Below are 57,671 nucleotides of genomic sequence, written 5' to 3' on the forward strand. Positions count from 1 at the left end.
TTTGGGTTTGGGTGCTGGTTCATCAGAGCCGACCTGTTTGGGCTGGGTTTCTTCGGTAAATACGAGTTCGTCTTGACTCGTACCTATGATAGGTTGGCCTCTTGACCTTATCATGTCAAAAAGGATGTTTAGCAGGTAATACAGGCAATAAACAGCGGCAATGCTGAGTAGAAATTGTGTCCAATTCATAATTCGATGGTTTTAATGTTTTCTTTCACGTATTCTATAAGTTCAGGGTGGGTACGAAGAAAATGTTGCAAGCTGAATGCGATTAGTTTGTTCATATCAATTGCCTTGGCAATTTTCAATTGCTTCAACAGGAATACAGTGCGGTCATCCAGGCGGATCAGCAGTTTTTCCGTTCCTATCAGTTCAAAAGTCAGGATACTTTCAAACAAGGTTTCGAGCTTTGTGTCTGGGGGCTTTTTAGTTAATTTGTTTATAGGTTTTTGTTTAAAAGTTGACTCGTCGTCCACTATTTCCTTATCGGGATGTCCATCTTTTTTAATCGTTTCTCTTAGCTCATCGGCTAATGATTTAATCTGGCTCATGTATGGTCCTCCCAATCTAGATACTGGCTGTAGATCAGATCAAGCAACGGCAATACGACTGGGTATAAAATCAGTGGTGTTTGGAAAGTGCTGATCCGCTGAAAATCCACGCGGTCAGCAAGGCTTGGGGCAACCACACCAAAGCGCCGCAGTACATTTTCTATTTCAGTCTTTGTTTCATATTTGACTGTATTTTTAACACGGTTTGGAATAAATATGAATGGCGCCTTATCGTTGATCTTTCGAAGAACCATTGCAAAAAGTAAGGTCGAATCCACAGAAAATTCATCGTAAGCGAATGGGCAAAGCACGAGATCACAGGCAGCAAACAAAGGCAGCAGTCCGTCATCATCCATTTTTCCAGGAAGATCGATCAATATGATTTCGCCAGAGCGGTTGCTTAATGCATTGTGCAGGGATGGAAAATGTTTCAGATCGGCGGGGACCACTTCATAGAGGGGCTCGTTTTCTAGAATTTTCGCCTTTTGGGCTTTTGTCGCCAAGGACTGTTGATAATCCATATCCAAGACAGTGACCTTACGTTTTTTGATTTGAGTAAGGTAATTGGCCAAAAGTAGCGTAAGCGTACTTTTGCCCGCACCACCTTTTTGATTGCCTAATAGTATTAGCATAATAATAGTTTTTTAAGTTCTTTTAGGGGGTGTTATTTTAGAAAGGTTAAAGAACCAGGTCGCTTTAAGTTATCGGGTATTGGTTCTGGCTTTGCGTTTACGCTGCCTGTTACGACCGAGTATAGCTTCATCGTCGATGTCATCGGCAATATCCAAATTGATTTCCGGGAACCAGGTTGTAGGAGTTGGTTCTTCTGTAAATCCTGAAACCTCTGAAGACTTGTCTGGGGGAATAGAAGAATCGGTATCATCTTGTTTGACCGTTTCGCTTTGTAGGGTTGGGGTTATATCATTATTAATAAAATCCCCGACTGACTGATCTGGTGCAACATAAAAATCGGAATCTCCCAGTTTGACCGTTTCACTTTCAAAAGTTAAAGTTATATCGGTATAATTTGAATCCTCTGCTGACTGATCTGTGATGACATTGGAATCAGAATTATCCTGTTTGACAGTTTCATTTTCGACAGGTGACTCATTGTCTTGTTGAAGATCGCTTGATGGCTTAATAAATTCGGCAATGGGCATCAGTTCGCCACCTTTGTAAACGGTCGTTCTTGAATGGTCTATTACAGTGTAACCGTAAGGAGGCAATCCCGGCTTTCCATGATAAAGGATCTGTAAACCAAACTTTGAAGAAAGTACTTCTGCGAGCTCTGAAGTATATCCTGTAGGTTTGGCTGTATTGCCTCCGGGGAGTGGTGTTGTTAATGGAACAGCAACTGGACTATGACTTATTCGGTATTTTTCAGTTATTGCTCTTAGCTGTGCTAAGCGATCGATGTTTTGATTGTAAAGACTAATCTTAGCATCAACTTCAGAAACATCAATGTTTCCCTGCAACTTACCATACTTAAAAAGCTGATATTGCCCTCCCGTCAATTTCAGGGAGTAACCTTGGCATTCTAATAGCATCATAAACTGGGGACGGGTTGAAAAATTGTAACTCATTGCCTTTTCCAGGTCTTTGTTTACTGTCTCTTTTTCATCGAGTCCCATTACTTGATTTAAAACCTGGTAAGCGCGGATTTTTTCGTAGCTGTCATTTATCTTTTTTCCATTTTCATCTATGCGGGTAGAGACAATATGAATATGATTATTGTCGGTATCTCTATGAAAGACCAATAAGTAAGGCTGGTTTTCATAACCCATCCCTTTTAACCAAGCAGTAGCGATTTCAGTGAGTTGTTCCTTGCTATGTGATTTTCCTTTACAGGAAATGACCGCGTGGAACTGCGGAAATTTAATCCTTGCGCTTGTTTTCGATCGAGCTTCGAGGTAATTAATATAATCTTTTGGTTTGAGATGTTCCAAGGCTTGCAAGGCACCGAAATTTTCCACCTTCATCAATTCTCCTTTGTCGTTTTCTATTTTGGTTGTGTTGTAACTTACGCCTCTAAACGTAGCAGAGGGCAGAAGGATTTTTACAATCATGGTTAACCTTTCATTAAGCGGATAACTTGGCGAATACTTTTTTCGAGCTCCTGCTGTACGTGGATGTATTTGCCTAAAAGACTATTAAATTCAGTAGAAATACTTTGACTTAGCATGCCCTGTTTGTGAAGTATATTAGCGTGCCTGGCTAATTGATTTATATTATTACCTGATCGGCCAAGTTCTGTTCCGATGTCATCCAGTTGTTTCATCAGTTCTTTACTGTTCACAAGCATTTTGGTTGCATTTTGTAGTACCCGAATGCGAACTATATCGGCACGACTGATACCTAGTGATTTTTCTAACTCTATGAGTTGCTGCAATTCCTGCTCGCTTAATCTTAATTCAAAACGGCGGGTTTTAAGTACAAACCCCTTGTCAGTAGGCTTCTTGCTGTTCCCCATAGTTAATAATTAAGGCTTTTGCTCAATGGACTGGATAGCGCGAAATATTTCTAGTGCGACTTGTGGTACAATTGCATTACCGTAAGCTTTTACACTTTCGGCTCTCCATGCTGAAAAGGTAATTCCGTCCAATTCGCTGGGAAGCCCATCATCGCCGCCACAAAACGGGGGTTCAACTGGCCATGCCTCCCAGCTGGGAATTTGGTGTTGCCAATCTGTGCTGCGGTGGGTAAAATTCGGATCAGGCGTTCCAATATCGAGGCTGGCAAATTCCCCGGTTTCTGTTTGTACCGTTTCGATTGGGTTTGAAGTGTGTAGTAGACCAGAAAATCTGTCAAAGATACTTGACCTCCGTTTCCCTTCGCGTTTTTGCGGTTCGCCAATTGTCTGCCTTCTTTTACCTGCGCCAGTGTAACTCCCATATTGCTGATCTCTGTAGCTGTTGGTGTGGGCAACAAACCAGACCCGGTCTCTCTGGTGCGGGGCGTTAAGGGCAGCAGCCGGAATACAACAAACGACTGGTGTGCCATCTTTAAGCTGCGGTAATACATATCCTGCTGCGCTGATTTCTGAAATAATGCTTCCGATAACTCTTCGCTGGAGTCTGACAATGGTACTGTCCGCTTGCTGATTACTGTCCTGACAAAAAAGCTCAACCGCTTTAATTTCCATTTCAGAAAGACTGTCTGGTTCGAGAATGCTGAAGAGGCCAGCAACGTTTTCAAGAACAATCCACTTGGGTCGTGATTCTTTAATAATTCTGCAAGCCTCTGGGAAGAGATAACGGTCATCCGCTTTGCCCTTTCGCTTTCCGGCCTGACTGAATGGCTGGCAGGGAAATCCCCCGGAGATGATGTCAATGTGTCCTCTATACTGAGCTGCGCTGAATTGAAAGATGTCGTCATAATGATGGGTGTTTGGCCAGTAATGTTTTAAAATGGTCTGGCAAAAAGGATTCCTTTCGCAGGAAAAAACATTCTGCCATCCAAGCCATGTAGCGGCGATATCAAAACCGCCGATTCCACTAAAAAGGCTGCCGTGTCTAAACATAAGCGGCTTCTTTAAATTTGTGGCTAAGCGTTGGGAGAAGTGGGCACGGTGAAGCCCTGACGACCTTCGTCATGATAGAATTGCTTAACAGCATAGGCTAAATATTTAGGGTTAGAAATTGGATTTGGGCGATTGTCTTAGTGCGGTGGTATGAACGCTTTGCCGGAAAAAAAGGGAGTTGCGACCTTTTTTCTTCCTTAACTGCCTTTCCCCAACGGGGTTAGGCAGCTTAAGGCAAGTTCGTTTTTGTCCACAGACCAGCCGAAGGCGGGCTGTACGGACAAAAACACAACTTGCCCAATAACAAACAAAAAAAGGCAGTTATACCATTTCGATGAAAATTGGGACGAATGCAATGAAATGTGGAGGTAATTCCATAATGGAAAGGCATTGATAGTACCAAGTATTACGATATATTGATTTAGAAGCTTATAAGGATATACGAATAGATCAACCTATACGTCTATATACTGAGGGGAACTGATTCGCTATTTATAAACTTTCCGTATATACAGATAGATAAATAAACATACAAAGGGATAGGTGTAAATCAAGATAGGTAGATAAATATATATTTGTTTAGCTATATATATGGTAAACCATATAGGTGGATACACAGGTAAATATATAGCTGTCTTTAGGAATAATTGCATATCCATAATGTTAGATAAAGGAGTGAACAGATAGATAGATAAACAGCTATCCCAATAAGTGGATATGTTTATTTTTGTATATATAGATAACTTAACTGGAAATAGTCAGCGTTTCCGTCCCATACTAAAATTTACGTTTTCAACTGGAGTACATTCAACTAAGCATTTGGAACTATTGAGGTCATCCTTTAACTTCTCGTTATAATCCTTATAGCCTGCATACTCAAATGAACGGTCAACCGAATGGGGTATTTCTTTCTTTAGTAATTGGGCGCAATTTCGGCCAGGATCATCGTTATCAAAATACACATCTACAGTATGGAAATTCTTAATTCGATCAATGGCATAACCTAGCATCGTAATCGCGTTCAGGACAATAATTGTGGGTTTTAAATTCGGGTGCAGTAACTGCCAACTTAAATAGTCCATATACCCTTCGAAAACTGCAACATGATCTGGATTGCCTTGGATTAGTGAGATACCTTTTTGACCTATGGTACTTTTAAAGCCCTTTGCATTGCCAAACTCCCAAGCACCATGTTCGTTCTGCCAACCTACAGCATAGTAAGAAGAGGTATTTTCGGGATTATTTATACGATTGTAATAAACTTCTTTCACCTGCTGACTTTTAGCTATTTCAAACAGCCCCCTGGAATGAAGATATTGGGTAAGAACGTAATTGCTACCCAACTCCCGGACGTCGGTCAAACCCCATTCGTAAGTTCCTTTTTCTGGGTCTTTTGGATAAATTTTGGGAGGAACGTATTCAGGAATTAATGCAGTATCCATGTCGCAAACTTGCTGTATCTTATTCAATACTTCGACAAAGGACAGATCTGGCCAATATGCCGTACCCAGCTGTACAATGCCACCCTTAAAAATACCAGTTGCATTTGCACCCCCCCAGTCTTTCCAGCAGTTTCCTACATCCCATACGGTAAATGATGGTGTGTCCTTTTTGGTTTCTCTCAGCATACTATGATAAAAGTGTTCTTTCCCGGTCTTTCTGACTGGATGGTGACCCAGGCGAGCCAAAAAATCCACAATAGAAATATCTTTCAATGTGGCAACATCGATATAATTTGGCATGACAATAAAAATTGGTTAGGGATTGTTTGCTTTAAAACTTTCGTTCATAATAAGAACTACATTCTCGAATTTTTCAGCCCGTTTTTTTGCAGCATTTGAAAACTCTGGAGAGTTCAAAATCAATATGCTGGGACCAGGTAACTTGTTTGTATATTTCCAGCTGAGATAATTAAGATAATCATCAAACAGTGCCAGACTGTTTTCTTTGCCGGGTATAAAGGTTATGCCTTTGCGACCGAGGCTGCCGGAAAAATTCTTGCTGATCACTTCCCATCCTCCATTTTCATTTTGCCAGCCAGCGGCGAAAAAATCCTTACGTCGGTGTTTTTCATCCACGACATAATAATAAACTTCTTTAAGATGGCCGATGGCCATCTCCCATAGACCTTCTGATTTCAAATAGTCTGTTATTTCAGTATTGCAGCCGACTGGTTTTGTTTCCTGAATGTGATAAAATGGGATTTTAATCGCCCGTCTTTTTCTACCAACTGGCTTCGAATTAGCTGTAACAGACAGTAGCGAGTACGTTGTGAATAGTTGGTTAATCTTCTCTGTTATTTGGTACGAATTAAGTTCTGGCCAATAGGCCATACCAAAATCTATAATATCACCGCTTTTCTTTGTTAAACGGTCGTACCATACATCCAATTGGGTGTTTACAAGAAATGTAGGTTTGGCTTCGTCAGTTCTTAATACATTAAGATACAATTGTTCATCGCCATTGCTTTTGGTTGGTTTGTAGCCAAGGCGAGCTATGAGCCTGCTTAGAGTCACCTGGTCCTTAATGGAACCTGCATTTAAAAATGAAGTTTTCATAGTTTTATTGATTGGAATGGTTTCAGATATAGAGCAGAGCATCAAGCGATTTTCGAATTGTTTCGGCTTCGATACGGTCGATACGCCAGACGGCCGAATAACTGCCGTCCTTTCTGCGGGTAAGTAGTCCCTGATCAATCCAATGTTCAATGTTCTTCCTTCCATAAATCCGGTATGCCTCAGACTTATTGATATAAGGCTTAATTTTTCCGGTTCTGGCAAGGGCGAGCTTGGCGCCCATTTCAGCGGCATCTCGTAAAAGAATGCCGAGCTGGTGATCAGTTAATAGAATATTCATAAATAGAGAGTTTATGAGCGATAGAAAAGGGCATGAAATATCCCTAAGAGAACCGGCAACGGGGAACGAACCCGTTGTAATTCGCTTTGCCGGTTTGATAAATCGGGACTACTAGCGTCGTGTCCTACGACACGGGCCTCTTGGGAATTATACACGATAATTTCCTCGGCCTGCCAATGCGCTTTCAGATTGGTGCTTGATCCGCCATTTTCTCTGGTCATGTTTGCCAGAAAAAAACAACGAATACCTAACCTCACTTTCGCAAAATTCCCCGTTCTTAGGCGGGTTAATGCTTCATCCCTGTACGTCAAAGACCTTTCGGAAGTGAAGAAGTTTACCGCTCTGCCACAGGCAGGTAGGTGATCCGGTTGCTGGATGCAGCTATTGCTTCCAGTTTTTTTCGGTCCAAGTATTTTCGGGAAGATCTTTCTGAATGGATTGGGCCGATCAGTTTTTCGCTGATCCAACGATCCACATTACCGCGGCCAAAAAGTCTATAAGCTTCGGCCTTGCTGAGCTGGCCCTGTAATTGTCCGCTCTGCAAAAGGGCTTTTGAAGCGCCTTGCTCGGTAGCATTTTTTAACAGGTTAACCAGGTCTTTCAGCTTCATAAGAGTTCCTTTAATGTTGGTTTAACTATCATTTCCGAGACAAAGCAAGAATTTAGAGGGGGGCTAAAACAGGGACAGGGGGTGACTGAAAAACGGTCACCCCCTGTCTGGGAATTGTTATCATTTAATTATAAAATGCCTTTTAAGAACCTTTAAAATTAGATAGGTTATAATTTTCGTTGAGCCAATTGAGCATCCCGATCAGATGTGCTTTTAGTTTTTGTGCTGTCGCAAACTCTACATCGGTAGATTTTTTTCTGAGGCTTTCCGCCGATATAAACGGAGCTTGCGGTGTTGAAAAATGGGAAGCAAAAAAAGTAAACTGGTCTCCAATATTCTCTTTAGCCAAAAGTCCCTTTTCAACGAACAAACGGATAAATAGTCCAAGTTGAGCAACAGATAAAAATATTTTCAAACGATGGTTCGATTTAGAAAACTGCTCATCCTGATTAATTACCCTCCGTAAATCGATGAGTTGTTTAAGATGTCGTTCTTTATTAGACAATAAGGTTTTGAAATGATCTTCGGTTGAAACATGACAGGGGAACATTTTTATTTTACGTCCAGCCAATCCGTTAAACCTATCTTGTTCAGCAATGATAGTTAACAGTTGGTCGTGCAGATTTGGGATATCATTGAGCCTAGAATTTAGATCATTGCTGTAGAAATCAAAAAAACTTCTGGTGTTAAATTCATTTATAAATAATATATCAATCAGTTCTGAAGTATCTGCTAATTCAAGATTAGCAATTTGTCTAATCAGGTTCCAGATATAATCTACTTCATATTGATTAATTTCTTTTTTGTTTATAAATAGAAGAAATTCCCTTTCAATCAAATGGTACAATTTTTTTTCGATTGGGGATCGTTTTAAAATGTTTAAACAATTTATGACAACTGTTTTAATTTCCATTTTCAAACCTGAATAGTTGTAACGCGTAAGGGGCATTTTTGAGCCCACTTTTGGTTCGGATTGCGACACAGCAGCAATGGTTTTTTCCAAAGCATTAAGTAGATGCAAGTAAATTAATCTTAATTCCGAAGATGTTTTTTTGCGTTTACTCCCTGATGTTAAACAGATAAGGTAACCGTAAATTGTATTGCTGAGGTTTACCAATTGCCTAAGTTGTATAGTAGTATGCCTTCGCGATAATGTTGTTCCAATAAAAGCCTGCTCTGTATAATTTTTCAGCTGATCTAAAAAGCCACTTTCTAATTTTAAAAGGTCTTCTTGGTTGATTTCATTATTAATTAATGCTTTGGGATGTAAGACTTCATCCACCCATTGGAAGATTTTAAATGTCAAATTCATAGTACAGGGTTTTAGATGTTAATTTCTCCCAAGTTGAAAACCTCAACTATATAAAAAAAGTGTACTAGGTGACATGCTAAATGTGTCATATTAGCCTATAATGTATGATATAGGCCATTTTAACCCAGTATTTACCTGACATTATTTGGTGTTTTTTTTCTGAAACAGTATACTTACATTAGCAATATGATGTAACAGAAATTACAAACAAAAATATTAGCGACAGCTATTTAACCTTGGTACAAGAAAGCGACTATACAAAAAACACAAGGGAGATGAATGGACTGATCAATCACATCATAGCGTGGCGGTTATCTTTTCTTGTGTATAGGTTCTTAGTCGGGCCACTTGTACGAATACATCTAATTGCCCACGCTTTTTTAATTATGTACGACAATAAAGAATTTATAAATCTGCCAATAAGCGGACTTGAAGTAAGTGATTATTTCAAGGAAAAATCCAAGCAGATGGGTTTTTATACAATTAAAGAAATAACTGATTTAGGATGGGGAAAAGTTCTGAAAATGGATCACTTCTGCTATGACTGGTTCAACGAGTTGGTTAGGCTACTAAAGAGCAAAGGTTTATTAGATCTTCTTGAAACGAAATAGCCATAAATCCCAATGGCCATACTTTAAGCTGATCCTTGAAATTTGTATCAATAAAATTTATAAGTAATACTAGCGAGAAGCGTATTCTTTTTACGATACGTGCAGGAACGTCATTTTTTGGGCCAAAGATATTTCTCATATACTGCGGTGATGGTTTTTTTGTTCGCGCAGTTCTAATATGTCTTTCCGTAAATGTGTAGAGGTTAGATTTAAACTTGGTTTTGATAACATGCGATTCAAGCATTATCCTGATCAGGAAGAAAAGCTCTTCCAGTGTTGCATTAATTTCAAAATAAAAGTTGGGAATTAGGCCATTCTTTGTGTTTTGGTAATTGGGAAAATGAACAGCTCTCATACGTTCTATAGTTTCCAATTCCCTCCTGATAGAGCCGCTTATCGATTGGCCAATTGGCATTACATCTTTATTATAGCCATGTTTGCATTCAGGTCGAATATTCTCAATAGTTTTCAGTAATGCAAGCAGCTCTAACTCCTGATCTTCATAAGGCATGTTTTGGGATGCCACTTTTGCCGAATATTCCAGCATAAACTCATAAAATGCAAGTGGGTTGAAATCATATCCTATGAGCAACTTTATAAGTTTTAAAGTATTATCTCCTTCCTTTGGTAAATTGGTCAGCGAATTTAATTCGTTCGCAAGGATGACCATATAGTTAAACTGATGCCAATCTTTTATTTTCGGGTTACTGGCATCGTAAAGGAGCCCCAGGTACTCTGTGACAATTTCAATCAAGCTATAGTCAACATTGCCTTGCTGTAAATTCCAAATGATCAGGTTACTTTGACTTCGTGCTCCTACATTGTTATGTATTTTCCAAAGTGGAATATCCGCAGTGAAGTTAAAATATTCTGAATGAATATTTTGGAGGAAATCTAAAACCTCGATTGTTTCGGGGCCAATCTCCCCAAATAGTTTGATACTTTTTAACAGAGAAGCGCAATCAGTCGTTTCATTCTTTTTGAATAAAACAAAAATATCGTTTGAAAATGTAGTCAAATTCTTTTGCAGGCCCTTTATGAATATAGAGAGCTTATCGGATGTATCGTGTTCTTCTATTTGCTCTTCAAGGCTTTCTCGAAAAGCGCTCCAACTATTTCTTAATAATGTCGCGTGGTTTTCATCAATGCCATTTGCAAAATCGAGGTTTTTAAGTTCACCTAAAATTTCGGTAAAATTTCTTAGTTGTGAGATTAATTTTTGCAAAACAGTTTCCTTTCACAATGTTTTCTTAAGCGTTAGACATCTTTACTCAACCAGCCAATTATAGACATGCCTTAAATATTTGGAATGACTTTAGTTTTGTATTAGTAAATATCACAAAAATGAGGAATAATTGAAAATTTATTTTTGTCAGGTAAAATAGCCTTCTAATTCATAAAGAAGCCACATATTTTCACAATGTGACACTTTTCCATAAGAATTATGTCATGTGTTTTTTTCATTAAATGTTTGTTACTTGCCAAATAATTAACGATAATTTAACATGGATGCTCTAATAACGAAACTAGAATCTCTTAATACGGCTACAAAAAGAACTGTTGATCTCCTGAAGACACTCTTTATAAAAACAGAATTTAAAAAGGGATGGATGTTCGGGAATGGCACCTGGCAGTCTGTACCAATGCTATATTATATTTCAAGTGGACTGGTTAGGGGATCAGTTGAGGTTAAGGAGGAAAGTTATACCCTTTGGATGCTCGAAAATGGATTTTTGATTCCAAGCAATGGCTTTCTTTCACAAAAAGGCACATCCGAAACCATCGAGTTTTTGAAACATACACAAGCTTATGTATTAAATCTTATGAGGGCAGAAAAACTAGCTAAAGACGATCAAAACCTCTATAAGATGCTTTTAGAAATTTATGAGGAAAATCTTTTAGATGGCCGTAAAAGAGAATTAATGTTACGCATTCCCAATGCGAAGAACCGATTAGAATATTTTAAAAAAAATAATCCTGAACTGGAAAAGGTAATGACTGATGAACACTTAGCTCAAATGCTCAGGATAGATAAAAAATATTACTATAGTGTTAAAAAAAGACTCGCTAAATAAATTTCATGTTTTCTCTTCTGTTTTTACATGGGTTGTCTTAATCCTTGTTTATACCCATTTTTGTTTATTTTCACACAAAATCGAAGTTAGATTTCAAACCCTAAACAGGTTAGAAATAATCCTAAAGTTTTCTTTTTTGCCTATAGTTTTACGGTCAATCGTCTTCTAATTTTACATCTTCAGCTACTCAGATATGAAAAAGGAAGATGTTATAAAAGTCGTTGCCATAACCATAGCTTGTCTGTTTTCTTATGCAGCACTGAGCAAATTGGCAGATTATGAAAAGTCACATGGTGAAATGATGAACCAGGTATTTCCTGGGTGGATAGCTGGCATTCTTGCTTGGATCATCCCTGCGGTTGAATTGATCCTAGCCATTCTGCTCGTTATCCAGGTTACAAGCAAAAAAGCCCTATGGGCATCTTTAATTCTCTTGTCATTATTTACAGTTTATATAGCAATCGTAATGACCGGTGTTTTTGGCAGGGTACCTTGTAGCTGTGGTGGCATTTTGAAAAACATGAGTTACGGAGTGCATCTAATTTTTAATCTCTTTTTTGTATTACTCGCCTCAATAGGTCTTGCCATTGACAAGGGTTGGACAGGATATAACAGATTGTTAAACCTCAAAAAAAGAAAGGATTCCATACAAAGCAGTGTTTAGATCATCCCGCAGAAGCAGGGCTTTATCTGCAAAATGAAAACTTAATAAATCATCCCGAAGACCTAAAGCCCAAGTGGTCTGAAAGAAAAAACCTATTGCACTAAAAATAAGGGTGCAATAACAATAATTACCATTATGGAAAAATTTAAAAATGCGCTTAAGAGCGTGAATATATTCGGATTATTAGCAATTACACTAATTGCATTTGCTACAATGGCTTTTACACCATCGAAAAATTTGGCCACAAAAAAATATGGTTATAATCCTTCTACCTCTCAATGGGTAGACATTACTGGCTTACAGCAATCTGATGAATTGAATACCAGGGATTATAAATGTAGCCAAAGCCAAACCACTTGTTCTGCTGAGTTTGAAGTAAATCCAAATACAAACCCAGGAGCTATTCCATCAAATATCGTTCTTGGAACTTTTGCCCTTGAATAATCAAAAAAGTTAAAGCCATTAACGTCATTAATGGCTTTAACTTTAATTCATTAATTACCTCTCATTTTGCTCAATTCCACTTCCATCTATTTCATTTTGAGGGATGGGAAAAGTATATTTTAAACTTTGTGGTAACAGTGTTAAAGTTTGATTATTTAACTGCCTAACCAATGTCTTTGCATGCAGGCTGTTTTGGTTTAATCGCCTCAAATCCGCCCATCTTGTACCTCTGCTTATAAGCTCTTTTCTTCTTTCCATTATAATTATATCTAGTGCTTGCTTTTGATTAGAAGCAATGTAAGGTATATATTTCCCGGTCCTCCATCTGGTTTTAAGAAGCAAGTTTAAATCATCCATAGCTCCATTTAAATCATTATTCCAAGCTTTACTTTCTGCTCTGATTAAAAACATTTCATCGGTAGCTAGACCTGAAAAAATAGTCGCTGTATTTGAATATGTACCTTTAAAGTTAATATTGCCATTTCCATAGTCACGTAAAAAAATTAAACTTCTAAGATCATCGACATGATAGCTTTTTATTATTTCAGGATTAACATTCAGCGATAAAGAACTCGCAAAAGAATAACTTGGCATAAATCGATGATAAAGGATTTCAACATTATCTGATGCTATTGGTCTTGGTCTTGTAGTAATTAAATTATTAAAATCCATTAAACCAGGTGATTGGATTATGCAATAGTCTGATGCTTCTAAAGCTTGGTTATGGTTACCCATTGAATTATATATTCTTGCCAACAAAGCTTTAATCGCAATTTTTCCTGATCTTGTCAGGACAGTTTGTCTAACTGGTACTAGGTTGAATGCTTCATTTAAATCATTTACAATTTTTTTATAGCATTCATTTAATTTCCCTCGGCCTGGCCGTTCATTAACGTCTGAACTAAGTTTCAACGGTATTCCTAACTTATAAGCAGCAGTCGCATCATTATACGGTTGTGCAAACTGTTGTGCAAGTTCATAGAACGCAAAAGCTCTTATGAATAATGCACTACCTCTAATTCTATCATATTCAATTTCATTAGTGTTATTTCTTGTAATTTTTTTTAATCCGTCCAGAACTACATTTGCGTAAAAAACCTGTTGATATGGAATATTCCAATCTGAACTTATGTCCCCTTCAAAGATGTCACTTTTCCAGGTATAGGAATTTCTTTCTGCGGGAGAGATAAATGACATAAGTGTTTCGTTATTCAATTCATAGTCATCTGCTGCTACTGCATTTAAGCCAATACCACGGTTTACAATATTGCTATTATCCAGCAGCGCTTGCATATCTGTTAAAGTAGTAGGCACTAACAACTTTTGATCAGGCTTTATTTCTAAAAAATCCTTTTGGCATGAAATTAAATTCATAAATAGTGGTAGGATTAGTATTAAATGTATCTTTTTCATAACTTATTTTTTTAAAAATCCACTTTAAGTCCTATCGCCAATGTGAATGGCGTATTGCCATATTGGTTTTCAGGATCTTTAACCATATCTGTTGCTTTCCAGATGATACCTAGATTAGTAGCATATAAATAGATTAGGGCAGAACTAAATGGATATCTGTTTTTATTTGATTTTAACAAATTGTAATCTATCCGCAAATCTTGAAATCTGATGTTATCTGCCTTTTCAACTAGAATTGTAGAAAAGGAATAAAATGCATCACGATTGCCGTTACTTACAACAGGTATTGATGGAACGTTGGTACTAGATTCATCACCGGGATTTTCCCATCTTATTGCATAGTCACCGCTATTTGAATTTAAACCATAGGTGTTCCCATAGGCTACAGAATTTCTTCTGAAATAATGACCAAACTTAAAACCAATATTAAAGCTTAGGGAGAAGTCCTTAACGGAAAATGTATTGCGTAAGGCACCAAAGTTTGTTGGTCGTAAACTTCCACTAAAAACCATACTTTCAATAGTAGTTCCATTTAAGATCGCCAGATAATCATTGCTAATTTCTCCATTTAATATACCCTGAGGGTCGCCTGTTTGAGGATTTAGGCCTTTCCAATCGTAGCTGTAAAATGAAAACAAAGGCCTTCCTGATAAAGGCAAAATACTCCCTGAACGTATATAACTATTAGCGGTTGGTGTTACTGGATAGTCTTTAACCTTTTCATTAACGTGACTATAGAAAAAATCGGTACTCCATTTAATAAGTCCGCTAGTATTTTTTGATGATAAATTTATATCAATTCCATTTGTTGCCGTGGAGGCTGCATTTCCTCTAAATAAACTGATACCCGACGATGGCGGAAAGGGGGTGTCACCAATGAGATCTAAACCCTTTTTATTATAGTACTCCAAGGTACCACTTATGCGATTGGCCTTTGTTGAAAAATCAAGTCCCGTATTAAATATTTTAACTCGTTCCCATCTCAATTCAGGATTTGGTGGGTTAATAATAGTTGCATAAGGTAATTGATATAAATTAACTCCAGAAATTGCAGCAGTCGTAAAAGCAGATACAGATTTATTCACGCTTCCGTTATAACCATAAGTTGCCCTGATTTTAAGCAACGGAATTAATTCACTGGTGTAAAAACTTTCGTTGTTTATGTTCCAACTAACACCTGCCGACCACAGTGGAACTCCTTTTTGATTTGTTTTTACCCCAAAAAGATTACTTTGATCAATACGCCCACTGGCAGAAATAGTATACCTCCGGTCGTATGAATAAGAGGCATTTGCATAGTACGAACGAAAACGATCATTAAATAATCCAGTATTATCAATATTAGGAATTTGCCCTTTTCTTGAACTATCGTAATAAAATGGAAATGTATTAGTTACATAATCAACCACGCTATTATTTGCGTGCTCTATATCATATCCGTAATATCTAAAAATTCTGTTGTTAGTTTTAGTATCACGTATTTCGTATCCTGCTATTGCATTGACCTCATGAAGGGCATTGAATGCTTTGGCATAATCAATCTGACCCCTTAGCGTATGATTTATTGAACTTTGGTCGTTCATATCTAAGATTCCACCAAGCGGAACCGGTCTTATAACTTTACCTCCGGTAGTTTGGGTGTAGCGATTGATCAAATCCCTTGTAAAATAACTGTCTTGGCTTCTGAAATCTTTTCCTGTGGATGAAATATCTGTGAACTGGTAAAGAACTGATGCTGACAATCCCTGTAAGATGTTATACTTTAAGGCTGAGCTTAACCTTATGTTTCTCCGTTTAATGGTATTGTCCGCAATATTTATTTCATCCAGTGGCTTGTAATTCCAATCCAACAAACCGTTCTGACTAGCTGATTTTATAAAATTAGCACTGAAATTTTTAACTATTGCCAAAGCATTACCCTCTGCATCTGCTAGTTTTGCATAAGGATAAATATCATTTCCTGCTATTGTGCCGTTAATTATATCGCTTGGTCCTCCATTATTATTGTTGGTATTATTATAAATAAAGTTCAGGGAATTCTGCATTTCCAACTTGTTATTAAAAAAATTAATGGAGTTCCCTGCGTTGATAGATACTCTATTATAATCATTGCGTCTTAAGTTTTCTTTGTTTCTGTCCAATCCACCTGATACAAAAAAAGAATTATTATTTCCACCACCTCTCAAACTGAGGGAATATTGTTGGTAAACACTGTTCTGGTATAGATATTTTTCTAAATCCCTTCGAACGTCATATTGCTTAAATGCTTCTATTTCTGCAGCAATTTGAGTTCCTAATGAAGGATTATTTCGTTTTTGTAAAAGAAGTTCGACAACGGGCGTTAGGGGTTGAAATCCGGTTGTTATATTAGCATTATAAAAACCTTCATTAAAAAGACGTTTTTCGATATCAATGTAATCTGAAGATGACAAGGTTTTTCTCGCGTATAAATCAGGAATAACACCAATGGTAACATTTGAATTAAATGATATTTTTACAGGAGTGTTGAGTTTCCCTTTTTTGGTAGTTATTACGATAACACCATTACCTGCTCTTGCCCCCCAAATAGAAGCTGCCGCTGCGTCTTTTAATACAGTGATACTCTCCACATCATTTGGATTGATATCCTGTAGGTTACCATCAAAAGGAAAATTATCAATAACAATTAGTGGCTCTGCATTGCCAAAAATTGTGCTTTGTCCTCTAATACTAAGTTGACTATTGCCTGTCTTATTAAAAGAAAGTCCAGGAACCACATCTTTTAAGCGGTCAATTATGTTCGTACTTACACTTCGATCGATTAGTTTATTGTCGATCTGAACGAATGAGCCTGTTGCCCTTTCCTTTGGTAAAACCTGATAACCAGTTGAAACTACGATTTCCTGTAGATTATTTTCAGATGGAACAATCTCAATTAGCAAAGGAGATTTAAATGGTTGTGTTATTTGCTGGGACTGAAACCCTATGAAAGAAACCTTTATTGTATCGCTTGTACGAACATTCAAGAAGAATTTCCCTTCACTATTACTAATGGCAACTCTGCTAGTCCCCTTAATTTGAATAGATGCTCCAGGAATAGGGCTTTTATCTACTGATGATATGATAGTTCCATCAATTGGTGTTTGAGCCGATACATTCCTAATAAAAGCGAGCAATATTACAAAGAGTATATATTTTTTCATCATTAAAGTTTTTAGATCAATTAGTTTTGGTTGATTTTTGCTTATCTTCTATAATGAGTACATCGGTGATATAGTCGTCCACTTCGAACTTTAAGTCATATTTAGAAAGGCTCTTGTTTAACTCCGTGAGGTCTGAAAGTTTAGCATCAATCTTTAAGTCTACTGGATCGTTATAATTGGTGCCATCTACAATTGGATAAGGAGAGTTTTGCATAAACTGTACCTCCATTCTCACTGTCAAAGCTGTCAAGGGGCTGTTTTTCATTTCGAAACCTAGAGGAGAAAACTCCATTCTTATCGGTCCGCCCTTAGTTTTTATCATATCAACAGCTGACGTTCTTTTAAGAACCATACATTTTACTTTTCTTTTTTCAGCTTTGGTGGTGTAGTCAGGAAATAAATTGTTAAGATCTTTTTTCATTATTTCATACATTCCTAATGAAAGATTTGGGGGAACAACTAACTCATAACAATACCCATTTCCATTTTTTAACCAGTCAAGATATTCCATTCCTCTTTTTTCACTAACCAACAAAGTGCTATCTACTACATTTAAGATGCACCTGCTTAGGCCGTAGTACTTATTATATCCTCCATAGGCAATTCTGAAAATTTGTAATAGCGAAGTATTTTTTGAATTAACCTTTCCCTGAGAATTACTGTTTAAAGATGTACGGCTATATGTTGATGCAATTCCCTCTGTAAACTTTGTTAGTATTGAATGGTAGACCAGGTTTGATCCGTCTCCGCCATTACCATTAATTAGGAAAGGTTTATTATTATCATAAGCAACTTTAAAGTCACTTTTTTTAGCCATTTGGGAGTTTCCTAAAAGCATTTTCACAATGTTCTTACTATCGATTTCCTTGCTTTCTGTAATCGCTTTGACTACTCCATCTGGATTAATCCAGACATAGTGTGGCAAAGTTGTATGAGGAAACAACTTATGCAATTTTTTATCTCCAAATACAATAGGTAAATTATAGTGCTTCTTTTGTTGCTGTTCTAATTTTGAAAGAAAAGGTAGTGCTACTTTCTCACTTTGATAGGTGACCGACAAGAATTGTATTTTATTTCCAAATTGTTTTTGAAGCGTATCCATTTTAGGGATCATAGCAACACAGGGACTACACCAGGTTGCCCAAAAATCAATGATTAGAAACTTGCCTTTGAAATCCGAAATCTTAGCAGAATTTGTTTTGTAATTATGAATATAATTAATTCTAATATCTGGAACTTGTTGGCCAATCTGAATACCTTTTGTTGTAATATCAATAGCCTTATCATCCTGGGCTTTAACATTATAACACCCAACAATATGGGCAAATAGACAAATAAGTATATATGTTTGTGTCTTAGGGAAAGGCAATACCAGTCCCTTACGATGTATATCGTTCATTTTTTTGATTAATTTTAGGATTTAATACTAGGTAGGTTTGATCAGAAATATAAAGCAAAGTGACTGCGATCCTCCCTGGTTAAGGATGCCGCCACCCGCTATTATTAACTACCTAGTCAGGTGCTTTGATTATAAGCTTATAGCGGTTTTTAATTGAGCAGCATTGCTCGATTCGAACCACTGGATATAAAGAAACCCATATCGGCGCAGGTCTCTTTTGCTCATTTCTGAGTTCTGAAAAACCGACTCGTAGATACAAAAGAGTACCTGCGCCCAAAAAGGGTGTTAGTTGAATTTTATTTAACATATCTCAAATTTCTAGTGTTTTTCAGAACCTTGAAACGAGAATATGCTCATTAACACGATGTTACAACGCGAATATAACGAATATTACTCAATACTCAAAACTTTCTTTAAAATAACCTTTAATGCGTTTTAAATATTCCATTATTTGTTGACGATGCATAAAAGAGGTATAATAGAAAAGGTAGGGGATAATTTATTTTATTTAAAAAAATCTGCTAACGTATCTTTTGAAAAAATTGCATTAGCTACTGATATATCACTTTCGCATGTTAGAAATGCTTGTAGTGGGGAGGCCAATATAACAATCGCATATTTAGAAACTTTTGCAGCCTTTTTTGGGGTGACCGAAGCGGCTCTCGTCTCTGAAACTAAAAATTTTCCTTCGAAGGAGAGCTTACAAAAGAACATTCAAAACTATTTACTAGCTAAAGGATTCTCAACAACTTTCAATTTCAAAGAGTTAGGTCCCACTTTGTTAGTTGAAAATTATTTATTAAATTCTTCAGCTAAGGAACCAGTTTATGCGTTTCAAATTAAGGAAGCTATAAATAACCAACATCAAACAAAATACAAAACAAACGATATTTCTAGAGTTCTAAATAATTTATCAGAACAAGGGCTGCTTACTAAAACAGATACTGGTAATCCGAAAAAACCAAAATACCATTTAAATTAAGTAGTAGTCTCAGAGCGATAGTTTTCAATTCGCTCCAGACACATTTTTTTTGTAATTTCTATCATTTTACCAATACGCAGATTTAGCTCTTGAACATCATGAAGTGAAATCTCATATTCTTTTTTATACTTACCACCAATGTAAGCACGATTTAATAGATCAAATAAATTTCGTTCATAACTATCACGGTATTTGGTCGGAAATATTTGGTCTAGTTCTTCAGAATAACCTTTTACTGATCTTCTGTATTTCAATAGGTTATGTAGCTTTGGTTTATTCCCAGTAAACACCAACAAAATTGTACTGTACAAAGACTCAATTGTGTTAAACAAATTCCAGGCTGTTAAACTCTGTCGAGTATTCCTTTCAATGTTTCTCTGTAATGAGTTCTGAGCGCTTGCATAATGCTCTTCTGCATTGAAAAGCCAATAGTCATAATACTCAACTGAATTTTGTAACATTTGAGCCATCGAAATCGGCTTTGGTTCTCTTAAAGTTGTTTCACCTAAATCGTATAATAAAATTCCCTCATTATAAACAGGCACCATAAAATAGTCGCCCTTCTCCAAAAGTTGATTAATATGGTCTATGTCATACATGAAAAAGTTAATATCTGGTCTAACTTTTAACCTTTTTTCCAACTCGTTTTCCAGTTCAAACTCTTTAACGTTTGTTTTATTAGTGATTATGATTAAGTCATAATCACTAATATAGTAGTACTTAATCCCGCCTTTTATGTAAACGTCTTCGACGTAAGCATTTTTCACATAGCTTCCATAAAGAATAATCTTGTCTGGATTAACAAATTCCTTAATAACTTCTACAATGCTATTAATCTCATTTATCTTAGCTTCTGGCAAATCCGGGAGAGTTATTTTCATACCATAAAGATACAGAATTGGTCACAGAAAATAAAGAAGACCCATTTTTGGAGTTAAAACTGGTAGACCAAAAGTTACAGCTCATATTTTTTCTCCTTCATCTCCTTGATTTTTTTCCTGGCAGCTTCATCGGCTTTTTCTAAAAATAAGTTACACCGTTTTAGTATGATTCCTAATTCATTAGACGAAGCATCAATGTTACCTGTATAACGCACTTTATTGAAGCTATCCGTAAGTGTCGTGAAAAGTTCTAAATCTTCAATATTTGTTCTTGGAAAAATTTCGTCTGGGAAACTTAAGAAGCTACAACATAGATCCATCAAATGACCAAGGCTGTTTCTATTTGGTTTAAAATCTATGAAAACTTGTAGTAGGCCAAGACAGAGCTGTTCTAATCCTTGGTTGAACATGGAGAGTTGCGCTGGTAGAGATTCGCCACTAGACAAGTCATTTGCAGATTCAATAAAGCTTTCGGCATTGCTGTATCTGTTATACCAATCTACCAAAAAGCGGTCGAGTTCGTTTTGGGTATATTGCTCAATGTATTGTATTTCTCCAAGGAGTTCGGCAAGATCATCACCATTGGAAAAAAGTGTCAATCCATTTTTTAAAGCGCCAAGCAGAAAACGCTGATGCATTTCCAATCCTTTTTGGACTTGCTTTTTTGAAAGTACAACAAAGGAATACTTATCGGTGTTCTCTTCCGAGTTATTCATTCCCTGGAGATTATATAACTCTTGTTGTAAATCATTTTCTGTAATAATCAACAGATCATATTTCTTTATTATTCTGCAAGTTTGCTCTGTGACTAGGAGAAGTTCATTCCTATCGACAGTGCATATCTTTTCTCCAAAACAAATAATGTATTGCACACCAGGAATGTTTTTGATTTTGTCAATGGTAGATTCGGCATTTAATTCAGTTGTAACCAATTCGGTTGTTAAACACTCGGATTCGGTTCTTTGTCGTATTTCTAAATTGGGGATTTGACCAGTAAGGCTAATTTCTTTTTCTACAGATAAAAGTGTACGCTCAAAGATTTGCAATGTTGCATCATTAATTAAGTCTGCTTTGTGCTTAATTTTCATCAGCTTTTCCTTATTGATCGCAAATCCGTGTTCGTATCTGACCTCTAAATATGCCGAGTCCAATTGATCAAGCAAACGGTTGTCTGATTCATTATTAACATCAAAGACATTTGATAATTCCTGGTGAAATATCGAAACATATTTTTGATGTAATCTTATGGAGTGTGTAACCTTATCTTTTCCCATAGTTGCAATTTCAATTGCCCTATAAGACAATTCTATTTGCTGGTGCAGCATAAAAGCGGCCAGTGCAGTATATCCTTTGTCTATACATGCTGTGGCGGTATCTTTAAATTCGTTTACTTTCTTTAATTCGTGCTTAAATGATTTTTTGGCATCCTGCAACATCTTTTCTACGTCTAAGTCTTCGGTAAACAATATGTTATTGCAAGTTGGCCGGTTATAAAATTGACGTTTAGGGTTACAAGCATCATAAAAGAATAGATTTCCTCTTTTTATGGCTTCCTTTACATGTAGAAGTTGATTAACCAGGTAATTGTATTCTGGGTAATCCAGCATTATTGCATCTACCAAAGGCATTATTTCAGTGATATGCTTTGTATACATGTTAGAGACAATTACAGTTATCAAATTTCGGTCACCAGTTAGTGTATCATTGATCTTTACGTAAACCTGCTCAATCATAGCAATATTGATCAACTTACTTGTTATGGCAATTAAATCGCCATTCTCTTTTATAATTTTATAGTTCTCATCCATAAATTAAATGAATAGCTTAGGTGTTATTTTGAATTTATCCTGAGTTTTATTTTTCGTGCCTTGACGTCTATAATGGCATCTTTTTCGCTCATTTCAGTTATAATTTCCTTGCGCCAATCGTCATACAGAAATACTAAAAGTTGGTATCGTCTTTCACGGCTTGGTTCTCCCTTTAACCGCTCTAAGAGTTCCTTTAGATTCTTAATGTATTCTTTATGCACTTCTTGAGCTGGTACAAGCCTATGATTAAAAAGGTGACTATGACCAATTGTAAACTCAGTTGCAATCATCTTAATATCTTTCTTAGTGCTAATTTTTTCAGGATTGTCTTCGATATTAAACCCAGCACAAAACAATGAGCTATTGAAATAAGGGAGCGAAACGTTATCGATGAATGCCTGAAGAAGTTCCTCAGGTTTCAAGTACAATATATCACAGGCTATTTCAAATTCGGGTGCTATATATATATTAATGTCCATAATCTACAATTGTATAGTTTGGATCATGTCCTTTTAATTCTTTTCTAATGGACAGACACTTATCTCTCCATTTACTAATTTCCTGTCTCAATAGTTGCTCACATTCTGGTTGCTCTATTTCCATTTTAACAATTAAAACTAATCTCTCGTGGAAATCTTCATCATTGATTTCGTCAATTAGATCTTGTGTTTCCTCCGTATCGCAGGTTTTTGAATTTTTAAGGAAAAATCCTGTTCGCATCCCCGTCGGGTCTTCGGGATGTACGCTCATTTGCCAGGGCAGGGATATGCCATTCAAATAATATTGTATAACCTTTGCTGGTTCACAGCTCATGAGCACGCACATAAGCTGAAAATCTTTAGGCAACTGAATTTTTATAGTTGTTTTCATATTGTGCCTTTTGGATATATGCTGGCATGCCAGTCGGAGATTATTTTTTTATATGAGTTTGAATTTGCTCCAAAACCATTAGCGATTAATTTTACGACTTTCTTCACTGGCTCAACATGCAATTTAGCTTTATGAGCGGCCTTCATTCCGTCAGTATTTAAAATCGTATTATGGTATTTTTTAAAGATCTGTGTTGCCTGTGAGTTAGCTGTTTCATCATGGCTAGTAATAAAGTTGTAGAGTGTGACATGCTTTATAAATGCATCTATTGTGTGGACCAACTGAATGTTGAATAGCTCGCTAACCGTCCGAAAATCCTCGGGCAGTTCGAGTTCTATGGTAGTTTTCATAGAGTAATATTTTAGTTTTCTTAATAATGGTTAGTTACCATCAAAATTCAGTTGCTATTTGTGAATTATAAAATCTATAGCTAACTAAAGAAATCCAAAAAAAAATAGGCTTATCATGTTGAAAATCTCATATTTTATCAGTGTTCGGATGAAAAAATCAGTTCTTATATAAAATATTCCTTTTATATGCATTTTTTATACAGGAATATTCTCCCGATTTTGTGTTTAAATTGGAGATTTAAACCCTAAATTTGTTTTATGCCCACGATAAAAAAGGAAATTAAAGTACATCATGGACGCAACATAAAGCGTTTCAGAGATATATTAGATATTAAACAGGAAACAATTGCCCATGAGCTTGGTGACAACTGGAACCAGGGTATGGTGTCCAGATTGGAGAAAAAGGAGACGATTGATAGACCAACAATTGAAAGAATAGCAGCTATTATGAAAATAGAGCCTGATGCAATAGAACGATTCACTGAGGATAATGTCATTCACAACATCAATTCTTTTTATGACAATAGTACTTTCAATTTTCAATGCACCTTTAATCCGGTTGATAAATTCTTAATTGCATTGGAAGATAATAAGTCACTTTATGAGCGACTGGTGTCAAGTGAACAGGAAAAAGTGAAGATTATGGAAAAATCCAACATAATGATCCAGGAGCTTATTAAAAACTTAAGTAAATAATTTCCCCAAAAAAATAGTGAAATTCAACCTTCAGTAAAATTTACCAGGTATAAACTCTTGGTTTAGATATAATATCTCTATGTTTGTTAGGAGAGCGTTAATTTGACGGGGGATTGTATTTTTATATAACCTCCGTCTTTTTCTATGCCTTAATTCTTTAATAAACGTTTGCCTAACAAATATATCACGAAGCAATTATTTGTGTTTGCTTTTTTTAGCTTGCTCAAATGCTTCATCGATCATCTGGGCAATAGAGGCTTTAATACGTTCCATACCTTCATTTGAATTAAGATCTATTTCGCAAAACTGTTCTTGTTTGCTTTTTCTATACAGCATAAGTAAGTATATTCCTGCTACAAGTAAAGCCGTTCTGGCCCGAATATCAATATCTGTGTTTTGAAAATCGCTATCTGTTAGTTTAAGAAAAATACTGCCGATCCGCTCTCTTTTTGCACTTATATCTGAGAGCAAGGGATTATCCTCACTGAGATGCCACATTAAAATATTTTGTTGCTCTTTATTTATGGAAAAGTTATCTAATTGGCCTAACAATAACGTTTTCATAAGTTCATTTGCATCACCGTTAGTATATTGTTTAACCAATTTTTCTGCTTGATCTTCATAGGCCAGGTAATAATCTTTCCCTTTAATGTAGGTTTCGATAAGTTTATCCACTGTTCCAAAACAATCGTACAGTGTCTTCCTATCGACCTTAGCTTTTTCAACTATTTTACCGATGCGAAGTCCTGTATAACCCTTTTCCTTAATAATTTCGCCTACAGCGGTTAATAGTTTGAGTTTTGTACGTTCTTTGTCCCTAATTGGTCCTGCATATTTCCTGCTTGGTTTGTCCATTTTTTCGACTAATTACCTATTAAAATTGCAAATTTTGCAGGAAATATCCAATTGATTTAATACAGTTAAAAAAAGAAGAGGAATAATGGGCGTTTTAGTATTACCGTTTAAACACCAAATTAGAAGAAATTATATACTAAAAGCGGTAAAACCCGCTGTTTTGTATCTTTAATTGATATAAAGTATATTTGATTAATAACTTGTTTCACTGGCAATTACTTAACGTTTTATTATTTATGAAGAAATGTCAATCTAAGGGTATGTCAATTCACAGGTCGCAAATTAAAATACTTGGGATCATCTTGCTATGTATATTTTTCATTAGCAATGTGCATGCACAACTTCCAATAAAGATAGTCAATGGAAAGGTAACTAGAGATGATGGAACTTTTGGGAAATTCCAAATCCAAAAGTATACACTTTTGATTGACAGTTTAAATAAAAAATTAAAGTTAAATCCCAAAGACACCACGAGCCTTTTTATACGTTCAGCCCTATACTTGTTTTCCAATGATGTGCAGTCAAAACCAAACCAGAGAGAGAAAGGTGCTTTGGAAAATCTTATTCTAGCAAAAGAGATGGTTGAAAATGCCGTTACATATGGTATGCAAGATCTTCGTTTAAAAATTTTGCGGGCTCAGATCTACAGAGAGCTAGTATATAGGTTTACTGGTGATGAATCCTGGATGTTTGACAGTAAACAAACTACAGTGCGTAGAAAGCAATTTAATAGTTATAAAGGGTTAGCGAATAAATACTATCAAGAGTTGGCTCTTTCTGATTCTAGTCGGGCTTACGACTATAATAAATTGAAAGTCAATGACGTATATCCTTTATAGACTAAAGTGTTTCAAAAAGAAACCTCCAAGCTATTTAGAAATAGAATGGGGGTTTCAGAATCAAATGAATTTATAGGTAATTGTAAAACTGAGTATGAAAGGTTACAATTAAACCGATAAATGCTAATATTTAAAGTTATTTTTTTCCAATTCGATAAAGGAATAGCATCCAGATACCGAAAGCAACCACGAATGCTGGAAAGGGATTTTCCATTGTTGTACCAGCCAAAAAAGCTCCAGTTCCAATTATACAGGTCAGGAAGAACAAAATTAGGTTTTTCATGATGCTAAAAATTAAGATGTTAAATTAATTAATTACACTTGAATGGTTTAGCAATAAACCATTCAAGTGTTTTTTTATGCTGCTTCCTTTAGTAATCTTTCTTTCTTCTTTTTTGCAGCTACCTTCATATCTAACCGCCTTAATAAGGTTACGACCTTAATTTGTACATCGTCTACGATATTCCAATCTTTTTCGATGTAAATATCGGTTGTACTATGCTCGCTATCTACATGGTTTAATGCCTGTGCTACATCGTCTCTGCTCATCCTACAGGAATTACGGGCTATAGTAGCAAAACTATGTCTTGCCCAATAGAGCGTAAGTTTTTCTATGTCCGTTATCTTTCTTAGCTGTTTCATTCCCATTCCCAGCGCTTTATTTAGACCATTAGAGTCCACATATCGGGTAGAAAGCTTTTCTACGTATTTTTCCAACAATGGTCTGGCTTCCTCAATGATTTTGATACTGATAAAGGCATCGTCCTTTCTCTGATCTTCGGTTTTTGATCGGTTATAATCTATCCTTCCGTTTCTAATATTTCTTTTTGTTATATGATAAAAATCTACGGCATTCATCCCGCACAAATAAAACGAAAGCATGTAAAGTTCCTTTGCCATTTCTGCCCGGCTTCCTGGTTTTGTTACGCAATCACGAATGGCAATTATTTGATCCAATGTGTTGTTTCTCTTTTTAGTTAGGGGAGTAGAACCAATTTTATACTTTTTAAAGGGATAATGCTTTATTCGGTTGATACCTAGGTCTTCATTATTGTACATATTTCGAGCAGCATTAAAAAGCGTTCGTAAATCACGCATGTGATTATAAAGACCACTATCTGACAAACCTTTGCTTGTTGTTTCTTTGGTGATATTCTTCTGCCCACTTTGACGAATCATTGTTCGCTCACTTCTCAAATAACGCTCATAGGAAACAAGCATATTTGAATTGATTTCAGTTATGGAAACAGCTTCTCTTTTAAAATAGTCAATTAAGCTGTTACGTATTACGCGATGATTATGAGCAGTACCCTTTTTTCCGTCCTTGTCGCTTTGGGCAATATGTTCCGAACAAAATTTGATAAAATCTACATCAGCATCTTTTTCGCGTAAATATTCGCTTAATGATTCTACATTGAAGTAGTTGAGCTTTTCGCCCAGTTCACTAATAATTCTTCGATAGCCTTTGAGTTGTTCATCGACTAGATCATTTACAAAACTGTCCTTGATTTTTAGTTTTGCAGTTACCTGTTTCTTGACTACATAGTGAACAGTATCGAAATACTTTCTTTGACTTTTGTGATGGACGCAGATTTTTACGTTATAGGTTCCATCTGTTTTTTTATGGTGTTCAAACACCTTGGCGCTAACAGTTGCCATAATTCTTTTAGGTTAGCACGCAAAACCGTAACTATTTCGTAACGTTTTTACGTGGAGTTAAACAAAAAATTATGTAAAACCTGCTTTCAGGGGCATTCCCGAAGGCATAGTTGCTGACAGTAATCAGCGCTAGAAAAAATAAAAAAACCGTCCTCAAATTTCTTTGTAGAACGGTTTTATAGTGGGCCCAGCTGGGCTCGAACCAGCGACCAAGAGATTATGAGTCTCCTACTCTAACCAACTGAGCTATAGGCCCGTACGCATTATTTTGCTACCTGCGTGAGGCAAATCTAAACAAAATTTTTAAGACCTAAACATCTTTTTTTTTCTTAAAAAATTTTTGAAAATTCTCTAAAACCTTTTCAAAATGTCAAGCTTAAAAAGCTCATTTTCAATTCTTTAGCCCGTAGATTATGAGTCTTCTACTCTAACCAGCTGAGCTAACGGCCCTGAAAAATCTTATTGATTTTGCGAATGCAATGTTACATATTTGAATCGAATTTTGGAAACAGTTTCTATGAAAAAAATAAAAAACATCATCTTCGATTACGGCAATGTTATCTTTGAAATAGACTTTAAACGGGCTCAAAAAGCTCTTATACAACTTGGTATCGAGAATATCGAAGACTTTTTTGCGCATAAAAGCCACCACGATATTTTTAACAATTTTGAGACCGCAGCCATCAGTCCGGCCGAATTTAGAGCCGGAATACGCGAGGCATCCTCAAATAAAGACATCACAGATGAGCAAATTGATGCTGCCTGGAATAGTTTATTGATCGGAGTTCCGGAAAATGTGCACGAAACCTTGTTAAAAGTGAAGGATAAATACCGCACATTTCTGCTGAGTAACACGAATGAAATCCATTACAACTGGATCCTGGATTATCTGAAAAGGGAATTCGATATGCCAGATAACAGCGGACTATTTGAAAAAGCGTATTACTCTCAAAAAATGTTCTTAAGAAAACCACATGTGGAGATATTTGAACAGGTTTTGAAAGAGAACAACCTCAATCCGGAAGAGACTTTGTTTATTGACGACAGTCCGCAGCACCTGGTTGGCGCAAAAGCAGCAGGTATGCAGACTTTATTGATGACAAAGCACCCGAAACACCTCGAAGAAGTATTAATGGAGCACGATATCCTTTAATGCCTCCCAAAAAAAACGTAAATTGCGGGCCTAAATAAAAATCCATCGCAATGACTGAACAAAAGTTTAAAACTCTGAAAGAATTCTATCCCTACTATTTGACAGAGCATACAAATTTAACCAGTCGTGTGTTGCATTTTATAGGAACAGGCCTCGTGATCCTTTCTGTATTTACAGGAATCCTGTTTCATGAATGGCGTTTCATTTTAGCGACGCCATTCCTGGGATACGGATTTGCCTGGATCGGCCATTTCTTTTTCGAGAAAAACAAGCCATCCACCTTCAAGTATCCGATGTTTAGTCTGGCCAGCGACTTTTTAATGTTCTGGGAATTGCTCTGCGGAAATCAGGATTTCAAGGTGAAATAAAATAAAGCAACTCCAATTATCTGCATAGAAAAACTCTATATCAGTATAGATATTTACAGTTTGATCCCGATAGGTATTATCCATAGATTTATAAAACACTTAAATCATCGTTTATGGAAAATAACAATACGAACAAGCGTAAACTCACTACTGCATCTGGCAGGCCTTATGCTGAACATGAAAACAGTCAATCTGTTGGAAGTCGCGGACCATTGCTATTGCAAGACTTTATTCTCCATGAAAAGATGGCCCACTTTAACAGGGAAAGGATTCCTGAACGCGTAGTTCACGCAAAAGGTACCGGGGCCTATGGTACTTTTAAAGTTACACACGACATCAGTACCTATACAAAAGCCAAAATCTTCGGAGCGATTGGCAATGAATGCAAAGTATTTTTAAGATTCTCTACCGTTGGCGGAGAAAAAGGTAGTGCCGATTCTGAAAGAGATCCACGCGGTTTTGCACTTAAATTCTATACAGAAGACGGAAACTGGGACCTTGTTGGCAACAACACACCGGTATTCTTCGTCAAAGACCCTAAGAAATTCAGTGATTTCATCCATACTCAAAAGAGAGATCCAAGAACAAATTTGAAAAGTCCAACGATGATGTGGGATTTCTGGTCGCTAAACCCGGAAAGCTTACACCAGGTGATGATCTTAATGTCTGATCGTGGCACCCCCTACTCCCTCCGTCACATGGATGGATTTGGAAGTCATACTTACTCCTTCATCAATAAAGAAAATGAGCGCGTATGGGTAAAATTCCACTTTAAAACACAACAAGGCATCAAAAACTTTACCGGTCCGGAAGCGGATGCCATGCGTACACAAGACATGGACCATTCCCAACGCGATCTGGTAGAGGCAATTGACCGCAAAGATTTCCCGAAATGGAACCTGAAAATCCAGATCATGACGGAAGCGGAATCTAAAACGTTTAGATGGAATCCTTTCGACCTGACGAAAGTATGGCCACATGGCGACTTCCCGCTGATTGATGTAGGCGTACTTGAATTAAATCAAATTCCGAGGAATTACTTTGCCCATGTAGAGCAGGCTGCTTTTGCTCCTTCTAATTTGGTAGATGGAATTGGTTTTTCGCCGGATAAGATGCTCCAGGGGCGTATATTGTCTTATGCGGATGCACATCGCTACCGTTTAGGGGTAAACTACGAGCAAATCCCTGTAAACGCTTGTCCTTTTATGGTGAACAATTACCACCGTGACGGACAAATGCGCATTGATGAGAATGGAAACGATGATCCGAACTACTACCCGAACAGTTTCGGGGATGTCATTCCTGATGAAAGCTATAAAGAACCAGCCTGGGAATTAGATTCTAACGTGGCCGATTGGTACGATAGAAATGCAGGTCCTGGTGATGATGATCACTATACCCAGCCAGGCGATCTTTACCGCAAGGTATTGAGTCCGGAAGACCGAACCAATCTGGTGAACAATATTGTTGGCGCGATGGGTGGTATTACCGGCCCTAAAAAAGCACAGATTGTCAATTTACAATTGTGTCATTTCTTTAGAGCAGACATTCAACTGGGAATGGCGGTTGCCAAAGGTCTTGGTGTTGATGTAGATCAGGCTATGCCGAAAAAACATTAATCCAAAAAACTGATCTGCAACCCTTCTTTAAGGGTTCAGATATTTTCAAATGAAAAAACCCCGTCTAAAAAAATCAGACGGGGTTTTTCATTTATAATCAGATTATAATCTTCTGCGTTGTTTTTCTTTAATGATCAAACCAAGCTCTCTGCTCGTTTGTCCGGCGATAGAAGTGTTTTCCTGCGCTCTTCTGAAAAGATATGGCATAACCGCTTTAATTGGCCCGTAAGGAACATATTTAGCTACATTATAACCCGCATCAGAAAGGTTAAAGCTTAAGTTATCACTCATTCCCAATAATTGTGCGAAATACACATGAGGATGGTTGTGCGCTACCTTGTGTTTATCTAACAAGTTTGCAAGTACCCTACAGCTGTCTTCATTGTGCGTACCACAAACAATAGCAATCTCCTCAATATGAGCCATGCAATAGTTTAATGATTCGTCATAATCTTTGTCGGAAGCCGCTTTAGTTGGTTGAATTGGAGATAAATAACCCATTTCTTCCGCTCTTCTGCGTTCTTTCTCCATGTAAGCACCTCTTACCATTTTCACACCAAGGATATAACCGGCTGCTTTAGCGATCAAATGATCTGCTTTCATATCAGCTAGTTTATCATGACGGTACATTTGATAAGTATTGTAAATGATAATACGTTCTCTATTGAATAAACGCATCATATCAATTGCCAGCTCATCAATGGTATCCTGAATCCAGGTTTCTTCTGCATCCACCATGATTGGTACATTTTTATCGTAAGCTACGCTGCAAATCTTTTCGCATCTGGCTTTCACTTTAGCATATTCTGCTTCTTCGGCAGCTGTTAAAGCTTGTTTTGCATCTAATTTTTCTAATAATGCGAAACGACCGATACCGGTTACTTTAAATACAGAGATTGGCAGACGTTTGTCGCCAGCCGCTCTTTCAATCGTTCTGATGATCTCTTCACAGGTAAAATCAAATACTGATTCTTCCTCTTCTCCTTCTACAGAATAATCCAGAATGGTACCTACATTTCCGACAGCAAGTTGCTCAATGGTGCGTTCACACTCTGCAATTGTCTCACCGCCACAAAAATGTTTAAAAATAGTTGCCTTGATGATTGATTTAATAGGCAAGCCTATGTTCAGGAAAAAATTGGTGATTGGAGGACCAACTTTTGTTAGAAAATTACTACTGATTACTTTAAAAAGCCAATATCCAGCGTTTAGATCTGAATTTGATTGGTTACGGAAAGCAACCTCAGTGTTGTCAAAGTTTAGTGTTTTTTTGGGGGAAAGTTCCATTTAAGTCGTATGGTTAGTCATATTGCATGCAAAAGTATAAATTCCACGGCTATCCATGGTACAACGCTTTATAAATAATTGTAAATTTGCAGGTATAATGATAGAATTCAAATTAGAAGGTGAGTTTATTCCACTCATTCAGTTGCTAAAAGCAACTTCACTAGTACAAAGTGGTGGCGAAGCACAAACAGTTGTAGAAGACGGTTTGGTAAAATATAATGGTAAAGTAGACTTTCGTAAGCGATTGAAAGTGCGCGTAGGCGACGTAATCAGCTTTATGGGTCAGCAAATAAAGGTAATTTAATGAACGTTATAGAAAGCTCAGGCCATAACATTCATTTCGAATCGGAACTTGCGCCATTAGCACAAATCATAGAAGAAGGTAACTACAGCAAGGTATTTATCTTCGTAGACCGGAATACTTCGGAATTTTGTCTGCCTTTATTACAAGGAATGATGGACGATTATTCCAACTTCGACCTGATTGAAACCGATCCTGGAGAAGAGAACAAAAACATTGATTTTTGTATTGGTATCTGGAAGACCTTATTAGATTTTGAAGCAGATCGCAAATGTTTGATGATCAACCTCGGTGGAGGTGTGATTACAGATATGGGTGGTTTCATTGCTTCAACTTATAAAAGAGGCATTGATTTCATCAATATTCCAACCACTTTACTGGCGCAGGTAGATGCTTCTGTAGGCGGTAAAACGGGTATCGACATTGATAATGTAAAGAATATGGTGGGTACTTTTGCCCTTCCACAAGCGGTATTTATCGAAACGGCCTTCCTGAAAACACTTCCTGAAAGAGAATTGCTATCCGGATTTGCGGAAATGATTAAACATGGTTTGATTGTAGATGCTGATTATTATGAGCGTTTAAAGGCTGCTGACTATAAAAACATCGCTCCGATTGAGGTTCACCGTTCGGTAGAAATCAAGAATGTGGTGGTTACTGAGGATCCTCAGGAAAAAGGTCGTCGTAAAATCTTAAACTTTGGTCATACGATTGGTCATGCAGTAGAAAGTTATGCCCTGATCAATGATAAAGCGCCGCTTACCCATGGGGAAGCTATCGCGATAGGAATGGTTGCGGAAGCTTATTTATCAAGCACAAACAACACCCTTTCTAAAGAAGAATTAGCCGACATTACCGGATATATCTTAAGTATTTACCCTGCATATCACATCAAAAAAGAGAGCTTTACTGACCTTTTAGGATTCATGCAGAGTGATAAAAAGAACGAACATGGACAAATTATGTTCTCTTTACTGAGTAAAACAGGTGCTTGTGATTATAATTGTATCGTTACGGAACAGCATATTCTGGATGCTTTAGCATACTATAATAATCAGGCTAAATAAGGCGCAGAAACTATTTTAACTGCGTTTTTTAGAAAAAAAATACCGGGTACTTTTGAGCAAAAACAGCTAATGTTTTGTAAGACAACAAATAACACCCGATACACCATAAATAATTTTTTTAAAGAAAGTATTGACAAATTAAATTTTGTTAGTACATTTGGAAAAACGAAAACGAAAAAACAATCGAGATGAAAAATGTTACTACATATTGGTTTGGTTACTTTTACTATTTTAGTAAGAGCCGGGACTGATATGCAACATGAATCATAAGATAAGAGTGTATATGAAAAGTCCCGGCCTAAAGCCGGGACTTTTTTTTTAACCCAAAAATTTAAACCCGCAGAAGCAAATTACAACACCTCTTCCGCAAAGCTTAAAGAACCACAGAAAATTCAATCAGGCAAAATGAAACAGAAAAAAACAAGAGTAGCAATTCAAGGTATTAAAGCGTCATTTCATGAAGAAGCCGCTTTCAAGTTCTTCGGAAAAGATATTGAAACCATAGAATGTAATTCTTTTAAGCAGACTTGTGAAAGCCTGGAAAATAAGCAGTCTGATTTTGTGATCATGGCTATTGAAAACTCTATTGCAGGAAGTCTTTTACCAAATTACACCCTGATCCGCGAATACAATTTCGCAATCGTTGGTGAAGTTTACCTGCCGATTCAATTGCACCTGATGGCTTTACCTGGTGTTAAATTTGAGGACATTAAGTATGCAACTTCCCACCCGATTGCGATTCGTCAGTGTGTAGATTTCTTCGACGACTTTCCAAACATTCAGGTGATTGAAAGTAACGATACAGCGGCTTGTGCAAAACGCATTAAAGAAGAGCAATTAACAGATACAGTAGCTATCGCAAATACTTTAGCTGCAGAATTATACGGACTAAACATCATCGAAAGAAGAATCGAGTCCAACAAAAAGAATTATACCCGTTTCCTTGTGCTAAAAAAAGACAAAACAGATGATCTGGCGGAAATCAATAAAGCGTCGATCTGCTTCCAGGTAGGTAACCATGTTGGTGCCTTATCTAAAGTCCTTAACATCTTCGCAGAGCAGGATGTGAACTTAACAAAAATCCAGAGTATGCCTGTTCTTGGAAAGAGAAATGAGTACTACTTCTACGTAGATATGGAATGGACGAACAATGAGCAATACGACAAAGCGATCCGTCAGACCTTAAAATACACGGTAAACTTCAATATCATGGGAGAATACATGAGAAACGATAAAGTATAATAAATAGATAACCCTTCATAAAACATACAAACATTAAACCCCAAAAAAGATGAAATTACAATTGAACATCCAGCCAATCAGTACTTGGTTGAACACCAACAACGAACCACTAATCATTTCAGGACCATGTAGTGCAGAAACTGAAGAGCAATTATTAACTACGGCACATTTATTAGCTGCTACAGGTAAAGTATCTGTACTTAGAGCTGGTATCTGGAAGCCACGTACCCGTCCGGGAGAATTCGAAGGTATCGGAAGCATCGGATTAGAGTGGTTAAAAAGAGCTAAAGCAGAAACAGGCTTACCTACAGCAGTAGAAGTTGCCAATGCAAAACATGTGGAAGAAGCTTTAGCCGCTGGTGTAGACATCCTTTGGATTGGTGCACGTTCAACTGTAAATCCATTCTGTGTACAGGAAATTGCTGACGCTTTAAGAGGTGTTGACGTTCCGGTATTGGTAAAAAACCCTGTTAATCCTGATCTTCAGTTATGGATTGGCGCATTAGAGCGTATCAATGGTGCTGGTATCACTAAATTAGGTGCTATTCACCGTGGTTTCTCTTCATTCGAGAAAAGCTCGTTCCGTAACGAACCAATGTGGGAACTTGCTATTCAATTGAAAACATTATGTCCTGATCTTCCGATCATCAATGATCCAAGTCATATCTGCGGTAACCGCGAATTAATCCCTTACATCTCACAAAAAGCGCTTGATTTAGACATGCAAGGTCTAATGATTGAGTCACATGTTGATCCTTCAGTAGCCTGGACAGATGCAAAACAACAAGTTACTCCTGCTGCTTTAAGCGAGTTAGTAGAGCGTTTAACTGTTCGTGAACCAGAATCTCAAAACGAAGTATTTGTAGATCAATTGGCTGACTTACGTAAGCAAATCGACAAAATCGATGATCAATTGTTACAGAAACTAGGTGAGCGTATGGCGATCGTAGGTAAAATTGGTGAGTTCAAACGTGATAATCAAGTAACGATCTTACAAGTTAACCGTTGGGATTCTATCATGAACAAAGGAAAAGCATTTGCAAAAGCCTTGAAATTAGACTTGAACTTCACTGAGAAATTCTTAGAATTGGTTCACGGTGAGTCTATCCGCAAGCAAACAGAAATTATGAATGCTGGCAAAGCAGAAAAAGGCATTGCAGCAGAAACACATACAGAAGTTAAATCTTAAGAATGAGTAAGCATGCACTTGTTTCTTTTACCGGAAACACAGAAATCCATACAGAGATCACCCTTACGGGTTCAAAAAGCGAGTGCAACAGGGCATTAATCATTAGTGCTTCAAGTAAAGGAGCGGTTAAAGTAGAGAATATGTCTATCGCTGCCGATTCCGTTACACTTGAACGCATCTTAAATCAGATTTCAACCGCAACTCCACATCAACAAACCGTTGATGTGGGACCTGCGGGTACTGCCATGCGCTTTTTAACGGCTTACCTTCCCACCCTTCCAGGGCAGTTTTTGCTGACTGGTACTGAAAGAATGAAACAACGTCCGATCGGTATTCTGGCAGAAGCTTTAAAAGCAGTAGGCGCCGATATCAGCTATGCTGAAAAAGATGGCTTTCCGCCATTGAATATTCAAGGCCCCTTAAAACAAACCACAGCTACCGTAAAAATTAAAGGTGACATTAGCAGTCAGTATATCTCTGCTTTGTTAATGATTGCCCCAACATTGGAACAGGGCCTTACCTTACAGATTGAAGGCGAATTAACTTCCCTTCCTTATGTAAACATGACCTTGAATATGTTGCAGGAAGCTGGCATTAGTCATGCCTGGGATGGCCAGAATATCAGCATCAAACCACAACCTTTTAAGCCTGCAACGTTAGTAGTTGAACCAGATTGGAGCGCTGCTTCTTACTGGTACAGCATTGCTTGTCTGGCTTCGAAAGCAGAAATCTCGCTGCCTTATTTAAAGGAAAAAAGCTTGCAGGGCGATAGCCGCATCAGGTCTATCATGACTGCTTTTGGTGTAAAAACTGCAACTACCGCTGAAGGAATTACACTTTCCTCTACAGATAAAGATTTTGGCGATGAGGTTTTAGACCTTAAAGATTGTCCGGATTTAGCACAAACGATTATCGTTTGCGCGGCTGCTTTAAAGCAAAATCTAGCTTTCACCGGACTGGAGACTTTAAAAATTAAGGAAACTGACCGTGTTAAAGCTTTACAAAATGAACTTGCAAAAATTGGTGTAACTTTAAATGAGGACAACCTTGTTTATACTTTAAACTGCGAAAACCTTCATTTCCCTGAGCGCGTTACTTTCGGTACTTACGAAGATCACCGCATGGCGATGGCTTTTGCTCCGCTAAGTTTGCTGATCAAAGAAGTGGTACTGGAAGAAATGGATGTGGTAGAGAAATCATACCCTGACTTTTGGAAAGACCTGGAAAAAGCAGGATTTACAGTTACAGTGATTTAAATTAACCTATAAAAAAAACTAAAAATGGCAGGTAATACATTCGGACAATTATTTCGCATCAGCACTTTTGGCGAATCACATGGTGCAGCTATTGGTGTTATTTTAGATGGCTGTCCGGCACAATTGCCCATAGATCTGGAGTTTATTCAGTCGGAACTGGACAAGCGCAGACCCGGACAATCAAAAATCACTACGCAAAGAAAGGAAAGTGATACTGTTCAGATTCTTTCTGGTGTATTTGAGGGTAAAAGTACCGGTACTCCTATTGCAATGCTGATTCCGAATGAAGATCAACGCAGTAAAGATTACAGTCACAATACCGATGTTTACCGTCCTTCTCATGCTGATTACACGTATGATGCGAAGTATGGTATCCGCGATCACCGTGGTGGTGGCCGTTCCTCTGCCAGAGAAACTGCCGCACGCGTTGCTGCTGGTGCCATTGCCAAGTTGTTTTTAAAACACCATGGTATTGAAATCTTTGCTCATGTATCCGCAGTAGGTAAGATTAATGCGCCAAATCTGGAAGCTTCTTTATCTGTTGATGAGCTATTAGCTGTCAGAGAAGAGAATATTGTACGTTGCGCAGATCCGGCTACGGCAAAGGAAATGATCGAATGTATTGATGAGATTAGAAAAGATGGTGATACTATTGGTGGAAAAGTAAGCTGTATCATTAGAAACTGTCCGGTTGGCTTAGGCGAACCTGTTTTTGATAAGTTACATGCAGACCTTGGAAAAGCGATGTTGAGCATCAATGCGGTACATGGTTTCGAATACGGTTCAGGATTTAGCGGAAGCGAAATGAGAGGATCGGAACATAATGACATCTTCCTTGTCGGAAAAGATCAGCCTAAAACATTAACTAACTTCTCCGGAGGAATTCAGGGAGGTATCGCTAACGGGATGGAGATCGACTTTACAGTTGCATTTAAGCCGGTAGCAACGATTATGCACAACCAACAGACCATTAATGCAGCTGGTGAAGCCGCAGAAATTAAAGGGAAAGGTCGTCATGATCCATGTGTGGTACCACGTGCAGTTGTGATTGTAGAAGCCATGGCAGCTTTGGTATTAGCAGATCAGTTACTTAGAAATAAAAGCAGTAAACTGGATTAATTGAATTGATTGGCTTTCATGCTGATCAACAAATGAGTCATAAAAAAAGGTGTTCTGTTGAGGAACACCTTTTTTTTTATGACTATTACAGTCGCTTTTATGATCGTAACTTCTTAAAAAGGAAGCTTCATTGAGCGATTAAAATATAGCTGGAAACTTAGCTGCATTATGTTCGTGCATCATTTGATAAACAGTTTCTACGATATCATCTACAGAAGGTTTAGTGAAATAATCACCATCAGAACCATACGGAGGACGATGTGCTTTGGCACTGATCGTTTTTGGCTGTGCATCCAGGCTATAATAACCTTTTTGTTCTTCTAAAATCTGTTGTAAGATAAAAGCAGATCCACCACCCGGCACATCTTCATCTACGACCAATAGTTTATTGGTTTTAGTTAAGGATTGCGCACAAAGTTTATCGATATCAAAAGGCAGTAAAGTCTGAGGATCGACGATCTCTACAGAAATACCAAAATTAGCCAGTTCTTCTGCGGCTTCTTCTACCACTCTCAATGTTGATCCGTAAGAAACAATCGTGATATCTGATCCTTTTTTAATCAGCTCTGCTTTACCTAATGGAACGGTAAAATCGCCAACATTTTCAGGAAGTTTCTCTTTTAATCTATAACCGTTAAGGCATTCGATGACTAAAGCAGGTTCGTCAGATCTGAACAAGGTATTGTACATACCCGCAGCTTGTGTCATATTACGGGGTACACAGATGTGTAATCCACGCAATGAACCAAGAATCAGTCCCATTGGAGATCCGGAGTGCCATACGCCTTCCAGTCTATGTCCGCGGGTTCTGATGATTACCGGTGCTTTTTGTCCGGCTTTGGTGCGGTATGATAAACTTGCCAAGTCATCAGACAATACATTCAGGGCGAATAACAGGTAATCCAGGTATTGAATTTCAGCGATTGGTCTTAAACCTCTCATTGCCAATCCGATTCCCTGTCCAACAATAGTCATTTCTCTGATTCCGGTATCGGTAATTCTTAAATCGCCATACTTAGCCTGTAGACCAGCAAAACCCTGATTTACATCACCAATAGCACCTAAATCTTCCCCGAAAGCCACTAATCTTGGATCGCGGCCAAAGTTGGCATCAAAACAAGCGTTTAGCAATTCGCGGCCATCTATCATTTTGCTGGAATCGTTGTACTCAGCAGGCAATTCCTTAACTAAGAACGGGCTTTCTTTTCCGTCGGTAAATAGTTTCGAATTATATCTTTCGGCGTTAAGTTCACTTTGTTCCGTGTACCATTCCAGTAATTCTGTTCTTTCCGCTGATAAGTTTTGAACGGTTAAGCGCAATGCTTTTCTGGCGGAAGAGATCACTTCTTTACGCATTGCATCCGGCGTACTGGCCAATTGCGCGGTAATTTTGGTGATTGCAGGATTTCCGTTAGCGACCTTATTAATCAGGTCAATAGCCTGGTCTTTTTCAGTTTTTATATCGGCAAGGAATTCATCCCATGCTTCTTTTTGGGTATCACGAACCATTTTCTTAGCCGTGTTTTCGATTTCCACAAGTTCTTCTTCAGAGATAATGGCTGATTCGATCATCCATTTACGCATCTGAACGATACAATCGTACTCTTTTTCCCATTCTAAACGCGCTTTATCTTTATAGCGCTCATGAGAACCAGAAGTAGAATGTCCCTGTGGTTGTGTCACCTCAGTTACGTGGATCATTACAGGGACATGTTCTGTACGGCATGCATCGATCGCTCTTTGGTAGGTTTCACATAAGGCAGGATAATCCCAGCCTCTTACTTTATAAATCTCATATCCATCACCATTTTCATCTCTTTGGAAGCCTTTGAGTATTTCGGAAATGTCTTCTTTGGTAGTCTGATATTTTGCAGGCACAGAAATTCCGTAACCATCGTCCCAGATAGAGATGGCCATTGGGATTTGCAATACTCCGGCTGCGTTGATGGCTTCAAAAAAGATACCTTCAGAAGTAGAAGCGTTACCAATTGTTCCGAAAGCCACTTCATTTCCTTTTACGGAGAAGTTTTTCAGGTAATCCAGTTCTTCATTTTGTCTGAATAATTTGGAAGCATAAGCTAATCCGACTAATCTAGCCATTTGCGCACCTGTAGGAGCAATATCTGAAGAGCAGTTTTTCATGGCTGTCTGATCTTTCCAGTTTCCGTCCTCATCAATGGTACGGTTTGCAAAGTGACAGTTCATTTGTCTGCCTGCGGATGCAGGTTCAGCTTCCACACTAGGGTTGGCGTATAATTGGGCAAAAAATTCTTTGATGGTACAAATGCCTGTAGCAAATGCAAAAGTCTGGTCTCTGTAATATCCAGAGCGCCAATCTCCATTCTTAAAGGCTTTGGCCATGGCAATCTGAGGAATTTCCTTTCCATCACCAAAAATACCAAACTTCGCCTTGCCCGTTAAAACCTCCTTACGACCTAATAAACTGGCTTGTCTACTTTCGAAAGCTATTTTATAATCGTTTACCACAATAGTCTTAAAGTCCTCAAAACTTAACTCTGAAGCGTCAATAGGATTGGTAGTAGGTGTAATATCCGGCATCATAAGCAATATTAGTTAGGTCGCAAAGATACATAAAATCTAAAGTATGACTTATGGCTGTTCTGTAATTTATATATTGGAATACTTTTTGATTTATGAATCAAAAGTTTAAATTTGCTTTAAATCACCATAATCATGAAAAAGTTATTACTATTATTTACATTAATTTTAGGAGTAAGTGTTGCTACTAACGCTCAAACAAAACCAGCTGAGTTCAAATTTGACAAGGAGCTGAACGATTTTGGTAAAATCCCTGTTAATAAAGCTGCAACGATTGAATTTAAGTTTGTTAACACTGGAGATCAACCACTAATCATTTCAAAAGTAGAGACTACTTGTGGTTGTACTGTTCCTGAATACACCCAGGTTCCAATTAAAAAAGGAGAAGCGGGTACAATTAAAGTTACTTATAACCCAACTGGTGCTGCAATGCCATTTAGCAAAGCGATTACGATCACTTCAAACGCTAAAACCACTACTAAAGTTTTATACATTAAAGGTGAAACTGTAGCTGCTCCAACTAAGTAATTTTATAAACGATATTTTTTATTAAGACCTCGTTCTACAACGAGGTCTTTTATTTTTGCGATATGCCTAACATTTCAGAAAAAGGGGTTCAAATGCCCGCATCACCAATCAGAAAGCTAACTCCATTTGCTGACCAGGCAAAAAAAGAGGGCAAAAAAGTCTTTCATTTAAACATTGGACAACCAGATATAGCTACACCAGAAGGCATGTTAAATGCCATCAAAAACATAGATTTCGATGTTTGGGCTTATACCCCATCAGAAGGAACACTTGCTTACCGAACCAAATTAGCAGAATACTATAATAAATTAGGTTATAACATCACTCCTGCAGATATTTTAGTAACTGTTGGTGGCTCTGAGGCGATTACTATCGCGATGCAAACCTGCGTAAATGAAGGTGATGAGATCATTATTCCAGAACCTTTCTATGCAAATTACAATGGCTTTGCCTGTATGAGCAATGTGGTGGTAAAACCGATCTTATCGCATATTGAGAATGGCTTTGCCCTTCCTCCTATCGCTGAGTTTGAGAAATTAATCACGCCTCGTACCAAAGCAATCATCATTTGTAACCCGAATAACCCTACTGGTTATTTATATTCAAGAGAAGAATTAGAGGCCTTGAAAGAACTTTGTCTGAAATACGATTTATTCTTATTCTCTGATGAGGCTTACCGCGAGTTCTGCTACGATGGAAAAGAGTTTATCTCTCCAATGCACTTAGACGGTCTGGATGAAAATGTTGTTGTTCTGGATACTGTTTCAAAAAGATACAGTGCTTGTGGCGCAAGATTAGGTTGTTTAATTACTAAAAACAAGGAAGTGATCCAATCGGGATTAAAATTTGCACAAGCAAGGTTAAGTCCGGGTATGGTGGAACAAATTGCTGGTACCGCAGCTGTGGATACTCCTGATAGTTATTTTGAAGCTGTAAACAAAGAATATACGCTTCGCAGAGACACTATTGTAAAAAGATTAAACGCTATTGAAGGTGTTTTTTGTCCGAATCCAGGTGGTGCATTTTACGTGGTAGCGAAGTTCCCGATTGATGATGCTGATGTATTTTGTCAGTGGATGCTGGAAAGCTTTGAACATGAAGGACAGACAGTTATGATGGCTCCTGCTACAGGATTCTACTCTACTCCAGGTTCCGGAAAAAACGAAGTGAGAATGGCATACGTGTTAAATACGGATGATATTAATAAGTCTATGGACTGTCTTGAAATTGCATTAAAACAATATCCTGGTAGAACTATGGCATAAATTTCGTAGATTTGTGTTACTAACACATGGGGCCGTTTTGGATTTGACAGGGTGGCGCTACGTATGTTAGCATGCAGTGCGTTGTACGGAGAGCACTTAAAAGAGAACGTTCACACTATAATTGGCGAAAATAACTACGCCTTAGCTGCCTAATTTAGAATTTCGCTAGCTTTTGTCCCTCTGACTGCTGCATTGTTAGGTTAGAATATGGGGCATCGAAATAACAATGCTGGCTGCTATAAGGTATGGTATAGCGGCGAGATAAAATACCTAAGGAAAAAGACAAGGTAGGTTTCCGGCCCGTCTGCTCCCGACAATAAATTGGAAAACAAGCATGTAGAAGGCATAACTTAACACACAACTGGACAAGGGTTCGAACCCCTTCGGCTCCACCCAGAGGGGAATCATTCATGATTCCCCTTTTTTTTTCTTAAAAAACAACCATTTCTCCTTAATTATCAATGAGTTATGATCGAGCATCTGTAACATCATAGGTGTTCGATAGATACCCTCAAAATAGTATAAATTGCTGTCGAACACCAATTTTACTAATTCTCTCTTTCCGGGCAAATCAGCTTCAGTATAAACATACTTCCTATCAGTAAGCAGGTCAAGATGTCTTGCCACTTTCGCCATAGCAAACTGTCCCTTCAGAGTTAAGGTACCTTACTTATGACCTTAATAATTATTAACAGTTAAATAAAAAAAAATAAACGATAATTTATAAAAAACTATGATTACATTGGATTAAAATTATCACAATTATGAAAAAAACATACGCTCTCTCAATTGTTAGCTTTTTTATTTTGCTAATGACATTTTATGCTTGTCAAAAACAAGAAACTGTACCTCTTCAAAATTCGGATCAGATTAAAAATGCTCAAGATTGGTTTAAAACACAAAAAATAACAAATTATTCCCCAGAATGGGATAAAGCAAAAATTGTTAAAAACCTTAAAACCGAATACATGGTTTTGAAAATCAACTACCCGATTGATCCGTTAAAAAACAAGATAGAATCCTATTTAGTAATCACCGGATCAAATGGGTCTTTCACAGGTAAAATCATTGAATCCATAAATTCAGATATTAAAGAGGATCAATACCCAATTCTATTTTCTTATTTATTTGAAGAAAAAATAAACACACCTAATATCCAAGGGGAAATATTATCATTCGACATAAATCATAAATTCATTTAGGGCTACGACTTCAATGGCACACAAAAGCCTAATAAATTATCTCTTTCACAAGGAAATCCACTAGATAAATCAAAATTAAATGCAGGAAAATTAAAGTCATATGATCATGAAATGGCTTCATGTGTAGATTGGTATTTGGTTACAAGGGTCATTGCAACTGGGGAAATGGTAAATTCCGTTTATTTATATTCAGAATGTACCGGTGGAAGTGGAGGTGGTGGCGGCGGCGGAGGCGGAGAGGGAGGATCAACCATATCCTATCTAACAAGGGAATTGAATACGGAAGCTGTAAAACAAAAGTTTCCCTGTGTAGATAAATTGATTCTTCAAGTAATCTTTGGATTAAAAGAGATGACCATCTTCGTCTTACCATTTATATCCGAACTTAGACCCACTATCACCTATACGACTGGGAACTTACAATGGGGCAGTCCAACAACCGGAGGAACTTTCATGTTAGGAAATGCCACCTATGATCCACAGAGTAGAGCCCAGTTGTCCTCAGTTGTTACACTAAATGAGCAAATGTTAAAAGAAAGTTCTCCATTATTAATTGCCGGAGCAGCAGTACATGAGACAATGCATGGCTACCTAAACTATAAGATAACTTTAGCTACTAATGAAATGGAAGAATCTTTTAAATATTCAGATAATTGGCTATTAAAACTAAGTGCCTACCATGATCGAACCAGTGGATCTAATACTACTCAGCATACCAATATCCTTATAAATTATTTTGATGATGGTTTAAAAGTACTTGGCGCCTGGAATAAAATATATGGAGGAAATTATGATGAAAAAGATATGGCTATGGCTATGATTTATGGCCTAGACCATGCAGATACTCATTCTCCTCAAACGTTGGTTGATAAAATTAACGAGGCGTACTCGAAAATAAAAATTAAATACAATATTTCTGACCAAGATTTAAACACATTCAAAAATAACAACCTATTTTCAAATAATAAAATGGCTACAACCGGATGTAACTAAAACTTAAAGTAATGAGACACATAATAATAATTTTATTTACCTACCTTATTCTAAGTCCCAAAGCTTCAGAAGCTCAAGTCGATGATTTTAAAAGAACTAACATTTACTATTTCCTTGATACTGCTGCCGTGCCTATAAAGGACAGGATCTTTGAAATTGACAATAATGGATCAACAATATATTATAACATTTTATGTATGTGCTACCCCTGGCAGACAAATATCAGATTCTTTTCAACTAGGGTATCGAAAACTCGGCCTCTCGCATTAGATGAATTTAATAAAATTAAGACAGCATCTATTCTAGACCTTATAAACATTGGAATCCAATTCGGAAAAGAATTAATAGTTAAATACAACTTTTTCATTATTGAGCCAGTAGGCAAAGAAATGAGAATAACAGAAGTAACTTTAGCGTATCCTCGTAAACCAAAAACCCATTCGACGATAATAGAAGTTAAACCGTTAAAGAATTGACCATGGCAAAACGATCTCCTAACCCAAATACTTCTTATGGACGAAAAAGGATAAGTAATGAATACCAACAACGTGTATCAAACATGAATCCTTCAGAACGTACAAAACATGAGTCTAATGTTAAGGATGTGACCGTGTGGTTATGGATGATTGTCATTGTAATTTGTGTTATTGCTTTCTTAGTCGGCGGTACTTCTGGTTTAATTGGAACTATGAAGTTCATGACAAACCAATAGTCAATTCAAGCTATGAATAACAAGCCCTTACAAACTCGGTAATTGATCTTAATTTCTCCTTATTATCAACCGTGTGCTTTGGAAATACAAAAGTTTGGTAAACCGGCCCTGAGAACTTTTTGTTCTTTAATTTGAATTTACACACAACATCCTTCGGCGGATTATTTCAGTTGTTACCGAAAAGCATTCTCATTGTTTTAGGAGTGATACCGGTTAATGTGCAAGACAGCTCAAACTTATCTTTCTTTATAGGTATAAGACCAAGATTTTGAAACATTTATCATATCCTTCTAAACCAAAAACCTATTCAACAATTATAAAAATTAAGCCATTAAAGAATTGACACCTTAATAACACAATAGCTCTTCATCTCTGGAAGGCTATTATTAACCGGCACCGCTGGGTACTACTAATCTAGACTGGTTAGAAGGACCCGATAACAACAAAAGAACATTCTACATAAATCAATAATAGACATTTATTACAGAAAGAATCTTAGCTTCGCAAAACTAACTTAAAGTGCCTTACCTATTAATTTTCAGACTTTCAAAGTATGTTGTTTTTTTAAGGCAGATCAGTTAATTACAAAAAGATATGAATTTAAACGAATTAAGAATTGGTAATTATGTCTTTACAGACGCTAAAGACTTAAATGGCAGCACCAGTCCTTGCGAGGTGCTGGGTATTTTGCCAGGCCAAAAGATAGCTTACAAAGCAGTGGCTGCACTGGTAGAATGTAATCAGGAACAGGTTCAACCTATTCCCCTGGACGCAGACTGGCTGGTTAACAAACTTGGTTTTAAAGACAATGCCGGTGGTTACTTTCAGCACCAAGATTTCAATTTCTTCTTATTTCATGTAGTAGAAGATGAATATTTTGATTGCTATAAGCAATTACCATCAAATGATGATACCGGAGATTTTAAAACCTTACAACACGTTCATAAATTACAGAATCTGTTTTTTGAACTGTTTGATGAAGAATTGATCAATAACGATTAAACACAACACAAAAGCCCTTCATCTCTGAAGGGCTTTATAATTAATATAAATTGAGGGGGATAGTTAGATTTAGTGATGTGCTTTTAATGCATCCGCATGTCCGCCACCAATATGCTGCTGTCCCGGAACAACATTGATCACGTAATCCGTGGTGTGGACCTTACCTTCGGCCTGAAACTGTATCCAGCCTCTGTAAATACCTGGGTTCGGAAAGGAAGCATGTAATTTATACCTTCCGTTTTCCACCTCAGGATGGGCATGAATATATGCTTTATCCTCAGTGCTAATTAATACGACATGGGCTTTTGCGCCTAAGAAATCATCTAATGTTGCAGGATCAATTTCTTTTCCATCTTTTTCAAGAACACCATCAATCATCATGTGGCCATTTGTAAACTTACCCTGTTCCGCAACTAGTGAAATGCTATAAGCTCCTGAATTTCCAATCAATTTTTCTTCAGTATAATTAGCAGGAAATGGCGCGGTACCCGGAACATTTACTTCCAGTTTACTGACCACCTGACCAGGTCCTTCTGGCTTATAATCTGCAAAAAGATAAAATTTACCACTGGCAGGGAAGGTCGTTTTAACCGTATAACCTGCGATGCTTTCCTGCGGATGAATGTGGTTAAAATACGACAGGTCTTCGTTCACGATGATCAGGTGAATTTTCTGTTCATGCGACAACTCTAACTTTACTGGTTTTTGAGGCGTTAAGGTTAATGTGGTTTCTTGTTCCGGAACAATGTTCTGAGGCTCAGACCTAAGTTCCATATTGTATTCGCTACTTTCCATATCCTTATAATTTATCAGGTGATTACTTGTTTTTCAGGAAAAAGAAGCTGCTCAGCGGAGCAGCTTCTTTCTAATTTACTGTGGTTAATTTAAGCGGTCGGCGGTAAAACCGGCTTCATTAATGGCAAAAATGACGGAGCTTTCATCCACCTCATCTGAGACAACGGTCAATATTTTTTCCGGTGTTTTCACGTCAACTTCCCAGTTGTCTTCTCCGATAGCTTCATTAAGAATCGGAGAAACTCTTGCCAGGCATCCGGAACACTTGATGTTCGTTTTAAATTTTAATGTTTTCATTGATGCTAATATTTGTGTTAATGTATTTTGTTGAACTATTCTTTTAATCTTATATCCCAATCGCGTTACTGAGCCGGTTATTTTCTCAACGGAGGTTAATAATGGCTCATAAGAGATGACCATAACACCAGGGAGTACCGCAACCAGATAGGCTCCAGGGTTCTTTAATACGGAAAGTGTTACCGTTGAAATGCAATAACCATCTTTCAGGTCGCTGATGTCTAAACCGAGCAATTTCATGTTCAGAACAGATTATTGACCGACCTTATAACCCAGCTGCTCCCAACACAATGAAACCTTCTCATACTGCTTATCTTTAAATTAAGTGTTCCCATAATCATTAGTTTTATAGTACAAAGTTATCTCCCGGGGCAGCTACAGCTTTTACACAATTGCCGTAATATTTTATGAAATTCTAATCAAACTCAATGGTAATATCCTCAGTCAGAGGGTAACTCTGGCACAGCAAAATCATGCCCTGCTCGACTTCCTTCTTCGTTAGCGCATAATTTTTAGCCATCCTCACCTTTCCTGAAGTGATGATGGCGACACAGGCACCACAGCTTCCAGCTTTACAGGAATGCCCGAAAGCAATGCCCTCTTTTAGTGCGGCAGTCAACAGTGTTGATCCAGGCTCGATTTCAATCAAATGGGTTTGCTCATAAAAATGAACCAGTACTTCCCGCGTAATTTCAGGCAGAGTTAACTGCTCCGCTGGAACCTCTTCATCGGTAAATCGTTCCATAAAAACACCTGTTTCAGGAATTTCTAAAGCTTCCAGGGCCTCCTGATAGATTTTCATCAGCCCCGATGGCCCACAAAGAAAGAAATGAGCTCCTGATGGTTTTCCCACAGTAGCGGCCTGTTTCAATAGCTTTTTAACGACCAGTTTGCCCAACCTATCCTCAATTAAAGTCCCTGTAAAGACCGGCTTTGCTCCAGCCTGCTGTGATAAGGCATGGATCACATGAAGCCGCCCTGTATATTGCAGGCTTAATGCTTCAAGAGCAGTTGCAAAAATCACGTCCGACCAATTTCGGTTGGCATAAATTAAGGTCACCTGAACCTCAGCTGATGTACTCAATAAAGATTTGGCCATAGAAAGTAACGGTGTTATACCGCTTCCCCCGGAAAGTAAAACCACATCCTTGCACTGATAACTGCTTTTAAGGGGTATAAAGGAACCATAAGGTCCCTCTATTTCCAATTCGCGGATTTCTGCTACCTGATCTACCAGGTAATTACTCATTAAACCATCTTTTACCCGTTTCACCGTGATGGCAGGATAAGCGTCCAGATCAGGTGAAGACGACAAAGAATAAGAACGGGTTATTTTTTCTCCATTGACCACCTGGCTGATATTGACAAACTGCCCGGGTAGGTATTTGAAGGCAGATTTCATCACATCAAATTCAATGGTTACCGCATCCTTTGTCTCTATAGTCACCTTACGGATTGGCCAGATCATTTTATATTTCTTCATTTATTTGAATGTCTTGATAGAAAAAACAGCGATCAATGCCCCTAAACCACTGACTACCGCGGCAGATTTGAATGCAGTACGGAAACCGTCATTTAACAGGCCGACCTCTACTGTACCCCCTTGTGCCATATCCGTTTGCGCGGATACAATAGCAACGATGATCGCCAGTCCCAGGGCCGAACCAATCTGATAACTGGTATTTACCAACCCAGAAGCCAGTCCGGTTTCTTCCGGTTTGGCGCCCGACATGGAGGCAATGGTTCCGGGAATATACGCCAGCGACATACCCAGGGCTCCTAACAGCGATGCAGGTAATACATTGACCATAAAAGTGCCATCAACGGGAACCGTACTAAAAAGAACCAGAGAAGCAGTAAGCGATATAAATCCGGCGATCAGACTGGCTTTAAACCCAAATCTTGCCACCACTTTCCCTACAACTCCACCCATCAGAATCATGATGGCAAAAGTCATCGGTAGTAAGGCCAGACCACTATGGAAAGCAGAATAATTTAAAACCTGTTGCAAGTAAAGATTCAGGAAAAACCATAATGGAATCCATGCACCAGCTAGTAAGCCCATCACCAGGTTACCGCCAGAAAGGTTGGGCACTTTGAAAATAGATAAAGGGACCAATGGCTCTTTTTTGTTCTTTTGTACGATCAGGAAAACGATAAACAGTGCTACTGCTAAAGCCAGTAATCCAAGTGTTTGAACCGAAAGCCAGCCTGCACCTTCTGCTGAAACAATCGCATATACCATCAGAATCAGCGCTGCTGTGGCCAGAATCGCCCCAAGAACATCTACTTTTCCTTTTCGTGTTGCGCCTTTAAGTAATAATCCTGGGCTCAAAGCCAGTACAATCAGGCCCAAAGGGATATTGATCAGGAACACCCATTCCCAGGAAAGCCATTGCGTAATGGCACCACCGAAAAACACACCAGCAGAACCACCTGCCGCAGCGGCAGCACCCCAGAATCCAAGGGCTTTATTCAGTTCTTTCGGATCAGTAAATTTGGTTAATACCAGCGTTAATGCGGCTGGCGCGATGAATGCAGCACCCAGACCTTGCAATGCTCTACCGGTATTTAAAACCGCTTCTGACCAGGCCAGTCCTGCTAAAAGTGAAGCGCTTGTTAAGATGGCAAATCCCCACATGAAAACCTTACGGGAGCCAAACAAGTCGGACAAACGGCCTCCAAGCAGCAGGAAACCGCCAAAAACAATTACATAAGCATTAAAGATCCATTGAAGTCCGGTTTGTGAATAACCGAGATCGGTTTTGATGGCCGGTAAGGCTACTCCTATGATGGAGGTATCCATGATCACAATGAACTGGGCCATACATAGCAAAGAAAGTGCTGCCCATCGCTTGGCGTAAGGCAGCACTTCTATAATTGGTTGTGTTTTATTTCTTGACATAAATTTATTATTTGTGCCAAAATTAGAGAACACTGAACCGGGGATTTTATACAATTACCGGATAATGTTATAGAGTTTTAGTATCCCCTATAATTTCAATAAACCCAGAGATCGCTGTAACTCAACAGACAAGACCTTAAGTGTATATACGGACTGTAAATAGTTGATTTGACCTTGTGTCAGCGCCAATTCGGCATCCGTTAATTCCAGTCTGGAACTTAAGCCGTTCTTGTAGCGGTCGTTCATCATCGTGTAATTTAACTCCGCTGCATTTACCGTTGTTTTTTGAATAAGGAGTTGTGCCCGGGCTTCTTTCCACCTGCTGATGATGGCCGCCAGTTCCGCATTCATTTCTTCCTTCAGCTCATTTAACCGGATATTTTCCTGTCGTACTTTAATCCGCGCCTGATTAATCTGCGCATTGGTACGGTTTCCGTTAAAAATCGGTACGCTCACCTGGAATCCCAGAAACGAAGTGCGGGGTACGGTATAACTACCCAGATGGAGATTATCGGCCTGTGCCTGCAACTGGTACTGCCCTACAATGGAAGCCTGAGGCAAGCGCTCTGCTTTGCTGGCAGACCATTGTTTTTCCTGCTGCTCAATGGTCAGTTGTTGCAGTCTGATGTCCTGGCGGTTCAGTCCGGCAGTTTTCAAAGCTTCCTCCAGCGTATAAAACCGGGCTTGATCCTGCCCGATATGGAGACTGTCGGTTGGTTTAATCGATACCACCTCATTTAATCCAATCAGTCTTTTTAACTGAATCCCACTCACCTCGATGTTGTTCCTTAAATAGGATATAGAAGACTTTAAATTCTCTACCGCAATAAAGCTTCTTAAAGTATCCACTTTCAGACTTCTCCCTTGCGCAAATAAGGCTCTGGTATCTTGCAATGCCCTGTTGTTCCGCAACAAACTTTGCTCTTGTAAACTGAGCTGACTATTCATCAACAGCAAACCATAATAGCTACCGGAGATCTGAAATGCCAGTTGGCTTTCCAGATCAGTAGTTTTTTCTTTCTGTATCTTTTCATTGATCACAGCGACCTGCTTCTGGCGCCGCGCATTTTCCATAAATACCGGCTGATTTAAAGATAAAAAGCCGTTAAAGGCATTCTTCCCGCCTACCGCAACGTCCTGCACCGGATTGGTGGTGCCGGCAAATGTGCCGGGAAGAAAGATCACCTGACGATCAAAGTAACGGGAATATCCGGCAGTTGCCGAGATAGACGGTAACAACCTGCTCTTCGTTTCCCGGGTAATCTCCTGATAACGAATCTCCTCCAGCGTTTGTATCTGGAGTTCTTTATTGCCCTTTGCGGCCATTGCTAAGGCCTCCGCAAGACTTAAGTCTTTTTCCTGGGCATACAAGGCTTTGCCCGAAAACAGAAGCAGCAAAGCCAGTGGTATATTTAATATTTTCATTGTCTTTCTTTAATAGGTCAGCATTATGAGATTTCTTCATTTTCTTCTTCAACCGCTTCTTTACGCTTGGTTCCTGACAGGTAAGAGTATACCGCAGGGATAATAAACAGGGTAAGAATCCCGGCAAAGGTTAATCCACCAGCAATTACAATTCCCAGCGACTGGCGGCTGTTCACCGTAAATGCAATTGGCAACACACCGAATATCATCGCCAGCGAAGTCATTAGGATCGGACGGAAACGGGATATTGCAGCTTGTATCGCCGCATCATATTTGGAAAGTCCTTGTTCTTTCAAATGATTGGCAAATTCTACGATCAGGATACCATTTTTAGTAATTAATCCCACCAGGGTGATGATTCCAATCTGACTGAATACATTTAAACTCTGGTCGAACCAGTATAAACTCAGGATAGCACCTGTTATCGCCATTGGCACCGTCAGCATGATGATCAGCGGATCACGTAAACTTTCAAATTGTGCGGCCATGATCATGTAGACCAGCAACAAAGCCAAAATCAGTGTAGAGGCAATATTGCCCTGACTTTCTTCGTAATCTCTGGACTGACCCGCTAAACTCGTTTTGAAGTTTTCGTCCAATACTTCCTTTTTGATGCGGGTCATTTCTTCAATACCCGCTTCCAGACTTACACCTGGTGCTAATCCGGCAGAAACAGTCGCAGAAGTATATTGGTCATAGCGATAGATTGCCGCTGGACTAATCCCTTCATCGATAGTCACCAGATTATCCAAAGAGATCATTTGCTGATCCGCAGAGCGGACATAAATCGCACGAAGATCACTGATGTCGTTCCTGTTTTTACGTTCTACCTGACCAATAACTTCATATTGCCTGTCAGCACGTAAGAAATAACCATAACGCTGGCCAGAGAACGAAAGCTGTAAAGCTCTGGAGATTTCCTGCACAGAAACACCCATTAAGGCCGCTTTTTGCCTGTCAATATTGATCTTTAATTCTGGTTTATTGATTTTCAGATTGGCATCAACGAACATGAGTTTTTTGCTCTGTCTTGCTGCAGCCAGAAATTTCGGAAGCACTTTGTTTAAGCTATCCAAAGTTGGCGCCTGAAGTACATATTGTAGCGGCATACCACCGCCATAGCGTGTACCAATGGTTGGTGGCAGGTAAGGGAATAAAAGGAATCCCTTGAACTGACCAGAAGCCATGGCGTATTTATTGTACAATTCCTGAGTAGATAACTGACCTTTTCCAGGGTTATTCAGATAAATACTCTGCACCGCAATATTAACGGGTGCCGGTGCAGGAATAAAAGAAATACCGACCATAGAATAGGTTTGATATAACCTGCTACCGGTAGAGTCATTCACATATTTACCCACTTCCGTCATTCTCTTTTGCATATATTCAAAAGAAACACCCTCAGGGGCAATAGCGATCAAACTCATATTCGATCTGTCCTCAATCGGGGCAAGCTCAGAAGGAAGTTTTTTCCCGACAAAATAAATCAGACTGGCAGTAACCACTAAGAATACCGGGGCTAACCAGCGGCGTTTCATAAACGCGATTAACAAACTCGCATAGCCATTATTTAAGCGAACAAAAAACGGCTCTGTATTTCTGTATAACCAGTTTGGCTTGTCGTTCTTTTTTAACAATAACGCACTCAGCATAGGCGAAAGCGTTAAGGCCACAAAAGCCGAAACCAATACAGAACCCGATACCACAATGGCAAATTCTTTAAACAACTGGCCACTGATCCCACCCATAAAAACAATCGGCATAAATACCGCAGCCAGGGTGATCGTGGTAGAGATCACCGCAAAATAAATTTCTTTAGAACCTTTGAAAGCAGCCTGAATTGGCGACATCCCTTCTTCGATCTTTTTATAGATGTTTTCCAACACCACAATCGCATCATCAACCACTAAACCTATCGAAAGCACTAATCCCAGCAGGGTAAGTACATTGATGGAGAAACCTGCGACATACATAATGAAAAATGCAGAAAGGATGGAAACCGGAATCGCCAGTACCGGGATAATGGTAGAACGCCAGTCGCGGAGGAAAAGAAAGATAATCAGTACCACCAAACCGAAGGCTATGAAAAGCGTTTCTTCTACTTCTTTAATCGAAGTACGCACAGGGCTGGTGAAATCGAAACCAACAATCAGGCGATAATCTTTGGGAACTTCTTTACGCAATTGAGCTAATCTGGCATGAAATTCATCCACTACTTTAATCGCGTTCGCCCCCCTTTGAATCTGAACGGCAATTCCCACACCAACACGGTTTAAATTGCCGGTTTCATTGATGATCGCGGTTCTCTCATTTTCTTCTCCTAATTTCGCAGATCCGATATCTTTTAAACGCACAACGGTATTCCCCTCGCGTTTTAAGATCATTTCATTGAAATCTTCTACCGAAGTTAAACGACCTAGCGTCCTTACACTTAACTCATTATTTGCGCCTTCAATTCTTCCGGAAGGAATATCAATATTTTCTCTTAACAGGGCCTGTCGGATGTCTTCCGGAGTAAGCATATAAGCGGCCAGTTTAACCGGATCAAACTGTAGTCGCATGGCATACTTATGTTCCCCGACAACGGCAACACTATTTACGCCCGGAATAGACTGCATCCTGTCTTTGATGACCGTAGAAGCCAGATGACTAACTTCTCTGATGTCTTTGGTATCACTTTCTACCTCTAAAAAGGCAACCAGATTATCCGGTGAAGAAGCCTTTTCCACCACCGGCGGATCTACATCGGCGGGAAGTTGTTTTCTGGATTTGGCCACCTTATCGCGCACATCATTCAGTGCATCTTCCAGGTCGATATCCCTGGTAAATTCGATAGAAATCACACTGACCTGCTCCCTGGATTCAGAAGAAATTGTTCTGACGCCATTGGATTCGGCAATAGATTCTTCCATGGGTTTGGTGATCTTGGAGGCAATTACATCAGGACTCGCACCTGGATAATAGGTAACTACAGAAATTACTGGCGGTTCAGTGAGGGGATATTCCCTGACTCCTAAGTATTTCCAGCCAACAATCCCCATAACGACGATAAAGGCGGAAAATACAGCCGCCAGAACCGGTTTTTTTATACTTAATGATGATAAACTCATGTTTTTAATATTTGAAATAGATTATTTGGACACTGCAGCCTGAACCGGCATACCGTCGCCAAGACGAAGAAGATTGGACACAATGACACTGTCGCCATTGTTTAAACCAGAAATGATGGTGGCTGCAGTTTCAGTTCTGTTGCCAATACTGACCGACATTGATTTGGCAGCGCCATTTTTAACCACAAAAACACTGTATCCTGCTTCGCCCGGGATGAGTGCTTCGGTTGGTAAATTAATCGCTTTTGCATCTTTTCCCGAGGTACTGAAATGGATCTTCACAGACAAACCCGACCGGAACTTTCCGCCTGGATTATCGGCGATGGCCTGTACTTGTAATGCCCTGTTTTGAGCGTTAAGTCCAGGTTCAGTCGCTTTAATGCTGGCCGATTGCTGCTGACCAGAAACTGCGGTTGTAAAATTAATTTTACTCCCTGTTTTAACCAGTGGAAGGTACTTCTCCGGTACAGAGAAATTGATCTTAATCGTACTATGATCCTGAAGGCTCACCAGCTCCGTTCCCGGTGCTACAAAAGAACCCGGATCTACCTTTGAAATACCAATATTCCCTGAAAAAGGAGCTTTGATCTCCGTCTTATTCAGCTCCACCTGGAGGACTTCTTTTTGGGCTTCCAGCGCTTGTAATTTCACCGCGGTTTCATCGTATTGCTGTTGATTTACCGTTTCTGTTTTTAGCAGATTGCCAATCCGCTGTTCATTGAGGCGGGCTAGTTTAAGTTCAGCATTCAAGCCTTTTAACCGGGCTTTCAGGTCGGCATCATTTAATTTATAAAGCAATTGGCCTTTATTGACATATCCTCCGTCCTGAAAAGCAACCTGAATAATCTTTTCGGCGATTTCACTAACGATAGCAACTTCCCTGTAGGGGGCCATCGTGCCAACAATCACTTCTTCCTGATTCAGATTTTCTTCATTTACAACGATGGCATCTACGGGTAGTTTGCTCGCCTCAGCAGTTGCCGCAGCGGAGGTTTTTTGCGTATTTTCCTTACTGGTTTCACAAGCAACCAGCAGCATGCTACAGAGCACAGGAAGGAAGAAAACTTTTAGTTTATTTGTATCTTTTAACATGATCGGATTAATAATGGTGGAACAAATAGTTATTTTAATGGGTACAAATCTAGGGGCATCAGCACCCTGGACTTTATACTATTGCGGGGAAGTGTTATAGAATTTCTGGCAGAATTGTTAAAAAAAATGCCCGACTAAAAGCCGGGCATTGGTATTTATTTAGGTTGCTGTTCTAATGGAACCTTTTTTCACTTTTTTTCATGATGGCCAGTTTATCCTGCCTTATTCCTTTGTAATAAGCAAAGTCGAATCCTGTATGTTTTTTCAATTGCCTTGACAAATAAGCTACGCTGCTATACCCCAGGCCATGGGCGATATCGGTTAAGGATTTATCGGTATACACTAAAAGCGCTTTTACTTCCTCTATTTTCTTTTGTATAATGTACTTTTCCAGCGTATTACCTTGTGCAAGAGAAAATATAGCACTTAGTGAGTCATAATCCCTTTGTAATTCATCACTAATCCGCTTTGAAAACTTAACAGGCTCTCCACTTTCTGATTGCTCGTTGATACCGAGTTCAACGGCATGTTTAATCTGACTGACCAATTGTTCATTCTTATCCTTGATCAACTCGAAGCCGTTTTTTTGCAAAACCAGGTTTAAAGCTTGTTCATAAACAGGAATTGTGCTGTTTTCTTTTAAGATCACCTCGCCCAGATTTATACTCGATATGTCTAAACCGAGTTGGGAAAGTTCTTCGCTTAATACCGTAAAACAACGGCTACAAACCATCCCTTTTATGAGTAACTTATTGTTCTTTTTCATAACAAAAAATTTATACTCAAAAATAGAATGCCCGATAAAATTGGGCTTACACTATTTAGGGAATAGTTTATAGAATTTACAACTTGTCTAATGACCTGCGCGTATTCTCTTTTATTTTTTTAAAATGAGAAGGCGTAAATCCAGTAGCCTTTTTGAATTGGGTAGAAAGATACTGGACACTACTGTAGCCCAATTTATGAGCGATCTCACTTAAGGTAAGCTCATTATACTCTAAAAATTCTTTGGCTCTTTCGATGCGTTGCAGGATGATATATTGTTCAATAGTAATGCCCTCGATATTGGAGAAAAGTGAGCTGATGTAATTATAATCTATACTGATCTTTTGCTGAATCAGATAGGATAACTTAATGGTTAAATCTATCCGGTCTGCCCCATGAATAATTTCAATGATGAGATTTTTGACTCTTTCTACCAGCACCATTTTGCGGTCGTCCAGTAGCTCAAATCCCTTTTCCGACAACCAGTTCTTTAAATAACTGATTTGCATAGCAGAGAGATCTTCTGCTAATTCTACTTCTCCCATCAGTACACTGAGGGGTATTACATCCATGTTTTCAAAGCCCTGTCTGACCACAGTGATGCACCTGAAACATACCATATTTTTGATTGACACCTTCATTTAAGACAAACATAGCTTGCCGGTCAGGTTCAAAAACTACATAATTACTGCAAAAACTTGTAAAATTTCATGTTAAGGATAAAGAAGATTACCCTCCTACCTGCTCAACATCATTTCCCGGCTTATCTACCTCAATATCATTATCTTTTAATGCCTGATTATATCCTAAGGAATATTGAATTCTCCCCCATGCTGTCAACAT

56 protein-coding genes, 1 tRNA gene and 1 other RNA gene (2 of these 58 cut by a window edge) are annotated in these 57,671 nt (G+C 38.3%); 24 read left to right on the forward strand and 34 right to left on the reverse strand.

Going from position 1 to position 57,671, the window contains the following annotated elements; all coding sequences use genetic code 11:
• Positions 1–105: the 3' portion of a hypothetical protein gene (locus R2Q66_RS06010; RefSeq protein WP_316747101.1), read on the forward strand. The gene continues 135 nt to the left of window position 1, outside the view; the window shows 105 of its 240 coding nt (coding positions 136–240); the start codon falls outside the window, past its left edge; the stop codon is at positions 103–105.
• An 80-nt stretch (positions 106–185) separates the two neighbouring features.
• Here the strand turns inward: R2Q66_RS06010 and R2Q66_RS06015 are convergent, their stop codons facing one another.
• The 11 genes from R2Q66_RS06015 to R2Q66_RS06065 form a co-directional block, all read right to left on the reverse strand.
• On the reverse strand, positions 186–551 hold the full coding sequence (locus R2Q66_RS06015; protein ID WP_316747102.1) for a hypothetical protein: 366 nt from the start codon (positions 549–551) through the stop codon (positions 186–188).
• A complete protein-coding gene (locus R2Q66_RS06020; protein ID WP_316747103.1) occupies positions 548–1,183 on the reverse strand; it encodes a ParA family protein in 636 nt (211 codons plus the stop codon). The genes R2Q66_RS06015 and R2Q66_RS06020 overlap by 4 nt, the downstream gene beginning before the upstream one ends.
• 69 nt (positions 1,184–1,252) lie before the next feature.
• Positions 1,253–2,617, reverse strand: coding sequence for a relaxase/mobilization nuclease domain-containing protein (locus tag R2Q66_RS06025; protein WP_316747104.1), 1,365 nt, complete (start codon positions 2,615–2,617; stop codon positions 1,253–1,255).
• 2 nt (positions 2,618–2,619) lie between these two features.
• Positions 2,620–3,021 carry a plasmid mobilization relaxosome protein MobC gene (gene mobC, locus R2Q66_RS06030; RefSeq protein ID WP_068402283.1) on the reverse strand — a complete coding sequence of 134 codons (402 nt, stop codon included), beginning with the start codon at positions 3,019–3,021 and terminating at the stop codon, positions 2,620–2,622.
• A 9-nt stretch (positions 3,022–3,030) separates the two neighbouring features.
• Positions 3,031–4,071: a DNA (cytosine-5-)-methyltransferase gene (locus R2Q66_RS06035; RefSeq protein ID WP_316747105.1), complete on the reverse strand. Its 1,041-nt coding sequence runs from the start codon at positions 4,069–4,071 to the stop codon at positions 3,031–3,033.
• A 758-nt stretch (positions 4,072–4,829) separates the two neighbouring features.
• Positions 4,830–5,813 (reverse strand): toprim domain-containing protein, encoded by a 984-nt coding sequence (locus tag R2Q66_RS06040; protein ID WP_316747106.1) that lies wholly within the window; start codon positions 5,811–5,813, stop codon positions 4,830–4,832.
• A gap of 15 nt (positions 5,814–5,828) precedes the next feature.
• Positions 5,829–6,629, reverse strand: a complete 801-nt coding sequence (locus R2Q66_RS06045; protein ID WP_316747107.1) for a hypothetical protein — start codon at positions 6,627–6,629, stop codon at positions 5,829–5,831.
• 22 nt (positions 6,630–6,651) lie between these two features.
• The gene (locus R2Q66_RS06050; RefSeq protein WP_316747108.1) at positions 6,652–6,927 is read right to left on the reverse strand and encodes a hypothetical protein; all 276 of its coding nucleotides are present in this window, start codon (positions 6,925–6,927) and stop codon (positions 6,652–6,654) included.
• A gap of 334 nt (positions 6,928–7,261) precedes the next feature.
• Positions 7,262–7,537, reverse strand: coding sequence for a hypothetical protein (locus tag R2Q66_RS06055; RefSeq protein WP_073233032.1), 276 nt, complete (start codon positions 7,535–7,537; stop codon positions 7,262–7,264).
• 142 nt (positions 7,538–7,679) lie between these two features.
• Positions 7,680–8,849 (reverse strand): hypothetical protein, encoded by a 1,170-nt coding sequence (locus R2Q66_RS06060; RefSeq protein WP_316747109.1) that lies wholly within the window; start codon positions 8,847–8,849, stop codon positions 7,680–7,682.
• 561 nt (positions 8,850–9,410) lie between these two features.
• Complete coding sequence (locus R2Q66_RS06065) at positions 9,411–10,685, reverse strand: hypothetical protein (protein ID WP_316747110.1); 1,275 nt, start codon at positions 10,683–10,685, stop codon at positions 9,411–9,413.
• 280 nt (positions 10,686–10,965) lie between these two features.
• On the opposite strand from R2Q66_RS06065, the gene R2Q66_RS06070 reads away from it, so the two are divergent.
• The 3 genes from R2Q66_RS06070 to R2Q66_RS06080 all read left to right on the forward strand — a co-directional run bounded on the left by R2Q66_RS06070 (position 10,966) and on the right by R2Q66_RS06080 (position 12,643).
• Positions 10,966–11,535: a hypothetical protein gene (locus tag R2Q66_RS06070; RefSeq protein WP_316747111.1), complete on the forward strand. Its 570-nt coding sequence runs from the start codon at positions 10,966–10,968 to the stop codon at positions 11,533–11,535.
• A 193-nt stretch (positions 11,536–11,728) separates the two neighbouring features.
• Positions 11,729–12,199, forward strand: a complete 471-nt coding sequence (locus R2Q66_RS06075; protein ID WP_316747112.1) for a MauE/DoxX family redox-associated membrane protein — start codon at positions 11,729–11,731, stop codon at positions 12,197–12,199.
• A 135-nt stretch (positions 12,200–12,334) separates the two neighbouring features.
• A complete protein-coding gene (locus tag R2Q66_RS06080; protein ID WP_316747113.1) occupies positions 12,335–12,643 on the forward strand; it encodes a hypothetical protein in 309 nt (102 codons plus the stop codon).
• Positions 12,644–12,697: 54 nt separating this feature from the next.
• Here the strand turns inward: R2Q66_RS06080 and R2Q66_RS06085 are convergent, their stop codons facing one another.
• From R2Q66_RS06085 to R2Q66_RS06095, 3 genes are read right to left on the reverse strand one after another with little or no spacing between them, the layout of a single operon-like run.
• Positions 12,698–14,056, reverse strand: a complete 1,359-nt coding sequence (locus R2Q66_RS06085; RefSeq protein ID WP_316747114.1) for a RagB/SusD family nutrient uptake outer membrane protein — start codon at positions 14,054–14,056, stop codon at positions 12,698–12,700.
• A gap of 11 nt (positions 14,057–14,067) precedes the next feature.
• On the reverse strand, positions 14,068–17,241 hold the full coding sequence (locus R2Q66_RS06090; protein ID WP_316747115.1) for a SusC/RagA family TonB-linked outer membrane protein: 3,174 nt from the start codon (positions 17,239–17,241) through the stop codon (positions 14,068–14,070).
• Between the two features lie 13 nt (positions 17,242–17,254).
• Positions 17,255–18,637, reverse strand: a complete 1,383-nt coding sequence (locus R2Q66_RS06095) for a TlpA disulfide reductase family protein (protein ID WP_316747116.1) — start codon at positions 18,635–18,637, stop codon at positions 17,255–17,257.
• A 460-nt stretch (positions 18,638–19,097) separates the two neighbouring features.
• On the opposite strand from R2Q66_RS06095, the gene R2Q66_RS06100 reads away from it, so the two are divergent.
• Positions 19,098–19,619 (forward strand): hypothetical protein, encoded by a 522-nt coding sequence (locus tag R2Q66_RS06100; protein WP_316747118.1) that lies wholly within the window; start codon positions 19,098–19,100, stop codon positions 19,617–19,619.
• On the opposite strand, the gene R2Q66_RS06105 is transcribed toward R2Q66_RS06100, so the two are convergent.
• The 5 genes from R2Q66_RS06105 to R2Q66_RS06125 form a co-directional block, all read right to left on the reverse strand.
• Positions 19,616–20,500, reverse strand: a complete 885-nt coding sequence (locus R2Q66_RS06105; RefSeq protein WP_316747119.1) for a nucleotidyltransferase domain-containing protein — start codon at positions 20,498–20,500, stop codon at positions 19,616–19,618. The two genes, R2Q66_RS06100 and R2Q66_RS06105, sit on opposite strands and share 4 nt — an antisense overlap.
• A 74-nt stretch (positions 20,501–20,574) precedes the next feature.
• Positions 20,575–22,308: a HEPN domain-containing protein gene (locus tag R2Q66_RS06110; protein ID WP_316747120.1), complete on the reverse strand. Its 1,734-nt coding sequence runs from the start codon at positions 22,306–22,308 to the stop codon at positions 20,575–20,577.
• A gap of 23 nt (positions 22,309–22,331) precedes the next feature.
• On the reverse strand, positions 22,332–22,787 hold the full coding sequence (locus tag R2Q66_RS06115) for a hypothetical protein (protein WP_316747121.1): 456 nt from the start codon (positions 22,785–22,787) through the stop codon (positions 22,332–22,334).
• Positions 22,777–23,178, reverse strand: coding sequence for a hypothetical protein (locus R2Q66_RS06120; protein WP_316747122.1), 402 nt, complete (start codon positions 23,176–23,178; stop codon positions 22,777–22,779). Before R2Q66_RS06120 ends, R2Q66_RS06115 begins: the two co-directional genes overlap by 11 nt.
• Positions 23,175–23,528, reverse strand: coding sequence for a hypothetical protein (locus R2Q66_RS06125; RefSeq protein WP_316747123.1), 354 nt, complete (start codon positions 23,526–23,528; stop codon positions 23,175–23,177). Before R2Q66_RS06125 ends, R2Q66_RS06120 begins: the two co-directional genes overlap by 4 nt.
• 258 nt (positions 23,529–23,786) lie before the next feature.
• On the opposite strand from R2Q66_RS06125, the gene R2Q66_RS06130 reads away from it, so the two are divergent.
• Positions 23,787–24,224, forward strand: a complete 438-nt coding sequence (locus tag R2Q66_RS06130; RefSeq protein ID WP_222538793.1) for a helix-turn-helix domain-containing protein — start codon at positions 23,787–23,789, stop codon at positions 24,222–24,224.
• A gap of 195 nt (positions 24,225–24,419) precedes the next feature.
• Here R2Q66_RS06130 and R2Q66_RS06135 read toward each other — a convergent pair whose 3' ends face one another.
• Complete coding sequence (locus R2Q66_RS06135; RefSeq protein WP_316747124.1) at positions 24,420–25,079, reverse strand: TetR/AcrR family transcriptional regulator; 660 nt, start codon at positions 25,077–25,079, stop codon at positions 24,420–24,422.
• Between the two features lie 236 nt (positions 25,080–25,315).
• Here R2Q66_RS06135 and R2Q66_RS06140 point away from each other — a divergent pair, with 236 nt between their 5' ends.
• Entirely contained in the window at positions 25,316–25,918 is a 603-nt protein-coding gene (locus tag R2Q66_RS06140; protein WP_316747125.1) for a hypothetical protein, read from the forward strand.
• 357 nt (positions 25,919–26,275) lie between these two features.
• Here R2Q66_RS06140 and R2Q66_RS06145 read toward each other — a convergent pair whose 3' ends face one another.
• Both R2Q66_RS06145 and R2Q66_RS06150 read right to left on the reverse strand, forming a co-directional pair.
• Entirely contained in the window at positions 26,276–27,577 is a 1,302-nt protein-coding gene (locus tag R2Q66_RS06145; RefSeq protein WP_316747126.1) for a site-specific integrase, read from the reverse strand.
• 182 nt (positions 27,578–27,759) lie between these two features.
• Positions 27,760–27,833 (reverse strand) — tRNA-Ile (locus R2Q66_RS06150).
• A gap of 261 nt (positions 27,834–28,094) precedes the next feature.
• On the opposite strand from R2Q66_RS06150, the gene R2Q66_RS06155 reads away from it, so the two are divergent.
• The 3 genes from R2Q66_RS06155 (at position 28,095) to R2Q66_RS06165 (ending at position 30,717) form a co-directional block, all read left to right on the forward strand.
• A complete protein-coding gene (locus R2Q66_RS06155; protein ID WP_316747127.1) occupies positions 28,095–28,730 on the forward strand; it encodes an HAD family phosphatase in 636 nt (211 codons plus the stop codon).
• Between the two features lie 50 nt (positions 28,731–28,780).
• Positions 28,781–29,098: a DUF962 domain-containing protein gene (locus R2Q66_RS06160; protein WP_316747128.1), complete on the forward strand. Its 318-nt coding sequence runs from the start codon at positions 28,781–28,783 to the stop codon at positions 29,096–29,098.
• A 113-nt stretch (positions 29,099–29,211) separates the two neighbouring features.
• Positions 29,212–30,717, forward strand: a complete 1,506-nt coding sequence (locus R2Q66_RS06165; protein ID WP_316747129.1) for a catalase — start codon at positions 29,212–29,214, stop codon at positions 30,715–30,717.
• Between the two features lie 102 nt (positions 30,718–30,819).
• Here R2Q66_RS06165 and R2Q66_RS06170 read toward each other — a convergent pair whose 3' ends face one another.
• Positions 30,820–32,004: a proline dehydrogenase family protein gene (locus R2Q66_RS06170; RefSeq protein WP_316747130.1), complete on the reverse strand. Its 1,185-nt coding sequence runs from the start codon at positions 32,002–32,004 to the stop codon at positions 30,820–30,822.
• Between the two features lie 97 nt (positions 32,005–32,101).
• Here R2Q66_RS06170 and R2Q66_RS06175 point away from each other — a divergent pair, with 97 nt between their 5' ends.
• The 6 genes from R2Q66_RS06175 to aroC all read left to right on the forward strand — a co-directional run bounded on the left by R2Q66_RS06175 (position 32,102) and on the right by aroC (position 38,178).
• Positions 32,102–32,308: an RNA-binding S4 domain-containing protein gene (locus tag R2Q66_RS06175; protein ID WP_265842157.1), complete on the forward strand. Its 207-nt coding sequence runs from the start codon at positions 32,102–32,104 to the stop codon at positions 32,306–32,308.
• Positions 32,308–33,372 carry a 3-dehydroquinate synthase gene (gene aroB / locus R2Q66_RS06180; protein WP_316747131.1) on the forward strand — a complete coding sequence of 355 codons (1,065 nt, stop codon included), beginning with the start codon at positions 32,308–32,310 and terminating at the stop codon, positions 33,370–33,372. Before R2Q66_RS06175 ends, aroB begins: the two co-directional genes overlap by 1 nt.
• Before the next feature lie 405 nt (positions 33,373–33,777).
• Positions 33,778–34,614, forward strand: coding sequence for a prephenate dehydratase (locus R2Q66_RS06185; RefSeq protein WP_316747132.1), 837 nt, complete (start codon positions 33,778–33,780; stop codon positions 34,612–34,614).
• Positions 34,615–34,663: 49 nt separating this feature from the next.
• Positions 34,664–35,803 (forward strand): chorismate mutase, encoded by a 1,140-nt coding sequence (locus R2Q66_RS06190; RefSeq protein WP_265841978.1) that lies wholly within the window; start codon positions 34,664–34,666, stop codon positions 35,801–35,803.
• Positions 35,804–35,805: 2 nt separating this feature from the next.
• The gene (locus R2Q66_RS06195) at positions 35,806–37,059 is read left to right on the forward strand and encodes a 3-phosphoshikimate 1-carboxyvinyltransferase (RefSeq protein ID WP_316747133.1); all 1,254 of its coding nucleotides are present in this window, start codon (positions 35,806–35,808) and stop codon (positions 37,057–37,059) included.
• A gap of 24 nt (positions 37,060–37,083) precedes the next feature.
• Positions 37,084–38,178 carry a chorismate synthase gene (aroC, locus tag R2Q66_RS06200; protein WP_316747134.1) on the forward strand — a complete coding sequence of 365 codons (1,095 nt, stop codon included), beginning with the start codon at positions 37,084–37,086 and terminating at the stop codon, positions 38,176–38,178.
• Between the two features lie 138 nt (positions 38,179–38,316).
• Here the strand turns inward: aroC and R2Q66_RS06205 are convergent, their stop codons facing one another.
• Positions 38,317–40,740 (reverse strand): thiamine pyrophosphate-dependent enzyme, encoded by a 2,424-nt coding sequence (locus R2Q66_RS06205; RefSeq protein ID WP_316747135.1) that lies wholly within the window; start codon positions 40,738–40,740, stop codon positions 38,317–38,319.
• Positions 40,741–40,872: 132 nt separating this feature from the next.
• On the opposite strand from R2Q66_RS06205, the gene R2Q66_RS06210 reads away from it, so the two are divergent.
• The 8 genes from R2Q66_RS06210 (at position 40,873) to R2Q66_RS06245 (ending at position 46,439) form a co-directional block, all read left to right on the forward strand.
• A complete protein-coding gene (locus tag R2Q66_RS06210; protein WP_316747136.1) occupies positions 40,873–41,265 on the forward strand; it encodes a DUF1573 domain-containing protein in 393 nt (130 codons plus the stop codon).
• Between the two features lie 62 nt (positions 41,266–41,327).
• Positions 41,328–42,530 carry a pyridoxal phosphate-dependent aminotransferase gene (locus R2Q66_RS06215; protein WP_316747137.1) on the forward strand — a complete coding sequence of 401 codons (1,203 nt, stop codon included), beginning with the start codon at positions 41,328–41,330 and terminating at the stop codon, positions 42,528–42,530.
• 28 nt (positions 42,531–42,558) lie between these two features.
• Positions 42,559–42,925, forward strand: a transfer-messenger RNA (tmRNA) gene (gene ssrA / locus R2Q66_RS06220).
• A gap of 369 nt (positions 42,926–43,294) precedes the next feature.
• On the forward strand, positions 43,295–43,732 hold the full coding sequence (locus R2Q66_RS06225; RefSeq protein WP_316747138.1) for a hypothetical protein: 438 nt from the start codon (positions 43,295–43,297) through the stop codon (positions 43,730–43,732).
• 111 nt (positions 43,733–43,843) lie between these two features.
• On the forward strand, positions 43,844–44,725 hold the full coding sequence (locus R2Q66_RS06230; RefSeq protein WP_316747139.1) for a hypothetical protein: 882 nt from the start codon (positions 43,844–43,846) through the stop codon (positions 44,723–44,725).
• Positions 44,726–44,736: 11 nt separating this feature from the next.
• Positions 44,737–45,201 carry a hypothetical protein gene (locus R2Q66_RS06235; protein ID WP_316747140.1) on the forward strand — a complete coding sequence of 155 codons (465 nt, stop codon included), beginning with the start codon at positions 44,737–44,739 and terminating at the stop codon, positions 45,199–45,201.
• A 2-nt stretch (positions 45,202–45,203) separates the two neighbouring features.
• On the forward strand, positions 45,204–45,437 hold the full coding sequence (locus R2Q66_RS06240; protein WP_316747141.1) for a hypothetical protein: 234 nt from the start codon (positions 45,204–45,206) through the stop codon (positions 45,435–45,437).
• Between the two features lie 594 nt (positions 45,438–46,031).
• A complete protein-coding gene (locus tag R2Q66_RS06245) occupies positions 46,032–46,439 on the forward strand; it encodes a hypothetical protein (protein WP_316747142.1) in 408 nt (135 codons plus the stop codon).
• A 69-nt stretch (positions 46,440–46,508) separates the two neighbouring features.
• Here R2Q66_RS06245 and R2Q66_RS06250 read toward each other — a convergent pair whose 3' ends face one another.
• The 10 genes from R2Q66_RS06250 to R2Q66_RS06295 form a co-directional block, all read right to left on the reverse strand.
• Positions 46,509–47,234: a hypothetical protein gene (locus R2Q66_RS06250; RefSeq protein WP_316747143.1), complete on the reverse strand. Its 726-nt coding sequence runs from the start codon at positions 47,232–47,234 to the stop codon at positions 46,509–46,511.
• A gap of 84 nt (positions 47,235–47,318) precedes the next feature.
• Positions 47,319–47,771, reverse strand: coding sequence for a heavy-metal-associated domain-containing protein (locus R2Q66_RS06255; RefSeq protein WP_316747144.1), 453 nt, complete (start codon positions 47,769–47,771; stop codon positions 47,319–47,321).
• Positions 47,772–47,946: 175 nt separating this feature from the next.
• Entirely contained in the window at positions 47,947–49,014 is a 1,068-nt protein-coding gene (locus tag R2Q66_RS06260; protein WP_316747145.1) for a ferredoxin--NADP reductase, read from the reverse strand.
• The gene (locus R2Q66_RS06265; protein ID WP_316747146.1) at positions 49,015–50,436 is read right to left on the reverse strand and encodes an MFS transporter; all 1,422 of its coding nucleotides are present in this window, start codon (positions 50,434–50,436) and stop codon (positions 49,015–49,017) included. It abuts the gene before it with no gap.
• Positions 50,437–50,523: 87 nt separating this feature from the next.
• Positions 50,524–51,861 (reverse strand): TolC family protein, encoded by a 1,338-nt coding sequence (locus R2Q66_RS06270; RefSeq protein WP_316747147.1) that lies wholly within the window; start codon positions 51,859–51,861, stop codon positions 50,524–50,526.
• A 23-nt stretch (positions 51,862–51,884) separates the two neighbouring features.
• The gene (locus tag R2Q66_RS06275; RefSeq protein WP_316747148.1) at positions 51,885–54,971 is read right to left on the reverse strand and encodes an efflux RND transporter permease subunit; all 3,087 of its coding nucleotides are present in this window, start codon (positions 54,969–54,971) and stop codon (positions 51,885–51,887) included.
• A gap of 21 nt (positions 54,972–54,992) precedes the next feature.
• Positions 54,993–56,063, reverse strand: a complete 1,071-nt coding sequence (locus R2Q66_RS06280) for an efflux RND transporter periplasmic adaptor subunit (RefSeq protein WP_316747149.1) — start codon at positions 56,061–56,063, stop codon at positions 54,993–54,995.
• Positions 56,064–56,235: 172 nt separating this feature from the next.
• The gene (locus tag R2Q66_RS06285) at positions 56,236–56,829 is read right to left on the reverse strand and encodes an AraC family transcriptional regulator (protein ID WP_316747150.1); all 594 of its coding nucleotides are present in this window, start codon (positions 56,827–56,829) and stop codon (positions 56,236–56,238) included.
• 76 nt (positions 56,830–56,905) lie between these two features.
• Positions 56,906–57,400, reverse strand: a complete 495-nt coding sequence (locus R2Q66_RS06290) for a helix-turn-helix transcriptional regulator (RefSeq protein ID WP_316747151.1) — start codon at positions 57,398–57,400, stop codon at positions 56,906–56,908.
• Between the two features lie 157 nt (positions 57,401–57,557).
• Positions 57,558–57,671: the 3' portion of a hypothetical protein gene (locus tag R2Q66_RS06295; protein ID WP_316747152.1), read on the reverse strand. Its footprint extends 75 nt past the window's final position; 114 of the gene's 189 nt are visible here — the last part of the coding sequence; its start codon lies beyond the right edge, outside the window; it ends in the stop codon at positions 57,558–57,560.

Origin of the sequence: Pedobacter gandavensis, assembly GCF_032677645.1 — a bacterium.
In the GTDB taxonomy this organism is placed as follows: Bacteria; Bacteroidota; Bacteroidia; order Sphingobacteriales; family Sphingobacteriaceae; genus Pedobacter; species Pedobacter gandavensis_A.

Bases quoted from the DNA above. Each gene is read 5' to 3' on its own strand.
- R2Q66_RS06015 (WP_316747102.1), bottom strand. From the start codon at position 551: ATGAGCCAGATTAAATCATTAGCCGATGAGCTAAGAGAAACGATTAAA.
- R2Q66_RS06020 (WP_316747103.1), bottom strand. From the start codon at position 1,183: ATGCTAATACTATTAGGCAATCAAAAAGGTGGTGCGGGCAAAAGTACG.
- R2Q66_RS06025 (WP_316747104.1), bottom strand. From the start codon at position 2,617: ATGATTGTAAAAATCCTTCTGCCCTCTGCTACGTTTAGAGGCGTAAGT.
- mobC (WP_068402283.1), bottom strand. From the start codon at position 3,021: ATGGGGAACAGCAAGAAGCCTACTGACAAGGGGTTTGTACTTAAAACC.
- R2Q66_RS06035 (WP_316747105.1), bottom strand. From the start codon at position 4,071: ATGTTTAGACACGGCAGCCTTTTTAGTGGAATCGGCGGTTTTGATATC.
- R2Q66_RS06040 (WP_316747106.1), bottom strand. From the start codon at position 5,813: ATGCCAAATTATATCGATGTTGCCACATTGAAAGATATTTCTATTGTG.
- R2Q66_RS06045 (WP_316747107.1), bottom strand. From the start codon at position 6,629: ATGAAAACTTCATTTTTAAATGCAGGTTCCATTAAGGACCAGGTGACT.
- R2Q66_RS06050 (WP_316747108.1), bottom strand. From the start codon at position 6,927: ATGAATATTCTATTAACTGATCACCAGCTCGGCATTCTTTTACGAGAT.
- R2Q66_RS06055 (WP_073233032.1), bottom strand. From the start codon at position 7,537: ATGAAGCTGAAAGACCTGGTTAACCTGTTAAAAAATGCTACCGAGCAA.
- R2Q66_RS06060 (WP_316747109.1), bottom strand. From the start codon at position 8,849: ATGAATTTGACATTTAAAATCTTCCAATGGGTGGATGAAGTCTTACAT.
- R2Q66_RS06070 (WP_316747111.1), top strand. From the start codon at position 10,966: ATGGATGCTCTAATAACGAAACTAGAATCTCTTAATACGGCTACAAAA.
- R2Q66_RS06075 (WP_316747112.1), top strand. From the start codon at position 11,729: ATGAAAAAGGAAGATGTTATAAAAGTCGTTGCCATAACCATAGCTTGT.
- R2Q66_RS06080 (WP_316747113.1), top strand. From the start codon at position 12,335: ATGGAAAAATTTAAAAATGCGCTTAAGAGCGTGAATATATTCGGATTA.
- R2Q66_RS06085 (WP_316747114.1), bottom strand. From the start codon at position 14,056: ATGAAAAAGATACATTTAATACTAATCCTACCACTATTTATGAATTTA.
- R2Q66_RS06090 (WP_316747115.1), bottom strand. From the start codon at position 17,241: ATGATGAAAAAATATATACTCTTTGTAATATTGCTCGCTTTTATTAGG.
- R2Q66_RS06095 (WP_316747116.1), bottom strand. From the start codon at position 18,637: ATGAACGATATACATCGTAAGGGACTGGTATTGCCTTTCCCTAAGACA.
- R2Q66_RS06100 (WP_316747118.1), top strand. From the start codon at position 19,098: ATGCATAAAAGAGGTATAATAGAAAAGGTAGGGGATAATTTATTTTAT.
- R2Q66_RS06105 (WP_316747119.1), bottom strand. From the start codon at position 20,500: ATGAAAATAACTCTCCCGGATTTGCCAGAAGCTAAGATAAATGAGATT.
- R2Q66_RS06110 (WP_316747120.1), bottom strand. From the start codon at position 22,308: ATGGATGAGAACTATAAAATTATAAAAGAGAATGGCGATTTAATTGCC.
- R2Q66_RS06115 (WP_316747121.1), bottom strand. From the start codon at position 22,787: ATGGACATTAATATATATATAGCACCCGAATTTGAAATAGCCTGTGAT.
- R2Q66_RS06120 (WP_316747122.1), bottom strand. From the start codon at position 23,178: ATGAAAACAACTATAAAAATTCAGTTGCCTAAAGATTTTCAGCTTATG.
- R2Q66_RS06125 (WP_316747123.1), bottom strand. From the start codon at position 23,528: ATGAAAACTACCATAGAACTCGAACTGCCCGAGGATTTTCGGACGGTT.
- R2Q66_RS06130 (WP_222538793.1), top strand. From the start codon at position 23,787: ATGCCCACGATAAAAAAGGAAATTAAAGTACATCATGGACGCAACATA.
- R2Q66_RS06135 (WP_316747124.1), bottom strand. From the start codon at position 25,079: ATGGACAAACCAAGCAGGAAATATGCAGGACCAATTAGGGACAAAGAA.
- R2Q66_RS06140 (WP_316747125.1), top strand. From the start codon at position 25,316: ATGAAGAAATGTCAATCTAAGGGTATGTCAATTCACAGGTCGCAAATT.
- R2Q66_RS06145 (WP_316747126.1), bottom strand. From the start codon at position 27,577: ATGGCAACTGTTAGCGCCAAGGTGTTTGAACACCATAAAAAAACAGAT.
- R2Q66_RS06155 (WP_316747127.1), top strand. From the start codon at position 28,095: ATGAAAAAAATAAAAAACATCATCTTCGATTACGGCAATGTTATCTTT.
- R2Q66_RS06160 (WP_316747128.1), top strand. From the start codon at position 28,781: ATGACTGAACAAAAGTTTAAAACTCTGAAAGAATTCTATCCCTACTAT.
- R2Q66_RS06165 (WP_316747129.1), top strand. From the start codon at position 29,212: ATGGAAAATAACAATACGAACAAGCGTAAACTCACTACTGCATCTGGC.
- R2Q66_RS06170 (WP_316747130.1), bottom strand. From the start codon at position 32,004: ATGGAACTTTCCCCCAAAAAAACACTAAACTTTGACAACACTGAGGTT.
- R2Q66_RS06175 (WP_265842157.1), top strand. From the start codon at position 32,102: ATGATAGAATTCAAATTAGAAGGTGAGTTTATTCCACTCATTCAGTTG.
- aroB (WP_316747131.1), top strand. From the start codon at position 32,308: ATGAACGTTATAGAAAGCTCAGGCCATAACATTCATTTCGAATCGGAA.
- R2Q66_RS06185 (WP_316747132.1), top strand. From the start codon at position 33,778: ATGAAACAGAAAAAAACAAGAGTAGCAATTCAAGGTATTAAAGCGTCA.
- R2Q66_RS06190 (WP_265841978.1), top strand. From the start codon at position 34,664: ATGAAATTACAATTGAACATCCAGCCAATCAGTACTTGGTTGAACACC.
- R2Q66_RS06195 (WP_316747133.1), top strand. From the start codon at position 35,806: ATGAGTAAGCATGCACTTGTTTCTTTTACCGGAAACACAGAAATCCAT.
- aroC (WP_316747134.1), top strand. From the start codon at position 37,084: ATGGCAGGTAATACATTCGGACAATTATTTCGCATCAGCACTTTTGGC.
- R2Q66_RS06205 (WP_316747135.1), bottom strand. From the start codon at position 40,740: ATGATGCCGGATATTACACCTACTACCAATCCTATTGACGCTTCAGAG.
- R2Q66_RS06210 (WP_316747136.1), top strand. From the start codon at position 40,873: ATGAAAAAGTTATTACTATTATTTACATTAATTTTAGGAGTAAGTGTT.
- R2Q66_RS06215 (WP_316747137.1), top strand. From the start codon at position 41,328: ATGCCTAACATTTCAGAAAAAGGGGTTCAAATGCCCGCATCACCAATC.
- R2Q66_RS06225 (WP_316747138.1), top strand. From the start codon at position 43,295: ATGAAAAAAACATACGCTCTCTCAATTGTTAGCTTTTTTATTTTGCTA.
- R2Q66_RS06230 (WP_316747139.1), top strand. From the start codon at position 43,844: ATGGCTTCATGTGTAGATTGGTATTTGGTTACAAGGGTCATTGCAACT.
- R2Q66_RS06235 (WP_316747140.1), top strand. From the start codon at position 44,737: ATGAGACACATAATAATAATTTTATTTACCTACCTTATTCTAAGTCCC.
- R2Q66_RS06240 (WP_316747141.1), top strand. From the start codon at position 45,204: ATGGCAAAACGATCTCCTAACCCAAATACTTCTTATGGACGAAAAAGG.
- R2Q66_RS06245 (WP_316747142.1), top strand. From the start codon at position 46,032: ATGAATTTAAACGAATTAAGAATTGGTAATTATGTCTTTACAGACGCT.
- R2Q66_RS06250 (WP_316747143.1), bottom strand. From the start codon at position 47,234: ATGGAAAGTAGCGAATACAATATGGAACTTAGGTCTGAGCCTCAGAAC.
- R2Q66_RS06255 (WP_316747144.1), bottom strand. From the start codon at position 47,771: ATGAAATTGCTCGGTTTAGACATCAGCGACCTGAAAGATGGTTATTGC.
- R2Q66_RS06260 (WP_316747145.1), bottom strand. From the start codon at position 49,014: ATGAAGAAATATAAAATGATCTGGCCAATCCGTAAGGTGACTATAGAG.
- R2Q66_RS06265 (WP_316747146.1), bottom strand. From the start codon at position 50,436: ATGTCAAGAAATAAAACACAACCAATTATAGAAGTGCTGCCTTACGCC.
- R2Q66_RS06270 (WP_316747147.1), bottom strand. From the start codon at position 51,861: ATGAAAATATTAAATATACCACTGGCTTTGCTGCTTCTGTTTTCGGGC.
- R2Q66_RS06275 (WP_316747148.1), bottom strand. From the start codon at position 54,971: ATGAGTTTATCATCATTAAGTATAAAAAAACCGGTTCTGGCGGCTGTA.
- R2Q66_RS06280 (WP_316747149.1), bottom strand. From the start codon at position 56,063: ATGTTAAAAGATACAAATAAACTAAAAGTTTTCTTCCTTCCTGTGCTC.
- R2Q66_RS06285 (WP_316747150.1), bottom strand. From the start codon at position 56,829: ATGAAAAAGAACAATAAGTTACTCATAAAAGGGATGGTTTGTAGCCGT.
- R2Q66_RS06290 (WP_316747151.1), bottom strand. From the start codon at position 57,400: ATGGATGTAATACCCCTCAGTGTACTGATGGGAGAAGTAGAATTAGCA.